This is a genomic window from Candidatus Hartigia pinicola, from assembly GCA_020541205.1.
In the GTDB taxonomy this organism is placed as follows: Bacteria; Pseudomonadota; Gammaproteobacteria; order Enterobacterales; family Enterobacteriaceae; genus Hartigia; species Hartigia pinicola.
In genome coordinates this window covers 807399-865069 of sequence record CP048208.1, presented here as the reverse complement: position 1 = coordinate 865069, position 57671 = coordinate 807399, and the positions used below count along the sequence as shown (strand labels likewise).

Sequence of the window (57671 nt, the reverse complement as noted above, 5' to 3'; positions counted from 1 at the left end):
ACCTCATGACTGCGACTAGTTTTCTAATTAAAGAGATGTAATACATATTTAAAATATAGATCGATACCTTTTAAACTACATTACACTATATTTTAATTATGTTAAATATAGTAGTAAAATAATATCTATTATATATCAATATTATGAAATCAATAAAACTATCTAATTCGCATTGTTAAATATAAGTCACCATACTATTAAAAAATTCTCTATAATATAGGTATATTATAATAACAATCAAGATTGTACATGATCACTTCTCAAAAAACTGTTAATACTTTGCGAATTAGATTACAAAATTAAAAATTACGTACTTTCTTTAAGTTATTAATAGTGTAAGAATGAGTAAAATACGATTAAAAATTTAATTTGTTAAAAATTAGATAAACTAGAAAGTTAGATTTACTGCATAATAAAACTCAATATTGATAACGATTTATAAAAATAAAAGTGAATGATTCAATGCTAGTTTCATCATAATATTCAACAAATTTTAACAGAAAATGGTAAGATTTTTCGTATTTTATATGATAGTGCAATATCATCATAAGTCGTTACATTATTACATTGTTACAATAGAATCTTATTCTATATAATTATATGCAATTATATAGCATTCTAAAATATTATTATATAATGTATATTATCAGAATAATATAATCTTTACAGCAATAAGACTCATTGAAAAATATTTCACTAAATTTAGCCCTTCTTTTTCAAAAAGAATTAAATGTATATACATACTTTCTAAACTGAATCTCTATAAACTATGTATTTTATATACCATTTAATATATTCTAGAAGATAGTTGCCTATAAAATACCACCTTAATTATTTCTCAATAAAGTTACCATGCATCACTATCGTAATATTTTAATAGATAGATCACTAGAATAAATCTAATTATTACTACAGAAAACATAAATATGAATTAAACATATTCTATATTAAGCATAAGAGCAAGACAAAAAATTTAATAAATATTATAATATTAGCAAGAGTCTATGTTATAGATCAAAAATATGTAAATAATTTTTATGTAGATAAAATAAATTTTCTATATAAAACTATACAGAGTATAGCGTTTATATAAGTGAAAAGCACATATAGTGGTATACTATACTAAACATCATTATTAAAATAAGAAAACGCAATTCACTTCAAGATTTTAATATACTTTTCAAGTATTAGATTATGAATCTAATGCTAATTGAATTAAAAAATATTGATGAATTTCAAAGAGCTATATAAAAGATCAAATTTCTTCCTGCAGTGAGTTAAATTAGAATTTATTCTATTTCTATTACAATCCGTAATATTATTAATTATCTCATAAGCACTTAAAAATACATATAAGCTTAAAAACTTTCTATTCTCTTAACTTTATATTGTAAGCTATTTATGGATAATAATTATTAAAATCAGATACGTGTAATTAGTATATTTAAAATAATATATATAAAGCCGCCAATCGACGGCTACAATTACAGTTAATATGCTCAAGACTCATATTTAGATATATGAACAATAAGGTTAATAACTTGATTTGAATATCCAGTTTCATTGTCATACCAAGAAATGAGCTTGATAAAGTTATTGTTCAGAGCAATACTTGCTTTAATGTCAAATACTGAAGGTAATTTTTGACCATTAAAATCTGTAGATACAACGTCATCTTCAATATAACCTAGAATACCTTTCATTTCACCTATAGAAGCTTCTTTAATAGCTTTACAAATTTGTGAATAAGTCACTGATTTTTTAATACGTACGGTAAAATCAACAACAGAAACATTAGGAGTAGGTACACGGAAAGACATGCCAGTTAATTTACCATTCAATTCAGGAATAACTTTACCTACAGCTTTAGCGGCTCCAGTTGAAGATGGTATAATGTTTTGAGAAGCACCGCGACCACCACGCCAGTCTTTATGAGAAAGACCGTCAACAGTTTTTTGAGTAGAAGTTGTTGCATGAATTGTAGTCATTAAACCTTCCATTATACCAAACTTATCATTAACAAGTTTAGCCAAAGGCGCTAAGCAGTTGGTTGTACAAGAAGCATTAGAAACGATTTCTTGACCTGCATAACTATTATGATTAACACCCATAACAAACATTGGAGTATCATCTTGAGATGGACCAGTTAAAACAACTTTTTTTGCACCCGCTTGGATGTGTTTACGTGCGGTTGCATCAGTCAAAAAAATACCAGTTGCTTCCGCAACGACATTAACACTAACAGCATCCCACTTTAGATTTATAGGATCTTTTTCTGCAGTAACGCGAATAACTTTACCGTTTACAACTAAATCGCGATCTTTGACTGCAACTGTACCATTGAAACGGCCGTGAGTAGAATCATACTTTAGCATATAAGCCATATATTCGATATCAATTAAATCATTAATTGCAACAATCTCAATATCAGAACGATCTTGTGCAGCACGAAACACGATACGGCCAATACGACCAAAACCATTAATACCTACTTTGATAGTCATAGTATTTCCAAAAACTATTTATTTATGAATTAAGTTATCTGTTAGTCACAAAAATATTATAAGCCGTCAAGAGAATAGTGTCAATAATTTTAAATTCACCCTAAGAACCACTTGATATCTGAATGCTCAGTTACTTGAAACAATATATATTAAAATATATCCCTAAAACATACAGAATAATAAAATCTTCTATCAAAAATAAATGTGAAAACTGTCACAAATTCAAAAATAAAGTATATTAATTTTCATGAGTATAAATATTGTATTTATTGCATATTATTATCATCAATCAAAAATTTAGCTTGTTATATAAACACAAATAAGAAACTTCAGAATATTTAAGAGTTAAATAAAATCAAGTCAGATTTTATGTAATACTTCCGAAAACATTGAATCTGCATTAATAAAATACGCTATAAAAATATTTTAAGAATTGCATATCAACAGAACAATTTATGTATTGATTTAGAATAAAACGTTATGTGATAATAGCATTAATCAAGATATATTACAAGTAATTAAAAAATTGTAACTTATCAGCTAAAATCGCGAAGTGTATTGAAAATTGATCTATGTGATCTATTTTATACACTGTTATATATTTTTACAAACAACTACTAATAGATATGTCTATCATAATACTTTTTTAGAAAAATATTATATATTTCTTAAACTACATGAATTTAAACTGACAAAATAGTATCAATCTATTCCAAGATAAATTTTAAAGAATAATTAATAAAGTTCATATAAATAGCGATAGAAATATCAATATTACTTTCGTCATCATAATCTGATTAAGCATGTAGAAATTAGCGCGATACATAAAATCTAGTATTCCAGTAGAAATTTCCGATATTAAATAACATATTGCGCTAACGACTGACGGTATCTTTCATGTACTGATATATACACAACAGGAATGATATAAATAAAATTTATAGATAAATTTCATCTCACATATAACTTACTAGAATTCCTAAATAATATATAAATCAAATGACTATAATAGGAATGAAATATTTTTTTAGATCCTTTTCCGTACATACTGTTAATGATCGTTAAGATATAAAAATAAAATAAAATGCACACTTTCAAACCATTGAATTATTAAATGTCAATTGAATGAAAAAACAACATCATAAAATATGAGAAAACGATAAAAGGTATATAAAATACATAACTTTAGTTTGTAAATATAGAATTCATTGTTGTTGTATTTCGCAACAAATACTAAATAAACTCTGAGTTTTATCAAGTTAATTGTTATCTAAAAAACAATTTTATAACTAATAAAAAACTTTTTAAGTTCATAGATTACAATTTCTTATATTAGTTATAAAATATTACACCATTCTTATATCTATGCTTATCTATATCTTCGTCTATACCTAAATATATTCTCATAAATTGTTTATCAGGCGATATGAATTAACGTATCTTTTTATAACAGACGTAAAAATGTAATTTTTTTAGAAGAGCTATCTATATAATTTTGGTAAAATACTAACACATTTTTTAGCAGTTACAGCTACTCTATGACTATCTTGTGAAAATCATCTAATAACATTACCGCTCAATAACACCAGAAAAATCAAACGCCTGTCATGCTAATATCTATATGATAAATCAATAGGTATTTCAATAAAAATGCTAAACTAGAGGACTTAATGATTATCTATAATTATAATAACTTAAGTTTATTTTGTAAAATACAGATAATCTCACTAAATCTTATATTTACTTAAAGTAGTAGTTTAATCAACGCCTAGTGCATTACTTACTGAAACTGATTTTCAATATGAAATAATACATTCTAGTAATAATAAACAAGAAAAAATTATAAATTTAACGTAATTAAAACGCTATGACATAATCTTAAAATCAAGACAACATCTCAGACTGATTTGTATATTACACTATTAATTAATTATATGTTATAAATATTAATAATGACTATCATGATAACGTATCTCTACTTGAAAAGTATACTTCCTATCAAACTAGTCTCACATAATACTATTTTGATCTAAAAAAAACCTTTAACATAAAGAAACTACCTCTATATATTATAAGCGTGAATCGTTCTACATATGTAGTGAAAAGCCTTCCTTATTATTGTAATAACTATTACACTCACTGTTATTTATACTCGTATTAATTTAACATTAGACTTAACAAACACATTATTGAAATCACGCACAAATGACAATCACAGTTTTTATGATTATTTCTAATATTATTGCGTTATGTTATTTTCTTTTAATGCACTGATTCACATTGCAAATGAAACAGCATTAAAAATGTAGAAAAGATAAAATAAAAATGATTCACGTTAGTTAAAAACGAACACTCAAATAACATAAATTTTCATGAAGAATTATTCAATTACAGGAATTATTATAGTGGTTGTATACATGAATCTGATAATTATCTATCAATCTTCGGCTTAAAAAATAATACAAGATGAAACTAATTTTATTTTTAATAAAAATCTAATATCGCAAAATATTATTCATAAATATATTATTTTTTAAAAACTAAGTAATGTAAATATGGTTTTAGGACTAAAATTTCTGAGATAACGAATAATATTTACAGGAGAAACTGAAAATTTTAGCAGGACTAATTCAACAATATAAAAATATAATGCTAAAATTTAATATAATAGCAATTTTAGAAAAAAGATATAAAAACACTAAACAAAAACACGTAAAATAAAACTACTTATAATCATAAATACTGATATTGATTCTTGCAATTTTATCATTAAAATAACAATAATAATTGTAAATAAGATCTTTAAAAATAATCAGAAAACTAATAAATTAACTTATGCATTAGTTTTCTGATTAACAAGTAAAATACATTAATTTTAGATTAATCTATTTTCTTTTATCATTTGATTATACAAAAATATTTTTGAAAGATCCTGATTCTCAATATACTTTTAACATTATATAAAAACTAAAAACGACTTTATGATCTTATTATTAATAATAATTATCTATCAATACATGGCATATATTAACAACTCTAACATTATTTCATTAATAAAATTTAAGAATATTTTACTAAGATATTTTCTCGTATAAAGTTACTTTAAGAGTAAAATGTTAAACATTTTAATAGAAGTGAAAATGAATTACTAACTCACTTCAAACATAACAGGAATCTGATTTTACGCCAAAACTAATAAAAAGAATAGTGCAAACATTGAATCGCTAAATAATACTTAACAGTGCTTATTTAGTATTTTTTTACGCAATACCTAGACGGTATATATTATCACTAAAAACTAAAACAGATATTTAAAATGCAGCTCAGCTCATATACTTTTCACGTTTATCAGCGATAATCTATTAAGACATAGCATACATAGAGCAATCATTTTTATAAGATAAAAATCATAAAGATAATTTTCTAATGCCATTCACTATTATGATTACATATAATAGTTTTGATAAAACTTAATTTTCTACTACAATATACTATTTTAATAGTAAAAATCTTCTACTAGTATCATAATCTTTGAAGACATTATATTTGTGTTGTTAATATTTTATAATTTATAATTATACGCATGGTATGCGCCTTTCATTTTTTACTTCATTTTAAAAATATTTTAAATGTGTATTTTGCACTTCCACTCCAGACAACTCAATTCTTTTTTTTGAGGGTCATTCTTTCTAAAATATAAAAACACTATATAACACTTTTTCTAAAAAAATCATTAACACGCATATCTAATTAGAAAAATAATATATGTGTTAGTTTTTTTTAAACTGAACATAAAGAAAAATCTATACAATACATTTTTATTATTACTAGCTAAGAGTATAATTCAGTCATAGTCATAGTCATAATTATATTTTACTAATATCATTACAAAATATCTACTCTCAGTATAGAGTTAGAAAAATCAATAAAATCTAGTATTATTTTAATAAATTTAAGGATTTAAAATAATAATACTCAATAATTTTAACCAATACAATATAAAATAATTTAATATAGAGAATGCAGACTTATGATACTGCATCATATATTGATAGTTTAGTCAGTATATACTTTTATAAATCTATTGCTATTATATCTCATCTACTTAAATAAAATTAATAATCTATAAAGAATAAAAACACACCGTCAAATATATTATTTTTATACAAAAACTATTTAAACTTATTTAGTTTTACTTACATATTATTTATTAAAAAATTTTTAATAAAAAGAATTTTTGTTACTCAGAAAAAGTAACAAGTAACCTCCCTTTATAACAGCTACAGGGAGGTTAAATAAGTTAATTAATTTCAGCACACGTTAAGCATAATGCATAACGATTTTGTGGATCATTCACATTTAAGAAAAATTGTTCTTGTTGACGAATATTAGTAGAAAGAAATTGTGGTAAAAAAACTTGTAAAATATCTGGTACAAGAGTTTGAAAGTTCACATTCAACTCTAGAAGGATTTGATCTATAAAGGTTAAATCAGGCTGCATCCAATCTAATTTTACATCTTCAAGATTTGCTAATTTAGCGGCTTTTTTGACTGCATCATCAAAATCACCGAGTTGATCAACTAAACCATTTTTTTTCGCTTCAATACCAACCCAAACACGCCCTTGAGCTATTTTATCAACCTCATCAAACGTTTTATGTCGTGACTGAGATACTAACTTAATAAAAGTTTGATAGCCATTTTCTATAGTAAGCTGCATCATCTTGGAAAATGCAGGACTAATGCCTTTCGTTATTGAAATATCAGAAAGAGAGGTGGTAGATATACCGTCACTGTAGATTCCTAAAGAATTAAGCGATTTTTCAAAAGTGTTAAGTACACCAAAAATACCAATAGAACCTGTTAAAGTTATTGGGCTAGCAATAATATAGTTTGCTGGTGTTGAAATCCAATAACCACCAGATGCCGCTATTCCACCCATGGAAACAATAATCGGTTTTTCAGATTCACGCACTGACATTAATTCACTCCGGATCAGATCCGAACCAGAAACACTGCCTCCTGGAGTGTTAACACGTAAAATAATCGCTTTGATATTTTCATTGAGACGAGCGTCTCGGATCTGTTGACTAATTAGCTCAGCATTCGCAATACCAGGCATTTGTCCATTATCCATAATCGTGCCTTGAACAACAATCACTGCAACATTACCTGTTTTTTCAGTTTTTGTATTAGTAATTTTATCTGAGTAATCATAAATACTAATGTAGTTAAAATGCTTATCAGTAGTATTCCAACCAAACTGTTTTGTTAGTACATTTTCCATTTGTGTGCGAGTATAGATCTTATCTACTAATTTTTGATCTACAGCATACTTTGTATTATCACCATTAGCTGCGTCTAATTTTCTTAAAAACACTTCTGTACCTGGGAAAATATCTGCTGGTGTAGTTCCACGATTTTTAGCAACTGTATCAAGATAATTACTCCATAGAGAATTTAACCATTGAATATTTTCTTCATATGCTTCAGGGGACATATTATTACGCATCAATGGCTCAACTGCTGATTTATATGTACCTACTCGAAAAATAAAGCTATTTATTTTAAGTTTTTCTAAAAAGGTTTTATAATAGAGGGTATTCATTGAAAACCCTTGCACCTCTACTACACCTTGTGGAGCAAGAAAAATCTGATTTGCATAGCTTGCTAAGTAATACTGCAATTGACTAAAATTATCACCAATCGCATAAATTGGCTTCCCTAATTGTTTAAATTCTAGGATAGCTTTACCAATAAAATTTAAAGCAGATTGGTCTGCGCTCACAAGGTTATCTAATCGCAGTACCATACCTGTAATCCGATCGTCAGTAGCTGCCTTACGAATAGTATTAACAATGTTAAAAAGTGAGTTTGTTTTCAGGCGATGCATAGGCTTTCCTAATAACTCTCTACTCACTCGATTTAATGGATTAGGAGTAGAAACTTGATCAACTACAACACCCTGTAAATCAACATAAAGCGCACCAAGATATTTTTTATCAAGTATAGAATCAGATTTGTATAAGGTTATCAAGCCAATTATTACACAACACAAAACTAGAAATATCATGTTAAAAACTAACTCCCTCATAAATTGTAATACCCGCCAGTTAAATTTAAATATAATGGCGATAATTGCCCATATTTGACGCATAATTTCTCCGATAAACGAATTTTTTATATTTTATCTTGATAAAATCAAGATAGTTATCTTCTAAGGAGTCACGTTTTATTAATAAAAAAACTGTTTAAAACATTGTAGAATGTTATCATGATATTTTTATATATGAATTATATAATGCAATCTATGATTTTATATAATTAAGATTATTAATTAGCAAAAAATAATTAAAACGCAGCGCAAACACAGTATGTATCGAAAGATGAATAGAGTATATGATAATTTAATATCTTCGTTGTGATTACTTGATCAAAAAAACTATGATGCTAGAGTGGTCTAAATTAAAGATAAATATAGATATTTAAAATATTTGATTAAAACACTATTCCGCTGCTAAGAAAACGAATCTGGATCTACAACATCACGCTGTTACATCATACTTTTTAATAAGTATGCGATAATTTTTACATGACATTGACTTATTATAAAAAAACTAAAAACATTTGAGTTACTTACTTAAAAAATAAAAAAGTTAATTCTTTAGGAGCTATATTAAAAAATAAGAAAAATAACTTTGCCTAATACAGTAATTCATAATTCTGATGACTAAGGTTTAAAATCATCTTAAAATTTTTAAATAATAATTGTTATTTTATATTGTGATTTTAAAAAAAATAATATAATCGTTATTTAACGAAAAAAAATAAACTAAAATTTACAACTTAGATGTTGTACAAAAAATTTTCTTGTTGATAAAGATCAAATCATAATCCTCAGCCTAGAAATCATATAGATGAATGTTTTAATTTAATGAATCTTGCAACTCAAAGAAATAAATAAAATAAAATTCTTGATATCTGATATATAAAGATATTACATATTATTTGTAATAAGGTAAATAACAGAAACACTAAATATACACCTCATACAACTATGCACTATAATTTTAATTTTAGCTAGCATCGAAAGTGTCAATATGAATTATTTATATAGAATGAGTCAAATCTTATAACCGTATTGTTTAAGAAGAGAATGAGACTAAATAATATTTTATAAAATGTAAATATTTGTATTATAAAGAAAATTTATTTCATACTACTTATTGATTCTCAAAATGAATTTTATAGCATGTCTCTTACAACGTAATCAAAAGATATTTTAAAATAAGTTATTATATTTCTTATTTATAATAAAAAATATTTTTAATTTATATACTGATTAATCATACTTAAAATTCTAAAAATATTACATAAAGAAAGTAATCTTATATAGCTTTAAAGATATAATTTAACCAGTGTGAATAAAATGATATACTATTTAGTAGTTATGAAAACAATGAGTATGATCTTTTCAAAAAATACTTATTCAGTATGAAATTCTAAATGATTTTGAAAACAACGATTAAAAATCAATATTTTAACTTCTACTAAAAGTGCTACAGACAAAACATAAAAATCTTATAGAGTATATTATCTGTCAACTACATTAATTACTTACTATGAAGATAGTATTGATATCTATTATACTAACAAGTAAAGTATTATAATTAAATTTCACTTCATGAATCATCTAGATAAGATCTGTAAACAATTTATATTTCTTTATATATTACAAGTAAGATCAATCTTATCAGAAAAATAATAGATATACCATTATAAATAGTATACAAACAGGATAATAATTTTATCTAATATTATTATAACCAAATGATAACTTATTATGTAAGTTATTATATAAACATTTATTCAAAATTTTTAATTATAATTCTTTTTACTATTTTATAAGCATGATAAAAACTCACAGAAATTAAAACAATTAAAAATATTTCAATAAGTTAAATTTTTCTTACTCAAAAACTTAAAAACAGATAGTTCCTAAAAAGTGAATATGCATAATTTTTATACCAATGCATACACGCAAAAGGATATGTTAATAGAAAATGCTCTTCTCAGTATTTTTTAGTAAAAAGTATGATGCCTCAGAATTCTAAACTTTAAAGCCTGTCAAAAAAAGTACAGTTTTTCTAAAAAATATCAAAAAAATTTTAACTAACATCTATCTCAAAATGGTAACTACAAATAATATCATTTTGATAATCATTATTTGCACAAGACGTTAAAAATACAAATATAGCATGTGCAAACATGTAATATATGTAACATTTTCTGGCATCAAACGACATGGTCTAACATATACTTAAGGTTTCTGATCCATTATGTAATCAGTATAGGTAATATCAGAAACTAAAACACATTAATAGCTTTTGACTATTAAAAAATTATCACTACATACGTAAATAATGCATTAATACATGAAAATTATAGAGATGCAAAGCTTTAGATAAAGTCTATTATAGATTCAGCATAATCCTGAAGAAAATCAAAAATCATAAATTCTATATTTTAATATAATATTTAAAATATTAAATTACAAAATATAGAACAACAATAAAATCTATTTAAATATTGACCGTTATCTTAGTATTCTAAGATGTTTATATTCCTATTACACGAAAATACTGAACAACCTGTAAGAAAACTAGTATTACATATAAAAATACCGTTGAGTATTTACTAAACCAAATCATCAAAATTTATGTGTATACTCAGGAAATTAGGAATTATATTCGATGAATATCTTTTTTCCAATAATGCAGCAATAATTATATCGTGAAAAACACACGAAAAGAACTATTCATACTTCACAATAACAATACAATTTATACGACTATACCTAATGGTTTAGCTGAAAAAGCGTGCGAATATCAAACTCATACAAATTAGTCTCGTATGAATAGAAAAAGAATTTAATTAGATAATAGTTATTAAAAGATGTATAAATTTAATGTGTAATTTCAAGATTTTGTAAATAACTCTGTTACAATACACTGTTATTACTAGAAAAAATATGAGAGTTCTAATATTTTCTTGTGTCATGTATTAATAAAAAAACACTTCAAAGATTTTATTTTTACGATTTCAAAATAAGTTTAAAAAACATAATATTAAAATAAAAAATAACTAAGTAAACAAAAAATGAACTTTTATATCTTTTATAATCTATAAATATAACAATTAAAATCATGATCAACTATATCGATTATCTTTTCTATATCAGAAGCTAATACAATGGAAGTAAAAATGCAATGATCCGAAAAAATTATAAAGTTATAATGAAGGCTACTGAATTTTTGTGACTTTATAAACTATTTTTTTGCTTTATAGACAAAATTTCTAGTAAAATTAATAAAACTTAATCACACACTATAAAACAAAATTCCAAAACAACACGCATTAAATCTAAATATTTTTTAAAAAAATTTTACTTAAACAATATACTATTTGAATATCACACTAAATGATTATAATATTTTCTCTAAACTTAAATATTCATAATATCTAACTAATACAATACTTCAAAGTCACTAGGAATTTTTCTTAATACATCACTACAATACACGAATTTTAAAAAAAAGTGATTGAAAGTAATGTACAGTATCTGTGTAATAAAAAAATATTTTAATAAAATAAAATATAGCAATAACAACTATAATATATCTTCTTAAAATTAAATACTGAATCAGGTAAACAGAATACTAATCTAGAATGTAGATAATGATACTATTATCATTTTTATTAAAAAATTAAGAAGGCTGTTAGTATGTTAAATAAAAATATTGGAGCGGGAAACGAGATTTGAACTCGCGACCCCGACCTTGGCAAGGTCGTACTCTACCAACTGAGCTATTCCCGCATTAATTTACTTTAATTTTAACGTAAAAATAACAAACTTACTAAACAACTATGAGTAATATTATAAAAAAAATATACGATAAGCAAGTACTTTTATTTAACTTACAACGTTTATTTTTTACTAAAACAATAAATCTTTATATATTTTACCATCATGAATAATAAATTTATAAATTTAACTATTAATATATTATTTACAATGACCATAAATACATCTTAGAAACTATTCAAACTTATTTTGAAATGTAACTAATATTACAAGCTTACATAAGAATTTATGAACAAAAAAACTAACTAAAAACATAATTTACTTCATGAAGGATTTAAAAAAATCTAAAAAGTGTTGATTTTTTTATTAAATTATTATATGTTGATTAACTGAACTGAATAACTTACAAATAAATAATTGCTTGATAACTAATATTTAGTAATAGTCGATACATAATTTCAGTATATATTTTATCAGTATAGTACACTATAGCTGAGAATGATTCAATATCGAAAAATATTATCGCGTACAAACATAGCTTTAACTAAAATAATTTCATCATATTTTATTTTATACTAATCAAGAAAACTTTACTATTAATTTTATCTTTTATTATTAATCCACATGCAATTTCTTTGTTGCGATCATTGTCAGAATAGTTATTTACTAAGATTATGACATCAAAATAAGATGCAAATCTTATACTGAATTTTTATTTACTAACTCGCTATGTAATCTAGAAGAAAATTACATACCTCAATCTAATGCTAATGACATTAGAATAAGTAAAGTTTCTAGTGCACTAAAACAGCAGTTACACTTCATCATTTTAATTTAGTTATTGTATTAATCATTAAACATACATATAAAACGTTAATAATAATTTTATTTAAAATGTATTTCACTAACTATTAAATTAATCACTAGATTGATCACGCACTGATAAAACTTGTCAATCAGAATAAAACTTAATAATAAACTTCTATAACTTTTGCATTAGAAGCTATATTAATTCTCAATAAGACCTATATAATCTTATTTTATCACTATTGGATTATATTTATGATATGTACTAACTGTTCGCTACGAACAGGATTGTTGTCACTCTCGAAGAGAGTATATCACACAATAGCAGTACAAATCTTTTATTAATACATTTATTCACCTAAAGAATATATGTTGCATAGCATGTTGCTTAATGATTCTTATTATAATAATTATACTCTTATGTACAGATAACGACGTATTAACTGTAGAGACTACTTTCTTATAGTAAGTTAATTATGTCTCATTAAAATAAACTAATATTAGTTCAAATAAAAATCACATCTTAATAATGAATAATGAAAATTTTATGATGAACTACAGATTGTTATTCACAGCCTTAAATATTTAAAAATTTTCAAGACAATATGTACTACTACAACATCTGAAGAGACCTGGTAGATATGCATTCATGATTCTAATAATAAAATTTTACTGTAGAAATAAAGAATAATCCACTCAATTTTATTCTTTATAGCGTATAAAATGTATTCATCTTAGTTTTGAAGCATTAATACTTTTAGTTTTAATTAAGATGTAGTTATAATCTTTCCCGGAGAAAGTTATATTCGTTAATAAATTACGATTATAACTTTTACGCTCAAGGATTTTTATGATTTCTAAAATCAATAATTCAACATCATAGAAACTCTTACATAATTAATGACGAAAATGACGCATATTTGTAAAAATCATTGAAATAGCGTGTGCGTTGGCAGCATCAATCACTTCATTATCACGGATGGAACCACCTGGTTGAATAATGCAAGTAACACCAACCTCTGCTGCTGCATCAACACCATCACGAAATGGAAAGAAAGCATCTGATGCCATCACACAACCAGCCACTTCTAAACCTTCATCTGCTGCTTTAATACCTGCAATTTTTGCAGAATAAACACGACTCATTTGACCTGCACCAATCCCAATAGTCATATCATTTTTAGAATAAACAATAGCATTGGATTTGACAAACTTAGTTACTTTCCAACAAAATAGCGCATCTTTTAATTCACGTGCAGTAGGTTTACGTTTAGTCACTACATTTAACTGTTCTTGTTTCACTGAGCCTAAGTCACGATCCTGCACTAGTAAGCCGCCATTAACACGTTTAAAATCTAACGCTGAAAGAGATTGACTCCACTCACCAAAGGTAAGTACACGAATATTTTTTTTAGTTGCTAATATAGCAGTTGCATTCCTGGAACATGATGGAGCAATGATCACTTCTACAAACTGACGCGAAATAATTGTTTGTACTGTTTCTTCATCAAGATTACGGTTAAAAGCTATAATACCACCAAATGCTGATGTTGGATCAGTTTTAAAAGCGCGATGGTAAGCAGCATAAATGTTGTTACCAATTGCTACACCACAAGGATTTAAATGCTTTACAATTACACATGCAGGTTCGTCAAATGATTTCACGCACTCCAGTGCAGCATCAGTATCTGCAACATTATTATAAGAAAGTGCCTTACCTTGAATTTGTGTTGCAGTGGAAATAGATGCTTCTTTAAGGTTATTCTCTATATAAAAAGCAGCATTTTGATGCATATTTTCACCATATCTCATATCTTGTTTTTTAACAAAGTTTACATTTAAGGTGCGAGGGAAGCGACCTGATAACCGTGTTGTATCGCCATAATAAGGTTTAACGAACGTACCAAAATAGTTAGCAACTATACTGTCATAAGAAGCTGTGTATTCAAACGCTTTAATAGCCAGATCAAATCTAGTAGATAAATTTAATGAGTTTTCATGTTGGTCTAATTCTTTAATGATTTTTGCATAGTCCTTTCTGTTTACAACAATAGCAACATCTTTATAGTTTTTTGCTGCTGAACGAATCATCGTAGGTCCACCTATATCAACATTTTCGATTGCATCTTCTAATGTACAATCTGGTTTTATAATAGTTTGCGAAAATGGATATAGATTTACTACAACCATATCAATAGGAGAAATTTGATATTGACTCATGATATCATCATCAGTACCTCGACGACCTAAAATTCCACCATGAACTTTAGGATGTAGAGTTTTAACACGACCATTCATCATTTCTGGAAAACCAGTGTAATCTGAAACTTCGCAGACTGTTAATCCTGCACTATTGAGCAATGTTGCTGTTCCACCAGTAGAGAGTAGTTCAACACCTCGTTGAGACAGTGCTTGAGCTAATTGAAGAACATCTGTTTTATCAGATACACTAAGCAAAGCACGACGAATACGACGAAGAAATTGCATAAAATAAACCTCTTAAGTAAAAAGCAATAAAAGCATATAAGTGACCGTAAATAATAATAACCCTCTTATGTATTTATTATTTATGATAACTAATTAAGTTATTGTATCATTTTTGAAGTTACGTAATTTTTTTACAATATTATAGAATTAATTCACTATTTACATCTAGAGTGTGTTTGAATTCATCAGATTGTCTTATAATCATCTTAAAAACTTGCAAAATTAAAGAACAATATTTATAAACTATAAATTGTTTTAGAATATAAAAATCAATAATCACTTCTGTTTTAATTATCAAGCAAATAATTATATAATACATAATAAATTATAATTACTTTATTATTAAAAATAATCTTATTTGGTGAAGACAGCATCAGTCTGCAGAGAAAAATTTCTGAAAGATTGAAAGTTACACTAAAAATGAAAAAATATTGCAAAATGTTTTAACTGTCTATTGCACATATTCAAATTAAAATAAATTCACTCAGAGCATAGTGATAAACCCACAGTGTCAGGTTATAAAAAATATAAAAATCTAAAAATGATCCACACCTCATTCTTAAATGAATATGAAGAAATTGAAGAAATGATAATATATGCTATCTAGCGTATAATAACTTAAATATTTTACACGGAAAAATAAAATCACAATTCTCTTAAAAATTTACTAGATAATCTGCGTGTTTATTTAGAAGATATTATTTGAGAATATGGAATCTTAAAGTTTTAAATTTTTAAGAATGAACAAGATGTTTATTTACAGATATCAAGCAATAAGCAATCTAGTTTTGCAAAAACGAAATTATAATAATGATGTTTCTTTTAACATAAAACGATTTTAATTAAAGAGTTTAATTATTTCTGATCTTGAACATTTCAAGACACCTAACACATATTAATTTAAGCTATTAAAAATAAATTTGATTTTTTTGACGGTTGGAAAATAATTAATAATAGATTAAATCTTCTACATAAAACAGATAACTACTAAAATATTTACTAATATTATTTTTAGCTAAGAACAAAATAACACTCTTTTAAAACGTAATTACTTTTATGAATCTTATCAAAAATGATAACACTCTACAACAGAGACAGCAGTCAAAAATAATTTTAATACATTACACTCTTATTTTTATTGATATTTTTTATCTATCCTCTACCATGACAGAGTGGTCGTTTATTATACTTGGCTAGCGCTTCTCTAAGTCAAATATTATTTTTTAAACTTTTTTTTTAAAATAACCTTTACAGACAAATAAATATAACTGTGTTATAGAAAATTATATTACAAACAAAAAATTTTTATCTTAATAACTTTAGTCTGAAAAAATTACTTGAATTCATGAATAATATATTAAAGATTATTATCACACTATAAAATTTAAGAGCATTGAATATTTTATACCAATCCCAATGACTGTGTAAAATAATCAAAGTAGCACAACAAAAATTGCATACCTTAAATATAATCTTTAAGTATTATGCTTTTAAGCATGTATAAAGTTTAGTGGAGAATATTATGGAAAATAATAGTGAAAATGAAAAGTATTGAAGTACTTTTCTTTAGTGTTTTACTTTAGCATTAATTATTGTTTATGATATAAAAAATAGTGAATAGTCCCTAAAATAATAAGGTCTCTCTAGTAAAAGCTTCATACATATAGTGATCATAGAATTCTTACTCAAACAAAAAGTTATAAAGATATTTTATGCTACTCTGTAAGATACACCACTCTTTCGTTTAATAAATTCTCAGGTATGGACTGTATTCTCCAACTAAACATATAAGAAATTTAAGGCAAGCAATAGAAGTCAGTTAACGTTTTTTAAAATGAAAGTAGATAAACATTCACGTATAAAAAATAATATATACTTAATTTTCTTATGAAAACAAGAAAAACTATTCAATTAACCTAAAAATACGTTTCTTTAACATATCTTTAAGTTAAATGCATCTATAACATAGCTATCGCTCTTAGTGACACATTGCTCAATAATAATTTAATTAGGAAAACATATAAAAACGTTATTCATTTTAAGATAAAATTAAACTTCTTAATCTAATTCCATTCACACATACTATCTTAGTAATTCATACAATGAGATATTTTAAATGAATTCATTAAAGTAATTAACAATATAAAGTACAATATAATTCACAAGATATGAAATTGTCATTTCCATCAAAAAATATTTTAAAATAAAAAATTAAACTGAAAACTTCTTAATTCACTCTAATATTAATAATCAGTTTGTTAACTTTCTTTATTTTAAGTTATTTTGATATGCATAAAATGATTAATGATTGTTTTTCACTGTCTTGAATATACGTGAAATACATTAACTTGATATAAAACTACTTAATCTTCTCTAATCATATATGCAATAAAATAATAATTTTTATCAGAATACTAATACGATTTCATCTTAGTTATCGTCAATAAACACACAGTGTTAATATATTAAATTTATTAACAATTAAAATATTTATATATATCTTACTAAAGTTTAATTATATGAGTTAGGATCAAAATGAAATATTGATCACACTAAGATCGTTAACCTTGAACATACTGAAAGTAACTATTGATATTAATTCGGACTGTTTAATTTTTATGTTCTTTCTTCTTACTACTATGCAACAATATTAATATTAGAGATAGTTAATAACTAATTTTAATCATTTTCAGCAATTGAAATGAAAGCTCTGTAATTCTAAACTCATTAAGACAATAACGTATAAAACAATTTGTTAACATTCAAAGAAAATATTATACTACTAAAAAAATTCATATCAACTTTTCATTACACTACTTAATATCAATACAGTTAATATTTTTCTAGAAAAACTGCATAAATCTCAAAAAATATTTTGAAAAGCATATAATAATCTTCGTATTTTTTAACTAGGCGCCGCAAAATATTATTAACTTTTGAATAAGTTATTAAACATAAAGTTTAAACCTATCTTTTTAATGCGTACTGTAATGTAAACAATCAGAACACAATTGCATAACTTATAGTATATAAACTTAAGAAAATTTTCAATTATACTATAAAATTTCTATCATATTTCATGGAAATACACATACGCCTACTCAGTACTTGAAATATACAGAGATTTATAATAATATTCTAACCAAATTAAACAAAAAATCTAATCACAAAACATAGCCAACCAAAAAATTTTGCAATTTTAAATACCAAAATATATAAATTTACTTTTTCTCTATCACTAAGATTAGCTTCTAAGGAGCATGTGTATTCAGCTCAATTGAAATTAAACTCAGGTAATAAACATAAAGATTATCACGAAAAAATTAAAGAATATTGACTAACGTCACCCTTTATCTATATAAACAAAGAAATAATACATGCTCTAACACGCACTTACTAAAATTGGATAAAGCAAATCATACATATAAATGTATCATATCGGTCCATTGAAGATTCATTACATCTTCTTTATACTTACTCAGATAAACTTTAGAGATCGCTAAATGTAACACTGTACATTAATTATTAAGATATTTAATTACTGATAAATATGCAATTTATAATATCTTTATATATCTCCTGTTAATAAAAGGTTGAGCATAGATAAATCGTAACGTATTAAATCCTAAAAAATAAAATAAAGAAAAGTAAGAACACGAAAAAAACGAAATTATATTAAAAGATGATACGATATTTAATAAAAACATAAAATTCATAAACTAAATAATAATTACCTCAATAAAAATCTTAACAATGATTTGATAATTTGTATTAATGATTATTTAAAATTCAATTATTATTATTTCTAAATAGTATTTTGTATAAAACTGTCAGATATCTTCTTAACTCATCGTTGAAAGTAATTACTTAGATCAATGATAGTTCAATTTTGTTTAGAAAAATATTAAACTAAATACTGTGAATACTTCTCTGAATTATCTGTTGTTCTAAATACACTATCAATACCTAATTAAACAATGCTACATGGGATAATTGAAGTTTTTATATTTATACTGAATAGTAAATATTAATAATCAAGACAAACGAAGATTTAGCAATTATAAATAACATGATATTTAATATTTGACATATCTTTAACTGATCTTTCCAAACAAAAAGATGTAACAAAAAACTGATTAGCATCTTAAAAGAAATTTTTCATTTTATCATAATACTATGAGAGAAAATAAAAATTATATTAAGTGAATATACCTGAAAGCATCACTGAGAAAAATAACATAATCATTAATTAATTTAGAAAACTCAAAATAATTAGCATGCAAATGAATAACTGAGTTTAGAGATGTACATAAAAACATATTAAGATAGTTTTCTACTGATTCTAGTTAAAAATTTACGAATAGATAACAAACCACCCTCAAAGAAAATTTAATTTCATAATATCATTGTGTAAATACGAACTATGATTTTAAAAAATGCTCTAGACTCATTTAAGATTAATAATTTTTTGTAAGTAATAAAATGTAGTGACCATAATATAGTTTCAACACAAAACAGTTATCATTAATCTAATTTCAGGATATCTCTCAAAAATATACACTGGCTATAAAATATGCTGTATTAAATATCATAATACTTACAATTACAATTTTATAATCAAAGTAGAACTTCATAACAAACTTTTCACTAATAAAAGTACTTACATATAAAATTTTAAGAATATAGTTTGTATAAACTACTTCAATCGTAGTTAAACTTCAGGATTACTTATGTCATTATTGATATAACAATTGTCAAATGCTATATGTTGCATCTATCGAAAATTTATGAAGATATTATAATATAATACAACCAATATGTTTAATCTTCTTTCTAAGAAGATATATTATCCTTCAATACATCACTAATATATCACTAAGTGAGCAAAAAAAATTTCACAACAGTTAAAAAAACTGTAAAATATTTAAATATTCATCTTTAGTTTGTAACATCTAGCATTTATTTATCTTTATTTTAGATAAAATATACTAAATCAATTTTTAAAAGTAATCTTGTTCAATATAGAATCTTGTATTTAAAATCAAAGTAATCAATACGAGAATTTTGAGCTAACAACCAAGTAAAGCACTTCTTAATGTCCAGTAAATCAGTAAAATATTTTAAATTTCTTCATTTTATATTCATCTCACTTAAAAATCCAAAAAATAAATTATTAAAAATGTGATATTTAATAAAGTTTATATTTTAATATATATTAATAAAAATAAAAAATAATAAATTTTTATAAATTCAAGAAGAATAATAATAGAGAACTATTCTTTTTATATACAAGAGGAATTTGTAATTTGATAATTTCAAATATAAATCAGTTATTTGTTTAAAATGATAACTACCTTTTGTTTTTTTACTCTAGAGTGAATATGTAGAAAAAATAAATCAAATGTAACTATTTTATTTAAATAACTCATAAAATACACAATTAACTATTATTATAGTTAATAATTATAAATTATTTATCGATTATTTTCTAGCAATCTACCCACAGAAAATCAATTTTATTGACTTGATAAAATACTTGTTATAATTTATTGATATCAACTTCTTGCAGTGACTTACCTTATTTCATTTATAAATGATACGATAAAAAATTAGCGACAAATTTCAAAAATTATTTTTTCTTTGCGTATACATAAAATCTTAATTAACTAACAAAATCAAACAGATCTAGTTGTTAACTCAATCTTATTGTCTCTTATTTAATGATTTTAAAATCATCAAGTTATGAATATTTGAATTAATATTAATAAAAGATGAAATTGTAATGTATAATAGTCATTATAATGCTTTTATCAGGTAATTGATATAATATATTTTCTTTTTTCTATTGCATATAGTTTTTCTTTTCTAATACTAGTATTTTTTGTCAGTTTTAACTTAAAATACTATTAAACAACGGCAAGCGATCTTTATCCCTTCAAAAATAATATTAGAAAAAAATTTAGATATTAATTTTTCTAATCAACGTTTTTAAAGTCGCTTTATACCGCTACTAAGCATGAATTATCAAAATTTAGCAAGATTTACAATCTTATATTAATTGGATTTATTTTTCTAATATCAATTTTCAATCATAAATTTTAAAATAAAATACTAGTTCAAATTCAGAGGATGTAATAAATGAAAATATACTATCAATTATCTTCATAACTTCTACTTTTAGTAGTTTTACTAAAAGATAATATTATCACATTTAATTATCTAAACTAAATGATTCAAAGATTTTACAATCATTAAAAACTGTAATTAATTACTTTCATTTCGATGGTATTTTATAGTTACATTATTGAAGTTAGTCAGTTTTAAAAATATACACTGAGTCATCTGCATATCATAAAAACCTATTTTAAGGTACAGAATAATAACGAATTATGAATTCTTAATTAAATTATCACCAATCCAGACAAGTGCAAAAAATAATAAAATAAATAATATTAATAAAGATGAGATAAATAACATAACCCTTCTACTCACTACTGCTATAAAGAACATTTTATAATACGTTTGTATTTTTCTTGTTATTTATCAGTAAAAATTAAGAATAATCTCTTATATTATAAATTATATTCAGTCTTTAAGCATTTTTTTATATCTAACGCACTGCTTTAAAAGAAAAATCTAGACATTCATCACGCATATCTTCCAGATGCACATTACAATTTCATATGCAGCTAAATTATTTTCATTACTATATACATACTCCACATATCTAAGAAACATATAGTATGTTATAATTATTCAATCCTGCATGATTAAGTATTTGATACTAACTAAAATATTAATCTAAAATAATAACATTAAGTCATTAATTCATTAACTCCAGAATTTTAAAATCATAATTATCAGTTTCAATAAACTAAAAACCATTTTTTCTTTAATACAAAATAAAACTATCTCTAAGATATTCGCTTCATCTTGATAAATAGAGTAAATTTTACTATGATTAATACTTAAAATAAAAGAGATTATCAAAAATAAAATTACAATCTGTTATTTTATAAAGGTACACACAATCTCACTAAATCACAATTATTTATATTATATTATCTTAAAGGCATAACCTCGTTCGCTGATACTCAGTAGTCAAAACACAGTAGTTATATAAACATACTTAAGTATTGTTACTTATTATCTTAATTAAACTGCAGTATGGAAGTCTATATTGATAAACGCATATTATTTAATGATAATATAATCAAATATTTTATAGATATATCACTCATACTTCTAATGAACATCATGACTCGATGTTTTGATCAAACATCGATATATCAATTATTAACACTTAGCACTTAATTAACTCAATTCAATGTAAAAATATCAAATGGATATGTGTAATTACAATCTGCGTTATTTTAATATAAGATATCCTAGATATACACGAAAATTCTATAATCAATTTATCATCTTTTTACGATAAACAGGCTATAAATTTATAATTCTTAGGATAGTTATAAGTAAGTTTCAAATCTCAATTAAATAAATTCTTTACTTTCTTATTTAAATACAAATGTTATTACTTAATTTTCTCAAGCTTGCATCATCTCACACTAAAAAAATCATAAGAAAATATGTAACATTATTTATGTACAGTTTCATTGTTACATATATAGAATGTACAATTCAATGTTATTAAATCAAACACTTAAGAAAAATTGTCATTTCAAACAGTAATTCATAATTATTACTAAACTCATTATTACTTAGCTAAGCAATATAAAAAACACTTAGACTTATAATTCCTATGATGATCAATAGCCATTAACAATTAATGGCCTAGAAATATTTGATTCTATCCGTAATATCTATATATTAACATCCTAAGATACATTTCCTTCAAATACTTTCCATCTTACAAGTTATGTGATTGTATTAAAATATATTCATCAACTTCAGATCATAAGTAAAAAATATATTCATTATTTCTGATACTTTCTCACTGTTAGTTTTAATAAAGTAAATCAAAAAAATATCTCTTTAGTTTTATTGAAAGATTGTGAGATCTCAATCCTAAATTAGTAAGATATTGTCTTTATCAACCTTGTTAAACTATAAAATATTACAAGTTAATATTTAAGAATAATTAAAAAAAGTATTGTATTTTACTAGAAAGTACTATATTTCATGAGACATTGAAAGTGTCATCATAAAATTACCTAATTGCATGCAACAAAAACAGAGTAACAACTAGTAGATTTAATGCAATTTTCAATGAATTAACGTCTGAAAAATTTTTTACGCTCTAACTAAAAAGTTGCTACATAATCACTCAAACAAGTAATAACTTCTGCTATAATTCAGTAAATTTTATAATCTTTTTTTTCTCTAAAAAAATGTATAAGAATTCGCAATCTACTCTTAAAAATATTACTGTTCTTGAAAGTTAATAGAGGATTCATTTCACTTATGAATATTTTACTAGAAAAAATTACACGTTATAACTAGGCATATTAACACAGATAAAATAGCATTACTCAATGTTACTTCTCTAGTAATCTAGGATCAAATACTACATTACATACTATCTCATTAACCAATAAATTTATTTATGACATATATTTTATAAGTCAATATCTTGCATAGGTTAAAAATGTCTACTTAAAAGTTATAAACATTTGCACTTTTTAAAATCTACGACGTTCTGGTAATAGACTAAAAGCAAAGATTCCATCCTATAAAAATCGAGCTTGCTATCATGAGTAACATAAAGAACTAATCATGAATATTATAAGTATTTATTTTAAATTAATTCATAAAATTTATACTACTTTCAAAAGAGATTTCATTGTATTTTTAAATACAATTAATAAAAAAAGAACATCTCCTAGAAAATAATTACCAATAGCGCGATTTAGAAGAAAATATTTCGCTATATTTATTCTGAATATAAAAAAAGAAAAGAAATTTAAAACTTCAAGATATAATATCTGTTTCTAAATGAAGAAAATAGAAAACTCTTATTAGATAAACAATCTTACTGATAACCTAGAATCATAACTCATTCATTAGTAAATGTGCTCTCTGGAATTACTATAATTAGTAACGACATACAAGCAACTCACTATGCGTTTTAAACAACTAAAATCAACAACAACATAGAGAAATTACTTATTAAGTAAATACACTAAATTTTATCAACGTTTTTAGATAACCTACTAATTGCAATCCTCGTACTCTTTATGGTTAGAATTAAAATATCAACAACAATTATTTATACACTATCCATTCGTGCAGTCAGATAATGCAAATTACCGGAAATCTTTCAGCATAAGTTATAAGATGTAGTTCTACTACAAAACCAATTATCATAAATACAACATAAACTAAGTCAACATACAACATACATGCAGAAGATAAAAAGCTCAAGTGATCATAATACTCAAGCGTTAAATAAATCTAATACTCTATTAAAAATAAAAATTAAAATTTTTTTGAATAATCCTACTAATATTAGTCAATATATCACATTTAACAGAATTTAATTAATAAAATACAAAAGAAAGTTATATCTACATATAAATTATTACCACAAATTAATATATTTTAGTAAAAATAAATATGTCTATTTTAAGTCATATTAGAACCTGAAACAATATGAAGATTATATTGATAACACTACCAGAAGTAATAGTTTTAAAATAAAAAGAAAATTCAAAATAAGACAATCAGTATTAGCGTTAAAAATAAAAGTAACAAATTAACCTACACAAAGATACACAGTAGTTCTTGAAAAATAGTATTCTATTTAACACTCAAAAAAATCATTTCGAATAATAAAAATAGAGTAAAACTGAAGACATCTATAAAAAATTTAAAAACTTAATTATAGCATACTCAACTTCTTCAGACAATTAGCTTAAAACAGAAATAAAATCAATTAAAAAAACACAAAAAATAAACTCAGACATTGACGAAGGCAATTAAACAAATGACAAAAAATATAAAAAATAGAAACAAAATTATATAACATTTTACCGAATATTATCTATTGTGATAAACGACTAGATTTATAATAAAAATCATTATCTTAAAAAACATAAAAACAACTGATTGTTGGTTAATCATCAAGAGTACATAGATTTTGATATCATTGTTATGTAGTAAAATACCAGTTCTATTAAATTAACTCTTGCTGAGAGGCAACGTAAAAAATGAACGAAAAATTAAGCAAGATTTAAACAAAAAAATAATACACAACATTTTTCAAAAGAGAAAGACAGAGGAAAATAAAAAATTAACGATAATACATAAGACTTATAAAAAACAGGAGTAAGAATTATAAAAAAATAGTTAAATACTTATAAAGCTATAATATTTGAATTCATTTTCAAAAAAATCTTTAAAAAAGTACTTCACTAAATTAAAAATAAATTATTTACATCTCAAGTGTCTGAGAATAATTTTATTAAATAAAAATAACATACCAAAAACTTAAACAGCAGCTATATAAAAACAGTCATAAAATCAACAGAAATAATTTACATTTATATTAATTTGTTAGAGTTTAAAATATCTACTTCATTTCGTAAATCATACTTAATATTATTTAATTTCATAAACAATAATTTTCTTACGACAAAAACAAACAGCTGCAATTGTTTTAGTAATTCTAGCTAATCACTAAAAGAAAAGTGTTAAATCATTTCTTAACGAATGAGACAATCTCATTCAATATTATAAAATAAAAAAACATATCTTACAAAAGTTAATAAAATAAAGCGATTATTACTCTAAAGCCTATATTACAGGCACTGCTAGACTAGAAAGCCAATTAAAAAAACGCAATAATATAAAACAAAAATTATAGCAAACAAGAATATACCTTTATCGAAATGAATCTCTAACATTTTAATAAATAAGATATTTATCACGAAATTTTTTATAAATTAAAATAAAAATATATTTCACTAGTCAGTGGAAACATACAATAATATAAATCAACAATAAAAAAAAGATATTAAATCAGTGTAACTGGAAACAATACAATCGCAAGTAGGATTATAATATTCTACCAGAGAACTACTTACTATACAACATTCTTTGAATAATCGTCTTATTACTTATCTATTATGTATTTTAAATAAATATCTTAGCTAAATAATTAACTTCTCATAAAAGATTTTAGTATGAACTATTACATCAAAATTAAATAGATATTTTTATAAATATAAATGCATCTTAAAAAATGAGAAATTATATTATAAGAATATAAACATTAATATTTGATTCAAAAAAGAAAAAACTCTTAATTAATAACAAAAAAATAAGAATATAATTTTCAATCCGTTTAAAACTTATCAAATAACCTAATTAACAATGTTAATTGTTATAAATTATTTAAAAAGATAATATTGATATAATAATTTAAATTATTTTAGAAAATGATTAGTTTTTGATAACCATGAACTACGCTTACATGCATAGTGTGTAATTATTAATTACCTAATCACATTAGGTAATTAATAAAACAATGCACTACATTTTAGTTATTATATTATAAACTAATCATCATTCTAGTTGTATATTATCAGTTATTAATAGTTAAAAAATATTTTTATTAAAAATGTCAAATTCTCTCTGTCGGAGAAAGTTGTTAGTAAGTTTAACATTTTGATTAGTTTTATTCAAGTGATTAACAACACCTAAAGAAAATTACTATTCTTTAATAAGATTTTTAAGACGCTATACTCTAAATATTAAATATCGTTTTAGATATACTAAAAGTATAAATAATTCAAGACAAACTCTCGATATAAAAGTTATATTCTTTCTATAGAAGAACCAATTTCTATTTACATCCTTATTAAAAAACAAGTTATTAGATTTAATACGCTCACTCGTCACTATCGAGTGAATGACATTTATTAGACATTATTCAGAAATATTTTTCAATTAAAATTATGTAATATGCATTATTATAATTATAAAACTTATAAGAAATCTATTAAAAATATTTTAATATATTATACTTTTTTTCTCGAAAAACTGCAACATATTTTCTCTAAAAAATTGATTTGTATGATTTACTATCTCACACTGTTTATATTATTTACACCACTTACTAATATTTTTAAATAAAAGTGCCTCTCATGATTATGATAAATTTTAAAAAAATAAACAGTGAGAAATAAATCTAAGCTTATCAGTGAAGAGTTAAAGATATAATTAGTATGCTACCTATAACAGGTTAAAAGAATATCAACACTACTAAGATAATCATAGATACAAAAAATTTTAAAACACTAAGATAATCTCCTACACAAGCATAATAAAAATAAAAAACTCTATCATCAAATAACATATAGAGATAGGTTACTAAAATTCACCCTATAGAAATGCTTACATAGCTTGTTAGTTTACATAAAATGATTAATATGCATGACAAGCATGTTATAATATCAAAAGTTATACCAATGAATCATGAAGGGTGCAACTACAATATATGCGTCTAAATCATTAAAATAAAATATTGAATTATAAACTCTCTGCGTTATCTTTAAACGTTAAAATTGTCAAAAGACACTTTCTTTTTTTTCTCTTTAGTATATACAATTAGAATTAGTTGTTTTTCTATTGAATAGAAAATATTTTGTTTTTATAAAACATCTACCACAGTATGAAATTGTACTCTATCGTCATGATATAATTTACTAACCGAGTGACGAAGGATGCGTTGCATGCACTAATTTTATAAATAATTTTCAGAGTAATATATCATTTTACCGATAATTATACATATGAAGATACCTGAAAATTTATCGCTCAATTAGGACATTTTCAGATGTATTTCAGGATGATGTTCAACAAAAAAATCAAACAGAAGAAAAGAGTCAAGTCTGCTATGTAATACTCTGAATTAGATCAAATATATTTAAAATATTATCAATAAATCTAAAATATCGACATAAAAATCAATAGTAACTATAACAATAAAAATTAAGCGTTACTCGCTAAGTTAATCCATGGTGACTAAAAAATTAAACATTGATATTACGCAAGAAAGAGTTAGAGTAATTATTATCTATTTCTTTAACCAAGATATTACATTCATTACCGATATCAGTAATGATTAAGATTATATTGATTTTTAATAATTATTTATTGAAAATCCATCATATTGCTTATAATACATTAACAATACATGTGATCTTTATTTATCAATAGAGTAATTGAGAGCATGAATTATTGTAATTTAGTTATATAAGATATATAACTACCTAATGATATTAATTCGTTCTATTAATTTTATTTCTTTAGCATATAAATAAAGTGAATAATAAATAAGAATTTAAACGATCATTTACATTGAACATAAATGAAACTTAATTCAGTAAAGCATTAATAAATGCTTTCACACTAAGAATGAATCACAGTTTTAAAAATTAAGATAAGTGCCAAAAATTATTTTTAAAAAAATAATTAATTTAATAAATTGATAAAAAAGACACCGTTTATACATAAGTCAAGAAACATATTTTACTTAGATACGCATCTATATCAGACAATGTTTTATTGTTACATACTTTATTAATAACATCAAATACAATCGTCATGTACTTTCAGAAATTAACTAATAATAATATTTAAGAATCACTAGTCGACACTTTTCAATGGTAAACTGCCAAAACATGTAAACTAATATTGTTAGTATCTGTGTATTAAACAAATCTAGTGAATTTTAGTGTGTCATTGATTTAAATTTTAATCTCGCACCGTTTCCTGGTTATATTTCAAATAATTTTTGATCTTTTTTATTAATTATTATACTGATACACTTAAGATGAGTAATGCTATTGTACTATACGTTTAACATCTACAACATTTCCATTCATTCGATCACAAGGTGATAAATGTTTTAAAAATGTTAAATTGCATTAATGTTCATTAATCGTGGTTTTTATTAAAAAAGTATAATGAGTACTAACAGTGATGTAGTGTTTCTCTGCACTGTATGCAAAAAACAAATATTAGATTAATAATAGCAATGTAAGTTCTTTAAATATCTCTCACTGTTATTCTATACTTGACTACATTTATCCATGCAATGTGCAAGTCAAACACTCAACACTGCAATGTTATTTTAAAAGGAACAAGTGAATTACGTTTTTAGTTTATAAGAATGGTAACAGTATTTGTCATATCTTACTCAGAATATACTTTATTCATGTTGCACTATCTGGTTAAGATATTTTACATGCATATTATTCTTCATGAATGTTCAGTATTGATGATCATAATAATATGTTAGCATCACATCTATGGCCTAACAAAGATCTTACTAACACTTTTTCTTAACGTCTCTTGAGTCAAGACATTTTATATTTAGAATGATTTTCTCCTTAAAAAATTAAGATAGTTTATGTAGAGCACTTTTTCTGCAAACATTTCTTAAGGACAATATCTTACTGGGAACGGATTTTTCAAATATATAGCAACATTAAAAGTATCATGTAAATTGACTTCTTTAGGCGCTGTATATTTTTAGGTTTTTAGCAGTGATAATGAATCTACATTAAACATTTATTAATTAAACATCACTAATTTACACTGTTTATCTTGATAGGATATATCATATGATTATATTTGAAAATTCTGCATAATCTTTAATAGCACTGCACCTTCAACCCATTTTTAGTAATAATTAGCTTAGTAAACCTGTTGTTTATTTTTTAATATTTATAACTCACTAATAAAAAACAAATCTCTCTTTTACAACTATTTTTGAAGTTTGAAGTTTATATCACGAAAAAATATAACAGAGATATTAAAAATAATGAGCAGTATAATTTTGCTTGGTCACCTAAATCATTCTAAATAAGATAATAGTGACTAATATTCATAACATATTTCTCTCCTATAAGAATTATATGCTCTGCTAGATTCATTAATATTTTTAAAACGATTATGCTCGATAAAAACGCAAAACTAACAAGATTATGCATAATTGTAATATTAGTTTATTTTGATTGTATAACGAGTTTCTTGAACTTTAATTCATTAATTACTTGTAGAATTACATAAATATACTAATCAATGAACTTTATAAGTTGTTATAAATAATTGAAATAAAGAATATGTATAATCCAATTTATATAAATTCATGCTGAATATTATTTTAGATGATTCTTTTCTACTATTGTAATAGTCATAACTATGCTGTTTAAAAACAGCAATATTAATATATCATATAAATATATTATATCAATAAAACTTTAATTTTAAATAAAATTAATTCTAAAGCATTAATAAATTTAAACTTTGAATCTAATTAATTTATTTATAAAAATAAAATAATAAATTTTATCAGATAACCATTAAGTAATCAATGGTATGTTAGATTAATAATCTATTGGATCAACATCAATATTCCATTTTACTTTTCGTCTTCCTGGTTGACTGTGTAATTGAAAACACACTTTTTCCGTCAATTTTTTTAAATAAGACCGAGAAGGATGCTGTAATAACAAGTACCAGCGAAAATAACCACTTCGTTTAGCTTGTATTGCCGGAGTTGGTCCTAAAATCCAGAGACGTGAATCATTTTTCGAGTGTTCAACAACATAACATCTTACTTTTTCTAGAAATTTCTGAGAATCTTGATTGTTTTGGTCTTCTGATCGAATTAAAATATGATTAGTAAAAGGTGGTAACATAGTAACACGACGCTCTTCCATAGCGTCACGCGAGAATGCATCATAGCCACGATCCAGTAGAGTTAATAACAGTGGATGTTCTGGATAATGAGTTTGTAAGAATACTTCACCTGGCTTGCCTGACCTTCCTGCACGACCAGATACTTGAATATATAGCTGAGCAAAACGTTCAGCTGATCTGAAGTCATTAGAAAATAAAGCACCATCTATATTTAATAAAGCGACAAGAGTAACATCAGGAAAATGATGACCTTTAGCAAGCATTTGTGTACCAATTAAAATACGCGCACCACCTGCATGAATTTCATTTAAATATTTTGAAAACGCTCCTTTTCGTCTAGTTGTGTCACGATCAATACGTGTAACTGGTACGCTAGGGAAGAGATCAGTAATGCCTTCTGCCAGTTGTTCTGTTCCCATCCCAATAGGGATTAAATATGTTGAACCGCAATCTATACACTGCTGAGGTATGAGGCTCTGGCTATCACAATAATGACAAAGTAACTGATAGGAATTTTGATGAAACGTATAATAATGATTACAGCGTTGACATTCGAATACCCAACCACATTCATGACAAATCAGCGCTGAAGAATATCCTCGGCGATTTAAAAATAAAATCACTTGATTATCTTTTTTTAAATGATCTTGAATATGTTTAATTAATAATTTAGATAAACCATGCTTTAAAAATTGTCCTTTTAAATCAATTAACTTCTGAGTGGCGAGATTGGCGTCACCTGCTCGTAATGTTAAATTTAACTGATGATATTTTTTTTTCTGAATATTTAATAGCGTTTCTAAAGAAGGAGTTGCTGTTCCAAGAATAATTGGAATATTTTCATTCCTCGCTCGCAAAACAGCAAGATCACGTGCATGATAACGCCAACCATTTTGTTGTTTGTAGGAACTGTCATGCTCTTCATCAATAATAATGATACCTAAACGAAAAAATGGAGTAAAAAGCGCAGAGCGCGTACCAACAATAATGGCAGTTTTATCTTGTTTAGCCCCTAACCAAACAGAAAGACGTTCACTATCATTTAATGCAGAGTGTAATATAGCTACAGGGGCATTAAATCGCTTACGAAAGCGATTAATAGTTTGCGGTGTTAAATTGATCTCAGGAACTAACACTAACGCTTGCTTACCTTGAGCTAAAATGTTTTCTAAAGCATGAAGATAAACTTCAGTTTTACCAGATCCCGTGATCCCTGCAAGCAACCAAGGTGAAAATTCATTATCTTTTTCACGGATTGCGGTAATAGCTGTTTCTTGCTCAGAATTTAATCGCAGACGCTCACCACTAACTAGAAACTGAGATTGCCATTTTTTAGAAATGGGTTCTATAGAATAACGTGCAATATATCCTTTCTTTTGTAGTGTTTGTAATACACTTTTACTTAATTTTAGTGCAATAACTTGATATTGATAAATAGAACGACTCTGTAATAAGGAAAGTACCTGTTTTAGCCTAGATGAACGTTTTAATGTGTTAAGATTAATTCTTTCCCCACATTCTGTAATTTTCCATTGCCAAGTAGGAGATAATTTAGTTGCTTTTCCTTGACGCAACAGAGTTGGTAAAGCATGCAATAACACTTCACCAATAGGATAATGGTAATATTGAGAAGACCATAATAAAAGGCGCCACAAATTTTTAGGAAATAAAGTTTCATCATCAAGAACAAGTTCCACTGCTTTTAATTGATTTTCAGGCACCTCACTTTTTGAATTGTAACTGATGACTATGCCACATAATTGTCTCTTTCCAAAAGGTACTCTTACTCGTCCTCCTATTGGGGGGGTAAGCATATTATCAGATAAGTAATAATCAAATGTATGGTTTAAAGGAACTGGTAAAGCTACCTGAACGACAATCATAACTAAATGTCCGTCCATTTTTTATAAAAATATCAATGAATTATTTCGTTAGAGTCACATCAAATTATTTAATTTTTATTGCATCATAAATATATCTTTTCTATAACATACGCACAAATTTATAACTACTTTTCTAATTCATACTCAAAATAATTTATTAATAAGAATATAATACTAAAACGTCATAAAAATCTCAATAATTATATAACAAATATAGGATATAGAGAATAAAGTGATAATAACATATGATTTGCAATATAACTAAAACTAATAGGTTGCTCTTAATAAAATAACATGTAATTATTTTTTAAAATTATAGCTAAATGATAACACATCCTGAAATAGAGGTTTTCCCATGAAAAAAGGTATTCACCCAAAATACGAAGTAATAACTGCAACGTGTTCTTGTGGTAATGTAATTAACATTCACTCAACATTAGAGCACTCACTGAACCTAGACGTTTGTGGCAACTGCCATCCATTTTATACTGGTAAGCAACGTGATATTGCTACAGGAGGTCGTGTTGATCGTTTTAATCAGCGTTTCAACTTCCCGGGTTCTAAAAAGTAATTAAATATTGAACATATGCTTCTGATTAGTCTCAGTTTAAATAAACTACAATGCTCAACTGTAATTAATCTACTTTTTATAAAAACCTGTCAAACTTGCACAGGTTTTTATTTTCAGCGAAACAGAACACAACAGAGTTTTATATATGATATTCTTTAGAATACATTATTTTTATAAAAGTAATTCTTAACGTATTTTAAGTGCAGGGACGATAATTCCACTGATATTTTCGCATCATGTATATATCTTTATTAAGATATAATTTTCGTTTAAAAATACGGAATTAAGCAATTTGTTTAGTATTTTTAAAAAAATATTAAACTTAATTAACTGATTTATATATAAATAATTATTATTTTCTTGACATCACTAATGAAATATCAATGATATGATAGTACTTCATAGATACTGTTTCAGTATTATGAGTAATCAATTATTTACAACATATGACTACAGTTTTTGTGATGATATATTATATTTCCTTCATACTTAACATCTAAAATGTAAATATAACTTTAAGACATGGATATATATGAATTCTTTGTTTACTCCTATATCTTCTTATAACAGTTACTAGTGGTATATGTGTGAGAGAGATTTTTATAGCAAGAGAAGAGGATATGATGATCATACACTTTAGAACAGTATAACCTTAAAATATAATTAAATCTTCTAAAAATAGTCTTTAAAGTATTGTTAACAAAGTCACGATCAAAATAGTCAAAAAATTCACATGACACTTATGATTATTTATAAAAACATTAAAATATAAATACAGTTTATAACACTATAATGCTTATAAAAGTTTACACATGACAGTATAGATTATCCTAAATACTAAAATTTTATAACTCATGTAATTACATTTACAATAGTTAAATTTATAAATAAAAACATTGTCATAATGTCTAACCTGTACAATATTACTGACTTCTATTAAAAACCTATTAAAATAGCGATTTTATAAAGGATGAAAAATAAATCATATACTACACAAAATCTTTTAAAAATAAAAAATTAAATAGACTTTATGGAGTATAATGTTATCTAAAAACGTTCACTTGTCAAATATAGCAAATGAGCAAAAAAATTTCTGTATATATAAAAATATTAAAAGTCTTTAAATTTTTACTTTCAATCTGGAACTTAAACGTTAATTATCTAGCTATTACGTAAGACAAGATGTTAAATAAATTTTAAGATAAAATAGATCTTAAAAAGACAGACAAACTGCATTAAATAAATCAAAAGACTGTATTTGACTATTATAGAAAACGGATATACTTATGATGCTTAAAATATAAACATATTATTGATCTCTAAATATTTTATCACATTTTTATGTATGCTGATTACAATATTAAAAAAATTTTTTCTGATCCAATAGCTCTAATAAATTCAAAATATCAATTGCTATTATTTGATATTACTCTGAAAATAAGTGATGAAATTAGTATTTTCAATTCTAAGAAAAATGCTTAACTAACGTTCAATCTCTTTCTCACTCAACATTAGAAATCTCATACTACATTCTTTACGTAAGTCATCATCATTCACTAAGGATAGCTCATGAATACATCTAAAGATCTTCAAAAATAATTTATCATTAGCCATATGACGTAAGTAATTTACTTAACGATAAGTACAGTCATGAATTATGATTTTTAGTACTGACAATGAAATTAATATTGTAATCTTTTCATCTGATCACTTTGTTTTATAATCAGAATATAGACTAACATATTCACCGATTCATTCTGTTATAAGTTACCTGATTTATTTTCATAAAATAATATTACAATCATCAAAACACAAAAATGTGTGCTTATTTTCAGTATATATACTGACATATGAATGAACATTGAACTTAAAAAAATAATAACATTAATATTAAATCAATAAGTTATTAATACAGTATATTAACTTACTTTCAGTGCACTTAATTATCAAGGATGATAATTGTATTACTAACTATAAACGTAAAGAAATTTTAACGTATAGACATGTTGATATTTAAACATCTAGTTATGTATCATTTTAATTATTATTTATCATAATATTCATAATAGATGATAAACATCACTTTTCAAAAAGTTCATATAATAGATTAAATAATAAATTAAAATTTACCTCTTTTATCTAATATTTTTATCTATCAATCACTTATCATAATTAATGATATAAAGAAATTACGTATACATAATTGTTCAAGTTAAAAAATTTTTAATGAATATTATATGTAAAACTCTTTTAGAAGATTAAAATATATAGTTAAATACTAACTAACAAGCTAATATCTATAATAGATATTGCATATATAGCATTATTTTACGACTTTAAGTCATTTAATACTCCTAATGATTACGATAATAGAAATTTTTATTTCCATAACAATACGTAAAAACAAAATATCTTAAGTTTTGTGATTAAACAAAATAATCAACCCATTTAACAAACAGCTAAAATTAAAACTACATTTCTTTATATTTAAAAGAAAAGGTAATCTATTATTGAGTATTTAAAATGTTTAACATGAAATAACCCATGCATCAAGAACGTATATTCATAATGAGCGATAAAACTTTTAATATTTATACTGTAAAAAACCTTTAAATCTCGGCAATTATATTACACATATAGCTAGATATAAATATCTTAAAAGCTGTTCAAAATCTTTTGTAAATATAATGATTTTTATATATCATTCTCAAAATGAGAAGGATACACTACTAACATTAATCGAAAAAATTTCAATACATCACATTATTTTCTAATCACATAGAATACACATAATTTTAGAAAATCAATATGTATAATTATTTTTCACTGTCTTTTGATATTCTTGTAATCAGTCACCATACCTAGTACGATATTCCAGAGTATATTTATCAATAAAATTATCGTATATAACTATTATACACTTTAAAAAGTATAAGCAATAAAGATAAAAGTTATTTGAACAGGATTAAAAAATTTTCAAATCACTATTGCAGCAGTGATTAAAATACCAACAGAACACGTTTTCTGATTACTGATAGAAAAAACCTTAAAAGTATAGATCAAGCTCAGATGAAACTGATGAACACGATTATTATACCGTTTATAAAAATAAAATATTTTACATATAACATATTATATAATCTATACTCTTGCATTAATATTACAAAATGCAACGCAACCATAAATTCAATTTTATCCAGAATGTTTAAACTCTTAGTGAACGTGCATAAATATACCTGAAAATATGTCTCTATATATATCAGAATACTAAGAAGTATTTAAACATTCACTTTGAGTGTATTAACGTAGCGTTAATCGTCTTTCTATAAAAAATATCGAATAGGTTCTGGATGAATTTACATAATATTAAGTATTATTTATATTTAAACATGCGCAGTTTAGATAAAACCATGACAAGTTGAGGTTTTATCTAATTTAATTAGCTCTTAGCTATACATATTGAAACTATTTAATTGAAATTTATTCGCATCAATCTTGACTCTCATAATGAAATTATGTTGTAATATATCTACTGCCCGGATAGCTCAGTCGGTAGAGCAGGGGACTGAAAATCCCTGTGTCCTTGGTTCAATTCCGAGTCCGGGCACAAAATTATTTTTTAATAAATCTCAACTAAGAGTTGATTTTATAATATTTTCTAAAATAAAAAAATTTTAATATTTATAAACTCAATTCATTTTAATTAAAATTATACTTAACTCAAAAGTTCAGTGCTCACTCATTTTAATAAAAATATTCGTCTTTATTCTATGTGAATAAGTTCAATATAATTCTAATAAACGCTACAAGTCTATACGTTAAATTTGATATAAACTTTAGGAATATTGCATTTAGTGTTTTTCATATAGTGTGATTTACTAAAGTCTCACTCATAACTTAAATGCATATACAATATCGTTTCGTAAAAACTAAATGAAGTTCATGTACTGATTTAGCTTTGCATGGATGACGTATTGATTATACTTGAAGATATAATAAAAGCCATGATTTTTACAGAAATCTTAATCAGTATATACAACGTGAATACAGTAATGACTAATAGAAAAAAGTACTGTGTTGGTGTCACTAACATATGTAAAATATGCCTCACTAACAACAATAATATATCTAAAAAAAATCTTAGAATAACAATCTTAGTTTAGTTTTTACAGGTTCTCTAAATAATGACTTGACATCATTTAACTCTGTTAAATCAAGAGTTCAGTAAAAACTACTGATACACTATGTACCTAAAACTATTTTTTGTTCTTTCTTGACAAGAACTTAATATTTTCTCAATAAACTTAATATGTTCTCTCAATTAATGTAATATATAATACATTAACAACATATCAGTATAAAATCAATACCAAGTAATTGTTTTCTAACCATCTTATTAACAAGTAAGAATAATATTTTAAATATTCCTATAAGTTTACCATTTAATACATTTCAAATTAACTGATGCGTAAATACTCACATATCATTGCAGCTAATATAAAATTAACTATTTGACTGATGTTGTTCTGGAAAAACAATCTATTTATCTTTATTATTATAATAGAATATTATAAATATCAAAGTTGAACATATTATTGTAACTCTTTTGTATAATACAATGATCTGACAAATCCTCCATCTTTCATATAACTATGACTAAAAACTGTTTTTAAGAAGTGATTTATCTATGTACTCTATTTATTTATTTTGATAGTGCTGTAAATAATAAAGCTCATTAAATTATAGATATAATGGAAGATATAGATAGTTTTCAATACAATTTCTAGTATCTCTAGAAAAGAGATAGCTTAATATTAGCACTGCATCTAACGATAAATAATATTGCTTAACACAGAATTTCCTTGATTATTTTGTAATTCTACACTTACTAGAAATATTTTAATCTTTAAAACTTAAGCACGCTATATTATGTTAAATGAAGAAATTAAAGCGCAAGTATCTGATCTATCTCAGTAGATAACATCAGCATAAAAAAGTTGTAATCTTTATATCGATTATGGAAAGACCTATAAATTTTGTGATTTATTAGTCTTAATAATTACAATATAAATTAATATTTAAGAAATCTTAGTTTGCACTATTCAGATTTGTATAAAAATAAATCTGACGATGTCGCTAACATCTTGCGTACTTCAATTTGATGCTAAATATTCAAATCGCAATACATAAAAAACTTAAGAGATAAAACTTTTCAAGTGTTAACGAAAGTTAAATCGTAGAGTAATTATCCACCCGAAAAAAAAGTAAAGATTCACAAACAAGATCGTATACTAGTCATGAGTAAAGATTACATGTCAATATTAGAATAAAAATCAACGCTCGTTACACAAAAATATCATCAAATAAAACTGCAGTATTTATTTTACTATAATACCTTACATGAGCGCTATAAATGCAAAAATGATATAGATACTCGTATTTTACCTGTTATAATTAAAACATGTAAATACCAGATAAATTGAGATAATTCAATGAAATATACAAAACAGTAATAACTCATGGACTAATATTTAGTAAACGAATTGCTATATTTATTAATTATAATAACAATAGATAATTTAATATTTATTAAGATCTTTTGAAAGATCAATAAATCCTCTATTGTGTCACTGAATAACTCACGATCAACTCTAATTATTTTATTTTTTTAATATTACTCAAACTTTATGTAATAATAGTTGAGTCTCGCAATATTAATTTTGACACTAACAATTACTATACAATTATATAAACAGAAAGATATTATAGTGAAATAAGTAAACTTCTTATACGCAATATATTTCTACACTCTTAACCAGAGATATAATAATATAAAAAACAATTAACTTTCAAGGTAGTGTATTAATAAAAAGTACTAAAACATTTATATGAAACTTAATATCAAATGCAAAATTCAGGATAATGAGGATAATAATAACAACTTTATATGTCAAGCATAATAATCATGTGAATTAGTCATAACAGTAAAGTAGTTATTTACAGCTTTTTGATATAAAACTACATAAAATTTTAAGCGCTGTCAATAAGCTCTTTATACGTATAAAATTATTACACAATTATTTCATACGAGCTGATCTAGATTTCGCTGTCCTATCACAAAATTCCTTAGGATTCATTTATGTGAAGCAGTTCAATTGAGATGATCTTAAAATACTTTATATTCCAATATATTAACTTATGTCAACTGAATTTTAAAATATACTTTCTCTACTGTTATTTAAATATGATGCTCTAGCAGATCTAGTATATAATCAGAAAAACTATTAATGACTCAAGGAAAGATAAATATAAACATAGATTTTTAAAATACAACCACAACTAATAGTATAAAATTTATAAATACAGATATACTAGCAAGTAAGATTAGCAGCACTCTATACTAAGTATAGAGTCATTATCCTCACTTCTTACTAATAATAAGAAGCTATATTTATTAACATTAGTATAGTTCACCCCTAATCTCTGAAGAGTATTCTAATATAACAAAATCATCGGAAAAATGTTACGATATTTAATAAAGGATAAATATCTAGTAATTATATTCTTAACGAACCGTAAATATCCTAATATGCGTATTTCTCTAAAATATTGCTAAATAAAATTTAATGGTTTCAATTCTTTTTTTTGATTTTGTATTATTGGGTGCTGCCTAAACTTATATCAGCCATCTAAAAATTTCTAGATATACAGGACAGTTATCACCTTTAGTTAATCTTTACAACAGATAAGATTTTTACTTTAAAATACTATCATCAACATCAATTCCTTATTTTTACTTAACAAAGTCATCATGAGCATAAACTTGCTCAACAGCATCACTTCAAAACTTAACTCGAAAATGTTAATGATCTAATATTAGCTAAAATACACACTAAAACCATTTCACACCACTGACTCAAAAGAACAATGTCTACACGAGTATTATTCAACTAATAATAGCGTTATTGAATTATTTCAATTTTTACAAGTTCTAACATATATTAATTTTAACATCTATAAGATGAATCATCAATGTAAAGATAATTATTATTAGCTTTAGATATGATAATTCTTTATTTATTAATAATAATTCCTCTACTATGTAGGATAGTACTAACCTTTTCAAATGAAAGCATTGTTTCATCAACAAAATCTCGCACTCTTAACCTATACTGCTAGATTTTCAATCTTATAGTCTATTTACCAGATCTTAAACACTACACAAGCTATATAATATCAACTATATAGCTAAAGTGATGCTAAAACTATAAATAAAATCTTCCCAGATTATGTTGATAACAGTCACAAGACAAATAACTACAGAGTAAGAGATTAGTCTCAATTAATAATTGACAACACTACAAGTAAAAAAGTTTTATCAATAAAATGAAATTTAAATTAACCATTTTATCAGTAATAAAATACAAGAAACGATACTAATATAAAATATTACTCTAAATATATTATTACTTATGAGTCACTAGTATTGATTCTTGACAACCTAAGTATATAAACCCTCACCTTAATTACCTGATTAACTATCGCACCAACACAATGGATTCTTTTAGAAGTGAGAATCTTATCAAGTTAATCATAATAGTTAGACCTAACACATTTCTTTTCTTATACCTCGTACAGTAAATAAAATTCAATAACATTTGTTTGGATAACAGAATTAGTGATGCGTCTACTAACTAATTTAGTTTAGATAGTTAGTTATGCTAGAAATAATAAAGTTGACACACAGTATTTTTGTTATAACATCAATGATTAATGATGCAATAGTCTAGATGGATGATTAATAATAATGCTATTCATCTTTCTGTCTAGAATATAACTAATCGCTATCTGAACTGAATCTTTTTAAAGGACACACGCCTGTACCTTTAATTTAGAGTAACGAAACATATTAAATTAATTTTTATAATAATCAATCAAGAATTATTCAAGTAATAAAAAATAAAAGATTATAGTTCTATTTTAATTTTTTTCTAACAAAAGAATCTTCTAGATGTCACGTATAATTGAATTTTATTAATTAATTCTAGTTCTGGTTTTTCAATAGTAGAGCGCTTTATATAAGATACGCGCAGTATCATGTATTTAATTGATATACGATATCAAAATTCTTATATTATAAACCTTTTCATATCATGAACTTTCCATCTAATCTTGAACTAATAAAAAATAACTGATTAATGAATCAGATATTAAGACTATATATGTATTATTTTATGCACATACACAAATTTTAAACTATATAAAATAATTAGGCTAATTACAAATAAAAATTAATAATCTAAAAAATAACATCATGATTATTCATATAAAATTTTAAATATTATATATAATTTTTAATCAAACAAATATCTATATTGAAAATGTTTGTAATAATGTTATCTAAACGTTAACAATTTCTCTTTTATGAATTATGTAATTAAATACACTAATTATAAATAAAATAAAATATAGAATCTCTTATATAATTTTATATATAAATTAAAAATCAATCAACTCAATGTATATAGTATTAATTTTTTCTCAAGTAACTATAATGATTACAAAATGGTAATTAATGAGAATAATACAGTAACTTTTTTACTCAATTTCTTTACATATTAATAAATATATATTTAAACTAAGAAGCTTACCTAATCAAATCAATCCAGAATCTATAATAAATATTTTTAGTTTTTTATGCTTTGTCTTGTTCTGTAAATTATTTGATATTATATTAAGAATAGTTATGACGATATTAATTTATAATATAAAATAAATGATTAAACAATGCATGATATAATTTTGTAGATTTATTAAATAATTTAAGTTTGTTTATACTATAATTGTATTCTTATGATATTTTCATAAAAAAATCTTACATTAAATTTTTCATTAAATAAGATTTACAATATTGACTCAATTCAACTTAATTAAGTACGCATCATTTATACACTTAAAATATTAAGAAATTAATAAATGAAATAAATCATAAAAATAAAAGTATTCTTTTAAAAATCAATAATTTTTTTACCTAAATAATTATAAAGTGAAGAGTTACTTAAGATTTTAATATAAAAATACAATCTTATTTATTATGAGAACACGTTTACTAGTATTAGTCTTAGACCAATACTACAACCGACAATTTTAAGTCACTTAGCATATGTTATATATGATGTTTTTACCGCAGCTATAAAGCACAATATGCAACAATCATTTATAATTATTTTGATACTTCTTACCTCCAGTGTTCAGTATCAATAATATTTTAAGTCTAGAGACAAGTTTCTTTTATTAAATTCTGATTTTAAAAAATCTAAATAGATTATACTAAAGAATTTAGATAATATTTTAATATTATTACTATATTTATATTACCCCGTAACAACAGAAACGTTTTACACTTATTTATCTTTCAACAACTACATCATCTTAGGTGTACCAGTGCCAGTATGTTAACACAAAATATCACCTGACAGATAGTAAGGTGAATTATTATGCCTACCTAAGCGCGACACTCCCGAAAATAATAAATGAGGAATAATACAATGTAAATATAAACTACTAAAAATTCTTCATCATTAACATGAGTTGCAGTACGATCAATATAAGAATTAATAAAATAATAATAAAAGAATATTAGAAAAGTTAATAATCATTTCTTAAGATCTGATGATTCATGTATTCAAGATCATTTTGTAAAATAACACACTCTTTATCTATATAGTGCATCTATAGAATAATATTTCCTGTCTTTACGAATGAATATAGCTGTCTTACTCACAAAAAATAAAAAAGTGATTAATAATAATTAATTCACATTAATTCAGATGCACTGAGCTAAATCAGTAAAATGTATTTTAACGTAATTGTCTAAAATGAAAAATAATCTAATCATTATATCTACTATATCTCGATAAAAGCACATGTATGATTTTATTTAACTTCTTTGATATCTAGTCTTATTTTATAAAAATTACCACTATCGAAGAGATGATCAACGATAAAGAAATCATTTTAATAAAATGAATTATATTCATTTATAAAAAAATGAGATAAAACAAAGTTGTTTAATAGAAAACCATTTATTAACTAAGAGTTAACAAAATACTTAATACATGCTAATTTTTATTACACATATTAGATGCTATCTAAATTTAAAACATCTTTCATGTTATATAATCCAGATTTTTTAGCGACTACCCAAGCAGATGCTTGAATAGCCCCATTTGCAAAGATTATCCGAGTAGATGCTTTGTGGCTTATCTCTATTCGTTCACCAATACCCGCAAACATCACAGTATGATCACCAATAATATCTCCAGCTCGTATAGCAGAAAATCTAATTGTACCAAGTGTGCGTTTTTGTGTATAACTCTGGCGTATGCGTACCGAGCAACTCTTCAGATCTTTGCCTAGAGCATCAGCGATAGATTCTCCCATTGCAAGTGCAGTTCCTGACGGTGCATCCACTTTATCACGATGATGAACTTCAATAATTTCAATATCAGTACTATTTCCTATTACTTTAGCGGCTTTTGCGAGTAGTTTGAGTACAACGTTCATTCCAACACTAAAGTTTTCAGAAAAAATAATTGGAATTGATTTAGAAGCATCTATAATTGCTTGTTTTCCTTTCTGATCAAACCCCGTAGTACCAATAACCATGGCTTTTTTATTAGTTTGACAAAACCTCAAACATTTTAAGGTACCCTCAGGACGCGTAAAATCAATCATTACATCAAAATCATTCACAACTTTCTCAAAAGAGTCAACAATAATAACACCAATACGACCAATATTAATGAGTTCTCCTACATCAATCCCAACCAAAGAAGAACATTGACGCTCAATTACTGCGCCTAATTGAATCCCTGCTGCTTTTTGTGTTGCTTGAATAAGTTGACGTCCCATTCGTCCACTAGCACCGACAATTGCAATACGTATAATTAAATCTGCCATTTAATAACCTTTTAACCATATTCTTGAATGCATGAAAAATGAATAAACTATTTAAAACTTTCAAAACATTTTTCCTGTGAAACACTATTTCCTATCACTACATTACCCTTTTTAAACTCTAATGTATCTAATTTCACATTATTAAAAAATTAAATAATAAAATCCTAGCTAAAACTATTACTAACATCATTAAAATATGATACTAATTTATATTAGTATATAAAAATAAATTATAGATACTAGTTTCGTCTTATTTTTACTTCAAAAAAATACGATTATACTTAGATCTTCTTTAAAAATTTCTATAAAAAATAAAATAAAATAAAATAAATATTAGATTTATATTATTAAGTGAAGCGTTTATGCATCTTTTATAGGTATCTATTATTTAATAATATTTTAACATAATATAATTATATATATTAAACAAACTAACGTCTAGAAATCATACTAAATATAGCATGAATTTTATATTGTTCTTACTGCAAAATTTAGGTAAATATGAAGTAGATATTTTCTGTAAATATTGATTATATATAACAATTATTCAATACAACCTATCTGTACTAACATAATAATTATATCTTAAAATGATATATTTATTTTAAATAATACTACTTGCAATATCAATCAATTATCATGCAAAAATAATAAATATATTAAACTGATTTGTAATATTTTACAATCATATAAAATACTTTTATCTACTAATACCTTGTTGAAAATTAATATTCAAGACATAAAAATCAGTTTATTTTATAAACTTATTCTAGTTTATTGTTAATAGAGTTGTCATTATAAATATGAAAAACAAAATAATGACAATTAAAAATTATTATTTCTATAGCTAATGTTGAATATAATTTTCATATTTTATAAATAATGACATACTAAAATAAAACTATAAAAAAATAAAAATAATTTTTATGAAGCGGAACCCCCATAACTTTCCAGACAAAATGCTAGTAATGAATTGATTGAGAGAAGCAGGAATGAACTATATTCGAAAAACCTTATAACATGTCATAAAACACATTCTTAAAAAGAAATTATCATACAATGTATAATAATTTTATTATTCTCTTTAAAATAAAAAACGTATTTGATGAAATCAATAATAAAGTAATGTTCCATATTAACTACGATTGAGAATACGGATTATATGCGTTGAATGTATTAATTTAGTACAGTCATAGAAGATAATTATTAAATCAGAATATTAACTACTTATAAGTCCATCACTAATATTAAAGCTGAATAATTTTTATAATTCATAAAAATAATTTAAATTTGATGTATAAAATTTTACTGTTTTAATTTTTAATATATAAATCAACGTTATATTAAAAATAATAAAACTTGATAGATTATTACTCATCTCATTTAAATAAAAGATTAGGTAATAAAACAACGTAATCTGCATAAAAATTCACTGAAAAACAATTTCAATGAGACTATCTATTTTGTATCAAAAGAGAACATATTAATATTCTCTGGTTCTCAGAATATTTTTCTATATTACAAAAAAAGAAAGCGTTTAACAAATAGTAGGATTTTATCTGTAATGAGTTAAAGAACTAGATGAAATTAATTTCAGAAAATTATTATGTTGATGATAGATCAAGTTACTTTTCTGAGTTGAGTACATGTTCTAGTTGATTAATCTCGTTATTGTATTATTATACATAAGTAATACGAATTGCTTATAAAATCTTTAACACATTGATTATGATAGAATATAGACAATTTTATGATTACTCTTTAGATAAAGAACATATATTTTTTATTCATAAAATTAAGTCAAGACTTTACTATAAAGCAGTTTTCACGTTTTATTAAATTTAATTTATTATCAACTTCATTAAATTAAAATCAAATAAAATAGTTTAATAATGCTAAAAATAATATCATAAATATTGCTAATTCTTTTAAAAAAAACTATCTTGATATGAAAGTTTAAAGAATTATAACAATATATTTAAAAAATCACTCAACATAAATAAACGGAAACTTTATTATATTATTATTTTATTATTGATAACTATCAATGCTATTTTATTCACAGGAATCTGTTTTAATTTTCATTAAACTTATTCAATTACTATACTAGTTGATTTTAAAGGATATATGTCTAATCATTTTCTTGCATTTGAAAAGCCCATAGTTGAACTTAACGAAAAAATTGAAGCTTTGCTAGCTTTAAAAAAACATGATCATTTTTTTGATATTCATCTTGATGAAGAAATTAAATTACTTGAAAAAAAATGCATGTCATTAACAAAAAATATTTTTTCTCAACTTGGTGCATGGGAAATTGTTCAACTTTCAAGACATCCGGTGAGACCTTATACACTTGATTATATTTCTTTAATCTTTAATGAATTCCAAGAATTAGCAGGTGATCGAGCATTTTCTGACGATAAAGCCATTGTCGGCGGGTTAGCACGTTTAAATAATATACCTGTAATGGTAATAGGACACCAAAAAGGTAGAACTACAAAAGAAAAAGTTATACGTAATTTTGGGATGCCATCACCTGAAGGCTATCGAAAAGCATTGCGATTAATGAAAATGGCTGAACGCTTTCATTTACCCGTTGTAATCTTTATTGATTCTGCAGGAGCTTATCCAGGCATTGGCGCCGAAGAGAGAGGGCAAGCAGAAGCAATAGCTCGAAACATTATGGAAATGTCTCGTTTAAAAACTGTAATAATTTGTGTTATAACTGGAGAAGGCTGTTCTGGTGGTGCCTTAGCTATAGGAATAGGTGATCGTATTAATATGCTAGAATACAGTATATATGCAGCGATTTCACCAGAAGGCTGTGCCTCTATTCTTTGGAAAGACGCTCAAAAAGCTCAAGCTGCTGCGGAAGTCATGGGAATTACAGCACCAAGACTTAAAAAATTAGGTATCATTGACACAATTATCCCTGAACCACTTGGCGGCGCACATCGCGATTATTGCTTGATGGCTGAAAATTTAAAACACCAACTGCTTATAGATCTAATGGTACTAACAAAACTTAATATTGAAACATTGCTGAATGAACGTTACCAAAAAATTATGGCATTTGGTTATTGCTAAGAGCTTAATACAAGTTTTATAATATATACTATAGGTTTACATAACTCTAGTACGTTTTTATTTAGATTATCAATAAAATTTCATTTCCATTATAGTCATCTTATAATACTATTAAAATATATCAACATAATAACTGAGTGTGTTGAATTAAAAAATCTTCAATTTAGAAACATGAAAGTATGACGGTGATTAAAGACATTATCTTATAAATACATTCATATCACCATATAGGCTGATGAAAGAATACTTTCAAATATATTATTTAAAATAATCAAACTAATTATATTCATCATCTCAAACTATATAGTCGTAATAACGAAATACAATATACAATAATGAAATAAGAAGATTTCTAAATTATTTTAACAGCTTATGATTTGACAACTTTACTCTATGAGTAAAAATTATTTTCAATCCTTTATCTTCTGATTTACTCATTTAAAAAGTTAATATTTTACAAATACAACTTTCAAAATCTTCTTAAAAATTCATTTGCTATTTTGTATAATATTAAAATAATACATTTAAATTTAAAATTAAAAACAGGTATGAAATATATCTTATAATTTCTAGATTCAGAAATAATTTGCTAGTTAACACTGTGTACGTTTCATATTTTAACCTTAGTAAAGTACACTGAATCTATTGATTTCATTTAATTTTTCTTTCTTAATAATTATTATTAATTACACAATAAACATTATGAAGAATAACTATTTTAGGTATAAAAACTAATATTTTCTAATAACTTCTTCACATATATAAAAATTTTTATGAATACTGAATGAATGTTACTGAGCAAATGAACTCTATTAGCATAATGATACGTATTGTACTCAGACATTTTATTTTATCGAATAAATTACATATTTAACGTATCTCTTTCAACAATAAAAACAAAGAAAATGCACTTGATTTTTTGTTTCTGTAAAAACTATATTGTAGTTAGTAGTTGGCATTATTTTCAACAACAGTTAATAAAATATAATCACGAAAATGATTTTCTGTTTTTTTTACAAACAACAGTCAGTTTTGAAATAGTTAAGTGATGACATTAATGTTTATCCTTTTAAATATCTGCTAATTGATCGATAGATTTCTTGTACAAATATATAAAACTACGTCAATTTATTACGATATCATATCAAGAGTCATAATTAATCTTATTTTTATGATCAATACTATTTTACTAACACTATAGAATGTACTCAAAACATATTTACTCATAAAAACTGGTTTTATGTTTTGCAAGAAGATTAAGGAGAAATATGTAAAATTTTTCATAAAACTAGGTAATTAGTTTAAATAGCCAACAAGTACTAAAAATTAAGTTATTAATATTACTAAATAATCACTCGCATTACCTATTACCAGTCTTGAACATGTAGAATATACAAATTATTCACAACATATACACATCATGAAATTTTAGAGTGTTAAAAGAATAACAATTAATACTTAAGCATATTTTAACTTAAAAACGTTCATTACTAAACATCTTACATGGAAATGGTATTGATAATAAGGATCAACCATGAGAAATGTTCTTGAATTATTTTGAAAACTAAATTTACGATTTTTTAACTTAATGCACAGATGAACATATTCAATCAGTTTTTAAAACTAAAATAAAAGCAATTTTAACTAAAAATTAATATTAACTTTTAGTTACAACATCTATCTTAGTAGATATTAATTTTCTACAAAAATATTAAAAATAAAATTTAAAAATCCTAAAAATAAAATATTTTGACTAAATTTTCTAACTTAGTATAATTAAACAATTAAAAATCTATATAATTTTATAAACATACAATATAAACATATCGTTAACATGCTTTATTATAATGAATTTAGTCATAACCTACATAAAAATATTTAGAAAAGTGAAAATTACTCCGAAAAATCTATGTAATATATTATGAGAATATCAACATACCTGTCATTAAAATAAATATGCTGAGTTTCATAGTAAAATACTTATAGAGCTCACACTACTAGTTATAATCTTTAAAAATTTAATACTAAAAACATTTTGCAACGTGAGTAACATAAATATATAAATTCATGACTGAATATATCAACAATTCGATATACTAAAACATAATAATATTGAATCTCACTTGAAGCAGATGAATCATGCTCATACATACTTATTAAATAAAAAGTGAACATATTTAGGAAAAATATGAATTTTATGCTGATAAAAGCTTTTGTCTACTGCAATGATAATTAAAATAAAAGTAATGCATAAAACAAGAAAAACATAAAATAAATTTGACATATAGTTATATTGTAATCAGAAATTAACAGTGTATACTATGATTATTGCAAGTCACTAAATTAGTTAGTGCATTCTATTGCTTTAAATAATTTTTAAATAATGATCACGGTGAATTATTGTGTGATAAAAACAAGTGTTGAAATTAACTAAATGTATAATTATACGGTAAAAGATTAGGAGTATGTTTATTCGAACATTATTATATCCCAACAAGTTAATATAAAAATATATATGAAAATACTAAATTATATAGAATAAAAATATAATTCTAAAAAAACTAAGCTTTAAATGCATAAAATTAATAACACTTACAGAAACACGTATAAGCCACTTGCGAAGAATAATCTTTATTTCTACTTAAAGTTACGTCATCAGTCTTAATAACAATTCTTAAAGAAACTTAAATAAACGTGTCAACAATTTTATTTTAAAAAATAGCTAAAATTAATTAAGAGTCAGTTAATCAGTGAGAAAAATTTCTCTTCTAAAATATTTTATGTTCTATCTCAAATTAAAATTAATGTTTTTCATTTTTTAACAGAGCAATTTTATTATAAGATTAAAATAATCTATCGTACATATGATATTAATATTCATCTTTTACTATTATTCTTCTACTTATTGAGGTCATGATTGTAATAATCACCAGATAATAAGCTAAAAAAATCTTTTTGCATACAATATAGGATCAATTTAATTAAAGCAAGTTGTACTAAATAATTAAAAATTATAGATATTTTGTCGTTTAGAATCAACCTATCCCAATCCTTTTATCCATAATACATATCATAATTAAAATTACACAAAATCACTTTGAAGCATTTAAAGCTAGAGATTATTTTTAATATTTTTTTACTCGCATTATAGTTTTTTAAAAAAAATATATTTATGTCCTCAATACTTTTCCGGATAAATAATTACAAAATTAATGTTGACATTTAACTGATGGAACATTACACAGTGCCTAACTACATGTTTTAAAATTTCATACATTCAAAAAACACTGTATTTTTATTCTTTTCTATTTTAATAACTGACAATAATCCTGCAGGATATTTTGTAGAAAAATTTTTACATAATCAACTATATCAGAAATCGTGCTTTTAGTAAAATACAGCAGAATATACAGAATTTTATATACATATCTATTGTTGTCAGAATTTTTATCATCAGTTGATGATAATCTAAATACTTAATATTATTAATATAACTCTCAACTAAGTATATATTTTTAGAGAATTCTAATCCTAAGAAAATTACATATAATAATGTATAAAGTTACTTTTAAACCTACACTAAGAAAATAGCGTTTATTATTCATATAACAACATGGTATTTTATTGTTTATTTTGACAATTCATATTTCAGTTATTTCACTTTAATACGTAACGTTAACTAAAAATATATTTATTACATGAAGTATGCAATCATAAAGATAATGATTTTTTGATAGGAAGAATTGTTAAATATATTAATATAATAGCTATATTGTATATAAATAAATTATATTGATATTTAATTTCTTGATTATTTTATTTAAACTTCTTAACTAGTTTATTAAAAATTAAATTTTTTCACTTAACATATCTTCTGATTTTTATTATTTATAATTTAAATAAAAAATTCAAAACTACACTTTTATATTTAAGATTATTTAAACTGTTAATAAGTACAAATCAATATTGAATTTATTATTTATAGTTTATAAGTTTACTGTTCTATGTATAGTTGTGTTCATGTAAAAATGTTCTAGACTGAATATATCATACTCTTCATGCTTATCAAAATAGATAAAAATTTATATCACTTTAAAAGAGAACCTACTTTTACGGTCGCTTTCCTTTTAAATAAAAACTATAATTTTTTATAGTATACTTACTCGTATCTATATTAATTTAAGAAAAATTACATCAATAGTTAGTAGACATTATCTGTTATTTATAATAATTAATTTCTTGTAACATACTATTCTAGCGTAAATTCTATAAAACTATATAACTTTAAATAAATCATTATTAATATAACAGAAGTATGATCTGAAATCATTCTAATTAGATTGTTAACAATAAGTTAAAAAATTTAATGTATATAGATAACACTAGAATTGAGCTTAATATCAGGCTATCTATTTATATTTTAAAATGCATTATTATCATTTCAGTATAATTAATAAATTATTGAACTCTTCAGTCTTCCATGAATATGGTATACAACTTTCTAAGTTCCCTCTTCTTTTTTTTAGTTTTAATATTTGTCATGAAGAGATATAGTCACTATCTTTTTTATTTAAGGCAATCCAATGAATATCAAAACCCTTCTTTCAGATAAAATCAACAGAGTCATGCAAAAAATAGGAGCTCCAAAAGATAGTGATGCACTTGTGCGTCAATCATCAAAAACTCAGTTTGGTACTTATCAAGCTGATGGTGTCATGAGAGCTGCTAAAAAAATGGGTGTAAATCCCCGAAAACTGGCAGAGCAAATTATTCACCACTTAAATCTTGAAAATATTGCAAATAAAATAGAAATCGTCGGTCCTGGTTTTATTAATATATTTCTTGATAACAATTGGATTATCGAACAGCTTGAAAAAGCGTTATTAAGCGATCGCCTTGGATTATCCCCAGTCAAAAAAGAAACAATTGTCATTGACTATTCAGGCCCTAATATCGCTAAACAAATGCATGTTGGGCATTTACGTTCAACTATCCTTGGTGATGCTGCAGTTCGTATTCAACAATTTATTGGACATAAAGTTATTCGCGCAAACCATGTAGGTGATTGGGGTACACAATTTGGTATGCTTATTGCTTACCTTGAAAAAATACAAAAAGAATATTCTGAAAATATATCTCTCTCAGATCTAGAGATATTTTATCGTAAAGCAAAACAGCGCTATGATTATGATGTTGATTTTGCAAAACGTGCACGTAATTACGTGGTGAAATTACAGTCAGGAGACAAATATTGCCGTAAAATATGGCGAAGATTAGTTGATATTACGATGCAACACAATCAAGATACCTATTGTCGTCTGAACGTAACCCTAACTGAAAAAGATGTAATGGGAGAAAGTCTATATAACTATATGTTACCTGGGATTGTAGCTGATTTAAAAACTAAAGGGCTTGCTGTTGAAAAAGAAGGAGCTGCTGTTGTCTATCTAGATGAATTTAAAAATACAAAAGGTGAACCAGTTTGCGTAATTATCCAAAAAAAAGATGGTGGTTTCTTATACACAACAACTGATATCGCTTGTGCAAAATATCGTTATGATATACTACATGCTAACCGTGTGCTATACTATATCGATTCACGTCAGCAGCAACATCTAAAGCACGTATGGACAATCGTTTGCAAGGCAGGCTACATCCCTCCATCAATGTCTCTTGAGCACCATATGTTTGGAATGATGCTTGGTAAAGATGGCAAACCATTTAAAACTCGCTCTGGTGGAACAGTGCATCTTACTGATCTTCTCGATGAAGCGATTGAACGTGCAAAAACACTAATTCGTAAAAAAAACCCAGACATATCTAAAGATGAACTGTATATTGTCTCCAATGTTGTAGGGATTGGTGCAATTAAATATGCTGATTTATCAAAAAACCGAACTACAGACTATATTTTTGATTGGGATAGTATGTTAGCTTTTGAAGGTAATACTGCACCATACATGCAATATGCTTATACCCGTATTGCTTCTATCTTTAAAAAAGCTGATATGACACAAACACAACTAGTTTTACCAATTATATTACAATGTAAACATGAAATTTCACTCGCCACTCGTCTAATGCAATTTGAGGAAACTATATTAATAGTTGCGCGCGATGGAACACCACATGTGATGTGTGCTTATCTTTACGACCTTGCAGGACTATTCTCTCGCTTCTACGAATATTGTCCTATACTAACTGCTGAGAATGAATCTCAACGTCAAAGTCGCCTTAAATTAGCACTATTAACTCAAAAAATCTTAAAAACAGGCCTAAATATATTGGGCATACAAACTGTCGAAAAAATGTAATTTTCAATATTAGTATTAAAACCTATATGTAATAATGAATAAAATTAACAATCGATTCAATAAAATTGACTTTTGAAAAAATATTTTATAACATTAATATTAAATAATATACTTTTTGAAGTCTTTGATCCGAAATCCTAATGAAAATAGTGTAAAAAAATAGCTCGCTGCACCTGTTATAACCACACCCATTAAACGTAATAAGCGTGTTGTCATATTTCCATCATCCCAGCGTGGAATTATATATAATAAACTAAATAATACTAATACCATGATGGTAAGTGCTATGAAAAGTTTCAAAACAAAAATAGGCCAGCCTGGTAGTGGCTGAAAAATCTCTTCCTTGCGTAGTTGCCAATAAAGAACACTTACGTTAAAATATGCAGCTAAACTGATTGACAAAGCTAAACCTGCATGTTTCATAGGGCCAATAAATGCAAAATTCATTAGCTGAGTTAAGATTAGTGTTAGAATCGCGATTCTAACTGGTGTCCTAGTGTTTTGACAGGAATAAAAACCTGTTGCTAAAATTTTCACTAAAATTATCCCTGTTAATCCAATGCAATAAGAAATAAGCGCATACTGTGTCATCACAGAATCATAAGATGTAAATTTGTTATATTGAAACAATGACACAGTTAAAGCTTCAGCTAAAATAGCTAACCCGATTGCACAAGGTAAAGTAAATAATAAGCATAGACGCAAACCCCAGTCCATTAAATGGTAATATTCCGTCCGATTACCTTTGATAAAACTTTGTGCTAAAGATGGTAATAAAATTGTTCCTAACGCCACTCCTAACACCCCTGCGGGTAACTCCATCAATCTATCAGCATAATACATCCAAGATACAGATCCGGTTTGTAAAAATGATGCAAAAATAGTATTAATAATTAACGAAATCTGACTAACTGATACTCCTATAATAGCTGGCCCCATCATTTTGATTATATACCAGACTCTACTATCATGAAATGATATACGTGGTAGTACTAACATGCCAATTTTTTTTAGATGTGGCAACTGATAAGCTAGCTGTAATACACCTCCCACTATTACTGACCATGCCAGTGATATTACAGGTGGATCAAAATAAGGCGCTGCGAAAGAAGCAAAAATAATCATACTAATATTTAATAACGTAGGTATGAAAGCAGGTACTAAAAATCGATTCCATGTATTTAATATAGCGCCCGCCAGTGATGCTAAAGAAATAAGAAAAATATAAGGGAAAGTAATGCGCAGTAATTCTGTTGTTAAAATAAATTTATCTGAATTATAAGTAAAACCTGGAGCTGTAACATAAATAACCCAAGGCGCAAAAATCACCCCAAATACACTTATCAACGCCAAAACAAGTGTAAGAGACCCTGATATATAAGCAATCAAAGTCTGAGTAGCTTCATCTCCCTTCTGATTTTTATATTCAGCTAATATCGGCACAACAACTTGTGAAAATGCACCTTCAGCAAAAATACGACGTAATAAATTAGGAAGTTTAAATGCAATAAAGAAAGCATCCGTTGCCATCCCGGACCCAAATATTCGCGCAATGATAGAATCACGAATAAAACCAAAAACCCGCGACATGATGGTCATAAAACTTATTGCAGCTAACGATTTTAATAAATTCATAATTAAGTAAACTAAAAAATAATCATATCAATATAAGTGAATATAATATAACTCACCAAAATTGAACATTAAATAAGAGTTTCAATGCCTACAATTTAAGTTGTTTCTATATAATATAAATTAGTAAATGTAGTAAATACATAATTGTCATCACTACCAACATTAAACATTATGTAGGTGACTTTTATGCTCACAATTAAAGATTAAAAATATATTTATACTATATAATTCAAACATCTCCTTAACAGAAATATGCATATGTCTTGATATTTTTATATAGTAAAATAATTAAAGCACGGTCTAATACATAAATCATTCTTCTTCTATGTTTATCTTAATCGCCTATTTAAAACATTTTTAAACATCATCATTTTCATATTTCCTATCAAATTTAAAATGTTATATTAGTAATATTATTGAGAATATTTTAATCCATTAAAGCATTATTGTTAAGTAACAAAAATACACTAAACTTTGTGAAAGCGATATCTATAAAGTATTTATGTGCTCCCATACATTCTTTAAATAAAATGCTATTAAGTAATTTCCTAGAATATATTTTATAGATTACTATTTAAAACTTGATATATAAACAATCAGAAATACAGACAATTTATCTGAACAAAATTCAATAAAATGTAGTTGATAATCTTGGAGATAGAAACATTCGAAACTAATATAATTTTCGTATCTATTAATAAAAAATTTCAGAATATAAATATATCTGTGACAAACACCATAATGTAAGGTAAAAAAAGATTTCTGCATACAATACTACATAAATATACAATCCATTCAAAGTAAAAATATTGATAAACTTATGTAATCTTACTAACAACAAAATAATATCATCTATATAAAAATACATTTCTAATGTTATAACTAACATAAAATTTTCGCTATATAAAAATATTTTAGCAGATAATAATATAATTACAACATGTCCAAATAAAGACATCATACACAGGCATCGATCGTTTAAATCATAAAAAGTTTTAAACATAATACATTAAAGCCTGAGATTGCTAAATACATATTAAATGTATTAAGTAAATATAATTAATCTTATACGTCACACAACTGTGAAGAAAATTTAAATGGTACTATTTATTTATCAATCTGGCGTATATCACATTCCTATTATGTAAAATATTATATATAATTTTATATTATAAATAAATTTAGATTTATTATAAGTTATTATATTATAATACTATTTATTCATTAAAAATAAATTTAAATATTTAAGATATAATTCTTATATAAATTAAAAAAAAATCTATAAATATTTAAATAAATAACTATTATTTATAAGTCTCTTAATGTTTATAATTATTATGCTGAAACTTTTATATTGATTACACCAACTTATTGATTAAAATCACGTAATTTTACTATATCTAAAATAGAATTATTTAGTTCTTAAATATAATTCGCATTATTTTAATTTATTCAATGTCAATAATACTAAATAAAATTTTAAATATATCATTTAGTAGGGAAATAATTTCCACTTATACTAATAATCTCCAATTCATTTAAAATAGATGTAACAACTTTTTTTTGATTCTATCTAAATATAGGCTGCTATAAAATTAAATAAAATAATCTTAAATTATGATTAACATTAATAAAATTTTAATAATAGTGTTGTTATATTACTTTATAAAGTCATTAACTAATTATCATCTATCGGTAAATTAAAAACTCAATATCTTGCACTCTTTTTAAAAGTTAATTCTAAAAAAATCTTTTTTACTTTTATGAATTTATTTACTAAATTCAGCTCTTGTCTATAAATATAAATTAGTAGAATAAAATAAATATTTTCACAATATTATTTTAAAAATAATTAATTATACAAAATAAATTATTAATTCTTAA

The 57671-nt window shown here is 24.6% G+C and carries 9 protein-coding genes and 2 tRNA genes; 4 read left to right on the top strand and 7 right to left on the bottom strand.

Annotation, left to right across the window (positions count from 1 at the left end; genetic code table 11):
- Nucleotides 1–1499: 1499 nt before the first annotated feature.
- From gap to priA, 5 genes are all read right to left on the bottom strand, one after another.
- The gene (gene gap / locus GFV14_RS01625) at nucleotides 1500–2504 is read right to left on the bottom strand and encodes a type I glyceraldehyde-3-phosphate dehydrogenase (protein WP_457914597.1); all 1005 of its coding nucleotides are present in this window, start codon (nucleotides 2502–2504) and stop codon (nucleotides 1500–1502) included.
- Between the two features lie 4300 nt (nucleotides 2505–6804).
- Nucleotides 6805–8661 carry a signal peptide peptidase SppA gene (gene sppA / locus GFV14_RS01620; RefSeq protein ID WP_457914596.1) on the bottom strand — a complete coding sequence of 619 codons (1857 nt, stop codon included), beginning with the start codon at nucleotides 8659–8661 and terminating at the stop codon, nucleotides 6805–6807.
- Nucleotides 8662–12305: 3644 nt separating this feature from the next.
- Nucleotides 12306–12381: transfer RNA gene (locus tag GFV14_RS01615), tRNA-Gly, on the bottom strand.
- Between the two features lie 1692 nt (nucleotides 12382–14073).
- A complete protein-coding gene (purH, locus tag GFV14_RS01610; RefSeq protein WP_457914595.1) occupies nucleotides 14074–15663 on the bottom strand; it encodes a bifunctional phosphoribosylaminoimidazolecarboxamide formyltransferase/IMP cyclohydrolase in 1590 nt (529 codons plus the stop codon).
- Nucleotides 15664–31019: 15356 nt separating this feature from the next.
- Nucleotides 31020–33218, bottom strand: coding sequence for a primosomal protein N' (priA, locus tag GFV14_RS01605; protein ID WP_457914594.1), 2199 nt, complete (start codon nucleotides 33216–33218; stop codon nucleotides 31020–31022).
- A gap of 355 nt (nucleotides 33219–33573) precedes the next feature.
- Here priA and rpmE point away from each other — a divergent pair, with 355 nt between their 5' ends.
- Together rpmE and GFV14_RS01595 are read left to right on the top strand one after the other, a co-directional pair.
- Nucleotides 33574–33789 carry a 50S ribosomal protein L31 gene (rpmE, locus tag GFV14_RS01600; RefSeq protein WP_457914593.1) on the top strand — a complete coding sequence of 72 codons (216 nt, stop codon included), beginning with the start codon at nucleotides 33574–33576 and terminating at the stop codon, nucleotides 33787–33789.
- 3534 nt (nucleotides 33790–37323) lie between these two features.
- Nucleotides 37324–37396: transfer RNA gene (locus tag GFV14_RS01595), tRNA-Phe, on the top strand.
- A 6533-nt stretch (nucleotides 37397–43929) separates the two neighbouring features.
- Here GFV14_RS01595 and dapB read toward each other — a convergent pair.
- Nucleotides 43930–44751 (bottom strand): 4-hydroxy-tetrahydrodipicolinate reductase, encoded by an 822-nt coding sequence (dapB, locus tag GFV14_RS01590; RefSeq protein ID WP_457914592.1) that lies wholly within the window; start codon nucleotides 44749–44751, stop codon nucleotides 43930–43932.
- Between the two features lie 2127 nt (nucleotides 44752–46878).
- On the opposite strand from dapB, the gene accA reads away from it, so the two are divergent.
- A complete protein-coding gene (accA, locus tag GFV14_RS01585) occupies nucleotides 46879–47838 on the top strand; it encodes an acetyl-CoA carboxylase carboxyl transferase subunit alpha (protein WP_457914591.1) in 960 nt (319 codons plus the stop codon).
- A 4583-nt stretch (nucleotides 47839–52421) separates the two neighbouring features.
- Nucleotides 52422–54152, top strand: a complete 1731-nt coding sequence (gene argS / locus GFV14_RS01580; protein WP_457914590.1) for an arginine--tRNA ligase — start codon at nucleotides 52422–52424, stop codon at nucleotides 54150–54152.
- Nucleotides 54153–54251: 99 nt separating this feature from the next.
- Here argS and murJ read toward each other — a convergent pair whose 3' ends face one another.
- Nucleotides 54252–55787, bottom strand: coding sequence for a murein biosynthesis integral membrane protein MurJ (gene murJ / locus GFV14_RS01575; protein WP_457914589.1), 1536 nt, complete (start codon nucleotides 55785–55787; stop codon nucleotides 54252–54254).
- Nucleotides 55788–57671 lie beyond the last annotated feature (1884 nt).

Bases quoted from the DNA above. Each gene is read 5' to 3' on its own strand.
- gap (WP_457914597.1), bottom strand. From the start codon at position 2,504: ATGACTATCAAAGTAGGTATTAATGGTTTTGGTCGTATTGGCCGTATC.
- sppA (WP_457914596.1), bottom strand. From the start codon at position 8,661: ATGCGTCAAATATGGGCAATTATCGCCATTATATTTAAATTTAACTGG.
- purH (WP_457914595.1), bottom strand. From the start codon at position 15,663: ATGCAATTTCTTCGTCGTATTCGTCGTGCTTTGCTTAGTGTATCTGAT.
- priA (WP_457914594.1), bottom strand. From the start codon at position 33,218: ATGATTGTCGTTCAGGTAGCTTTACCAGTTCCTTTAAACCATACATTT.
- rpmE (WP_457914593.1), top strand. From the start codon at position 33,574: ATGAAAAAAGGTATTCACCCAAAATACGAAGTAATAACTGCAACGTGT.
- dapB (WP_457914592.1), bottom strand. From the start codon at position 44,751: ATGGCAGATTTAATTATACGTATTGCAATTGTCGGTGCTAGTGGACGA.
- accA (WP_457914591.1), top strand. From the start codon at position 46,879: ATGTCTAATCATTTTCTTGCATTTGAAAAGCCCATAGTTGAACTTAAC.
- argS (WP_457914590.1), top strand. From the start codon at position 52,422: ATGAATATCAAAACCCTTCTTTCAGATAAAATCAACAGAGTCATGCAA.
- murJ (WP_457914589.1), bottom strand. From the start codon at position 55,787: ATGAATTTATTAAAATCGTTAGCTGCAATAAGTTTTATGACCATCATG.